40 protein-coding genes (1 of these 40 cut by a window edge) are annotated in these 57,671 nt (G+C 38.8%); 25 read left to right on the top strand and 15 right to left on the bottom strand.

The window, feature by feature from the left end; genetic code table 11:
* Nucleotides 1-38 precede the first annotated feature (38 nt).
* The 8 genes from K2X50_05220 to K2X50_05185 all read left to right on the top strand — a co-directional run bounded on the left by K2X50_05220 (nucleotide 39) and on the right by K2X50_05185 (nucleotide 14,350).
* On the top strand, nucleotides 39-782 hold the full coding sequence (locus K2X50_05220; GenBank protein ID MBX9586641.1) for an outer membrane protein assembly factor BamD: 744 nt from the start codon (nucleotides 39-41) through the stop codon (nucleotides 780-782).
* A 34-nt stretch (nucleotides 783-816) separates the two neighbouring features.
* Nucleotides 817-2,598: a BamA/TamA family outer membrane protein gene (locus K2X50_05215; GenBank protein MBX9586640.1), complete on the top strand. Its 1,782-nt coding sequence runs from the start codon at nucleotides 817-819 to the stop codon at nucleotides 2,596-2,598.
* A complete protein-coding gene (locus K2X50_05210; GenBank protein ID MBX9586639.1) occupies nucleotides 2,595-5,846 on the top strand; it encodes a translocation/assembly module TamB domain-containing protein in 3,252 nt (1,083 codons plus the stop codon). Before K2X50_05215 ends, K2X50_05210 begins: the two co-directional genes overlap by 4 nt.
* Nucleotides 5,847-5,848: 2 nt before the next feature.
* The gene (locus K2X50_05205) at nucleotides 5,849-6,136 is read left to right on the top strand and encodes an ankyrin repeat domain-containing protein (GenBank protein MBX9586638.1); all 288 of its coding nucleotides are present in this window, start codon (nucleotides 5,849-5,851) and stop codon (nucleotides 6,134-6,136) included.
* 311 nt (nucleotides 6,137-6,447) lie between these two features.
* Nucleotides 6,448-8,175, top strand: coding sequence for a hypothetical protein (locus K2X50_05200; protein MBX9586637.1), 1,728 nt, complete (start codon nucleotides 6,448-6,450; stop codon nucleotides 8,173-8,175).
* A 155-nt stretch (nucleotides 8,176-8,330) separates the two neighbouring features.
* Complete coding sequence (locus K2X50_05195; protein ID MBX9586636.1) at nucleotides 8,331-8,630, top strand: RNA-binding protein; 300 nt, start codon at nucleotides 8,331-8,333, stop codon at nucleotides 8,628-8,630.
* A gap of 890 nt (nucleotides 8,631-9,520) precedes the next feature.
* Nucleotides 9,521-14,032 (top strand): hypothetical protein, encoded by a 4,512-nt coding sequence (locus K2X50_05190; protein MBX9586635.1) that lies wholly within the window; start codon nucleotides 9,521-9,523, stop codon nucleotides 14,030-14,032.
* 174 nt (nucleotides 14,033-14,206) lie between these two features.
* Nucleotides 14,207-14,350 carry a hypothetical protein gene (locus K2X50_05185; GenBank protein ID MBX9586634.1) on the top strand — a complete coding sequence of 48 codons (144 nt, stop codon included), beginning with the start codon at nucleotides 14,207-14,209 and terminating at the stop codon, nucleotides 14,348-14,350.
* Between the two features lie 129 nt (nucleotides 14,351-14,479).
* Here K2X50_05185 and K2X50_05180 read toward each other — a convergent pair whose 3' ends face one another.
* The 6 genes from K2X50_05180 to pssA all read right to left on the bottom strand — a co-directional run bounded on the left by K2X50_05180 (nucleotide 14,480) and on the right by pssA (nucleotide 21,678).
* Nucleotides 14,480-15,763 (bottom strand): hypothetical protein, encoded by a 1,284-nt coding sequence (locus K2X50_05180; GenBank protein MBX9586633.1) that lies wholly within the window; start codon nucleotides 15,761-15,763, stop codon nucleotides 14,480-14,482.
* A gap of 2 nt (nucleotides 15,764-15,765) precedes the next feature.
* Complete coding sequence (locus K2X50_05175; protein ID MBX9586632.1) at nucleotides 15,766-17,520, bottom strand: hypothetical protein; 1,755 nt, start codon at nucleotides 17,518-17,520, stop codon at nucleotides 15,766-15,768.
* Between the two features lie 288 nt (nucleotides 17,521-17,808).
* Entirely contained in the window at nucleotides 17,809-19,146 is a 1,338-nt protein-coding gene (locus K2X50_05170) for an amino acid permease (GenBank protein MBX9586631.1), read from the bottom strand.
* A 13-nt stretch (nucleotides 19,147-19,159) separates the two neighbouring features.
* Nucleotides 19,160-20,419, bottom strand: coding sequence for an MFS transporter (locus tag K2X50_05165; protein ID MBX9586630.1), 1,260 nt, complete (start codon nucleotides 20,417-20,419; stop codon nucleotides 19,160-19,162).
* The gene (locus K2X50_05160; GenBank protein ID MBX9586629.1) at nucleotides 20,412-20,894 is read right to left on the bottom strand and encodes a YajQ family cyclic di-GMP-binding protein; all 483 of its coding nucleotides are present in this window, start codon (nucleotides 20,892-20,894) and stop codon (nucleotides 20,412-20,414) included. Before K2X50_05160 ends, K2X50_05165 begins: the two co-directional genes overlap by 8 nt.
* A 34-nt stretch (nucleotides 20,895-20,928) precedes the next feature.
* On the bottom strand, nucleotides 20,929-21,678 hold the full coding sequence (gene pssA / locus K2X50_05155; GenBank protein MBX9586628.1) for a CDP-diacylglycerol--serine O-phosphatidyltransferase: 750 nt from the start codon (nucleotides 21,676-21,678) through the stop codon (nucleotides 20,929-20,931).
* 164 nt (nucleotides 21,679-21,842) lie between these two features.
* Between pssA and K2X50_05150 the strand changes: the two genes are divergently transcribed.
* Genes K2X50_05150 through K2X50_05140 form a run of 3 tightly spaced genes read left to right on the top strand, consistent with a single transcriptional unit; the run spans nucleotide 21,843 to nucleotide 24,026 of the window.
* The gene (locus K2X50_05150; protein MBX9586627.1) at nucleotides 21,843-22,142 is read left to right on the top strand and encodes a DUF3579 domain-containing protein; all 300 of its coding nucleotides are present in this window, start codon (nucleotides 21,843-21,845) and stop codon (nucleotides 22,140-22,142) included.
* Nucleotide 22,143: 1 nt separating this feature from the next.
* Nucleotides 22,144-22,890, top strand: a complete 747-nt coding sequence (locus K2X50_05145) for a TIGR00730 family Rossman fold protein (protein MBX9586626.1) — start codon at nucleotides 22,144-22,146, stop codon at nucleotides 22,888-22,890.
* The gene (locus K2X50_05140) at nucleotides 22,887-24,026 is read left to right on the top strand and encodes a cardiolipin synthase B (GenBank protein MBX9586625.1); all 1,140 of its coding nucleotides are present in this window, start codon (nucleotides 22,887-22,889) and stop codon (nucleotides 24,024-24,026) included. The genes K2X50_05145 and K2X50_05140 overlap by 4 nt, the downstream gene beginning before the upstream one ends.
* 125 nt (nucleotides 24,027-24,151) lie before the next feature.
* On the opposite strand, the gene K2X50_05135 is transcribed toward K2X50_05140, so the two are convergent.
* Nucleotides 24,152-25,123 (bottom strand): ketoacyl-ACP synthase III, encoded by a 972-nt coding sequence (locus K2X50_05135; GenBank protein MBX9586624.1) that lies wholly within the window; start codon nucleotides 25,121-25,123, stop codon nucleotides 24,152-24,154.
* 159 nt (nucleotides 25,124-25,282) lie between these two features.
* Between K2X50_05135 and K2X50_05130 the strand changes: the two genes are divergently transcribed.
* Both K2X50_05130 and K2X50_05125 read left to right on the top strand, forming a co-directional pair.
* Nucleotides 25,283-26,515: an SIR2 family protein gene (locus K2X50_05130; protein ID MBX9586623.1), complete on the top strand. Its 1,233-nt coding sequence runs from the start codon at nucleotides 25,283-25,285 to the stop codon at nucleotides 26,513-26,515.
* A gap of 311 nt (nucleotides 26,516-26,826) precedes the next feature.
* Nucleotides 26,827-31,740: a hypothetical protein gene (locus K2X50_05125; protein MBX9586622.1), complete on the top strand. Its 4,914-nt coding sequence runs from the start codon at nucleotides 26,827-26,829 to the stop codon at nucleotides 31,738-31,740.
* Between the two features lie 24 nt (nucleotides 31,741-31,764).
* Here K2X50_05125 and K2X50_05120 read toward each other — a convergent pair whose 3' ends face one another.
* The 3 genes from K2X50_05120 to K2X50_05110 form a co-directional block, all read right to left on the bottom strand.
* On the bottom strand, nucleotides 31,765-32,901 hold the full coding sequence (locus tag K2X50_05120) for an ADP-ribosylglycohydrolase family protein (protein ID MBX9586621.1): 1,137 nt from the start codon (nucleotides 32,899-32,901) through the stop codon (nucleotides 31,765-31,767).
* A 307-nt stretch (nucleotides 32,902-33,208) separates the two neighbouring features.
* Nucleotides 33,209-33,733, bottom strand: a complete 525-nt coding sequence (locus K2X50_05115) for a GNAT family N-acetyltransferase (GenBank protein MBX9586620.1) — start codon at nucleotides 33,731-33,733, stop codon at nucleotides 33,209-33,211.
* Between the two features lie 15 nt (nucleotides 33,734-33,748).
* Nucleotides 33,749-34,024: a DUF1778 domain-containing protein gene (locus tag K2X50_05110; protein MBX9586619.1), complete on the bottom strand. Its 276-nt coding sequence runs from the start codon at nucleotides 34,022-34,024 to the stop codon at nucleotides 33,749-33,751.
* Nucleotides 34,025-34,387: 363 nt separating this feature from the next.
* Between K2X50_05110 and K2X50_05105 the strand changes: the two genes are divergently transcribed.
* The gene (locus tag K2X50_05105; GenBank protein MBX9586618.1) at nucleotides 34,388-39,004 is read left to right on the top strand and encodes a tetratricopeptide repeat protein; all 4,617 of its coding nucleotides are present in this window, start codon (nucleotides 34,388-34,390) and stop codon (nucleotides 39,002-39,004) included.
* A 17-nt stretch (nucleotides 39,005-39,021) separates the two neighbouring features.
* On the opposite strand, the gene K2X50_05100 is transcribed toward K2X50_05105, so the two are convergent.
* Together K2X50_05100 and K2X50_05095 are read right to left on the bottom strand one after the other, a co-directional pair.
* Nucleotides 39,022-39,603 (bottom strand): heme-binding protein, encoded by a 582-nt coding sequence (locus K2X50_05100; GenBank protein MBX9586617.1) that lies wholly within the window; start codon nucleotides 39,601-39,603, stop codon nucleotides 39,022-39,024.
* 198 nt (nucleotides 39,604-39,801) lie between these two features.
* The gene (locus K2X50_05095) at nucleotides 39,802-41,013 is read right to left on the bottom strand and encodes a cyclopropane-fatty-acyl-phospholipid synthase family protein (GenBank protein ID MBX9586616.1); all 1,212 of its coding nucleotides are present in this window, start codon (nucleotides 41,011-41,013) and stop codon (nucleotides 39,802-39,804) included.
* A 192-nt stretch (nucleotides 41,014-41,205) separates the two neighbouring features.
* Here K2X50_05095 and K2X50_05090 point away from each other — a divergent pair, with 192 nt between their 5' ends.
* Genes K2X50_05090 through K2X50_05060 form a run of 7 tightly spaced genes read left to right on the top strand, consistent with a single transcriptional unit; the run spans nucleotide 41,206 to nucleotide 47,347 of the window.
* Nucleotides 41,206-42,456: an FAD-dependent oxidoreductase gene (locus tag K2X50_05090; GenBank protein ID MBX9586615.1), complete on the top strand. Its 1,251-nt coding sequence runs from the start codon at nucleotides 41,206-41,208 to the stop codon at nucleotides 42,454-42,456.
* Nucleotides 42,453-43,205: a DUF1365 domain-containing protein gene (locus K2X50_05085; GenBank protein MBX9586614.1), complete on the top strand. Its 753-nt coding sequence runs from the start codon at nucleotides 42,453-42,455 to the stop codon at nucleotides 43,203-43,205. The genes K2X50_05090 and K2X50_05085 overlap by 4 nt, the downstream gene beginning before the upstream one ends.
* Nucleotides 43,205-43,747: a DUF2878 domain-containing protein gene (locus tag K2X50_05080; protein MBX9586613.1), complete on the top strand. Its 543-nt coding sequence runs from the start codon at nucleotides 43,205-43,207 to the stop codon at nucleotides 43,745-43,747. The genes K2X50_05085 and K2X50_05080 overlap by 1 nt, the downstream gene beginning before the upstream one ends.
* 35 nt (nucleotides 43,748-43,782) lie before the next feature.
* Nucleotides 43,783-44,499 (top strand): DUF1295 domain-containing protein, encoded by a 717-nt coding sequence (locus K2X50_05075; GenBank protein ID MBX9586612.1) that lies wholly within the window; start codon nucleotides 43,783-43,785, stop codon nucleotides 44,497-44,499.
* A 36-nt stretch (nucleotides 44,500-44,535) separates the two neighbouring features.
* Nucleotides 44,536-44,937: a DUF2177 family protein gene (locus K2X50_05070; protein MBX9586611.1), complete on the top strand. Its 402-nt coding sequence runs from the start codon at nucleotides 44,536-44,538 to the stop codon at nucleotides 44,935-44,937.
* A gap of 47 nt (nucleotides 44,938-44,984) precedes the next feature.
* A complete protein-coding gene (locus K2X50_05065; protein MBX9586610.1) occupies nucleotides 44,985-46,352 on the top strand; it encodes a cytochrome ubiquinol oxidase subunit I in 1,368 nt (455 codons plus the stop codon).
* Nucleotides 46,352-47,347, top strand: a complete 996-nt coding sequence (locus tag K2X50_05060) for a cytochrome d ubiquinol oxidase subunit II (protein MBX9586609.1) — start codon at nucleotides 46,352-46,354, stop codon at nucleotides 47,345-47,347. The genes K2X50_05065 and K2X50_05060 overlap by 1 nt, the downstream gene beginning before the upstream one ends.
* A 268-nt stretch (nucleotides 47,348-47,615) precedes the next feature.
* Here K2X50_05060 and clpB read toward each other — a convergent pair whose 3' ends face one another.
* A complete protein-coding gene (gene clpB / locus K2X50_05055; protein ID MBX9586608.1) occupies nucleotides 47,616-50,213 on the bottom strand; it encodes an ATP-dependent chaperone ClpB in 2,598 nt (865 codons plus the stop codon).
* 120 nt (nucleotides 50,214-50,333) lie between these two features.
* Here clpB and K2X50_05050 point away from each other — a divergent pair, with 120 nt between their 5' ends.
* The 3 genes from K2X50_05050 to K2X50_05040 all read left to right on the top strand — a co-directional run bounded on the left by K2X50_05050 (nucleotide 50,334) and on the right by K2X50_05040 (nucleotide 55,665).
* Nucleotides 50,334-51,587 (top strand): DUF4010 domain-containing protein, encoded by a 1,254-nt coding sequence (locus K2X50_05050; protein MBX9586607.1) that lies wholly within the window; start codon nucleotides 50,334-50,336, stop codon nucleotides 51,585-51,587.
* A gap of 104 nt (nucleotides 51,588-51,691) precedes the next feature.
* Nucleotides 51,692-52,195: a hypothetical protein gene (locus K2X50_05045; GenBank protein ID MBX9586606.1), complete on the top strand. Its 504-nt coding sequence runs from the start codon at nucleotides 51,692-51,694 to the stop codon at nucleotides 52,193-52,195.
* Nucleotides 52,196-52,344: 149 nt separating this feature from the next.
* Nucleotides 52,345-55,665 (top strand): ankyrin repeat domain-containing protein, encoded by a 3,321-nt coding sequence (locus K2X50_05040; protein MBX9586605.1) that lies wholly within the window; start codon nucleotides 52,345-52,347, stop codon nucleotides 55,663-55,665.
* Between the two features lie 94 nt (nucleotides 55,666-55,759).
* Here the strand turns inward: K2X50_05040 and K2X50_05035 are convergent, their stop codons facing one another.
* Together K2X50_05035 and K2X50_05030 are read right to left on the bottom strand one after the other, a co-directional pair.
* On the bottom strand, nucleotides 55,760-56,062 hold the full coding sequence (locus K2X50_05035) for a hypothetical protein (GenBank protein ID MBX9586604.1): 303 nt from the start codon (nucleotides 56,060-56,062) through the stop codon (nucleotides 55,760-55,762).
* Between the two features lie 216 nt (nucleotides 56,063-56,278).
* On the bottom strand, nucleotides 56,279-56,536 hold the full coding sequence (locus K2X50_05030) for a hypothetical protein (protein ID MBX9586603.1): 258 nt from the start codon (nucleotides 56,534-56,536) through the stop codon (nucleotides 56,279-56,281).
* 384 nt (nucleotides 56,537-56,920) lie between these two features.
* Between K2X50_05030 and K2X50_05025 the strand changes: the two genes are divergently transcribed.
* Nucleotides 56,921-57,671: the 5' portion of a hypothetical protein gene (locus K2X50_05025; protein ID MBX9586602.1), read on the top strand. Its footprint extends 191 nt past the window's final position; only the first 751 of its 942 coding nucleotides appear in the window; it begins with the start codon at nucleotides 56,921-56,923; its stop codon lies beyond the right edge, outside the window.

Raw genomic sequence — 57,671 nt, 5'->3', positions numbered from 1 at the left:
TAAAAGTGATAGTTTTAAAAACCTTCTAGGTGACGATTATGAAAAAGTTTATATTTTTACTGCTTAGTATTACGTTTGTTATCGTAGGTTGCTCAAGCACACCTAAAGGCATAGAAGCCTTTAAAGACAAATCCGCACAAGCCATCTATGCTGAAGGGGAAAAAGACCTTCAGAAAAAAAACTACAAATCAGCCGCTGCCCACTTTGAAGCCCTCGACGCTCTTTATCCCTTCAGTAAATACGCAGAAAACTCACAACTACACATCGTCTATGCATATTACGCTTCTGGAGACCTACCCTCAGCTATAGCCGCAGCAGACCGTTACATCCATCTATACCCGCGAAGCGAACGTGTAGACTACGCCTATTACCTCAAAGGCATCATGAAAATGGAACGCGACAAATCCTGGATCTACAGCACATTCCCACTTGATCCTGCAACTCGTGATCTGGCCAGCATTCGTGAAGCATTCCAAGACTTTAACGACCTCACTCGTTACTACCCTCGTAGTGAATACGCCTCAGACGCACGTAAACGAATGCTGTATATTCGCGACTTACTCGCAAAATACGAACTTGACGTCGCACGATTCTACTATGATCGCAAAGCATATGTTGCGGCAGCTAATCGAGCCAGTACAGTGGTTCAGCATTACCAAGGTACATCGCAAGTTCGACCCGCCTTAGAATTAATGGTGAATTCTTATGAGAAAATGGGCAAAACGGATCTTGCTCAACAAACTCGTAACGTATTGCAATATAATAACCAAAAAAAAGCATAGCAATTAACTGAGTGAGATATCACTAGGATTGGAAGTGAAAAAAGAGAGCTTGCCAACATTTAAATTACTGTCACAGGTATTTCTGTTTCTATTGATATTTATTTTACCCACGCAATCTACTTTTGCAGTAGTCACTCTAAATTTTCGTATTATCGGAATATCAGGCGAACCTGAAGCTAACGCGAAAAAACGCTTAACTGGAAAACTTGCTCTCATCAAACCAGATCTTGATCGAGATCAAATGCAGGCCTTTTATCATCAAGCTGAAAATGAAATTAAATTAGCTGTAGCGCCCTACGGTTATTTTAAAGCCAAAGTGACCTCTGATTTACGCTCTGTAGGCAATGATCGTTGGTTTGCTGTTTTTAGAGTACAACCTGGCCCTCAAATTACACTTAGACATCTGACCGTTACCGTTTCAGGAGCTGGCCAAAATGATCCCTCATTTAAAAACGCATTGAATAATTTTCCTCTAAAACAAGGCACCCTTTTTAGTGTTAAAAATTATGGCGCTGCAAAAGATTTACTCATAAACTTAGCCGCTCAACGAGGATACTTCAACGCCGAAATGACTGAAAGTAAATTACTAATCGATCAAAACCCATACGGTGCAGATGTAAAGATGACATTTAAAACAGGCCCTCGCTTTTTATTTGGTCCTGTGACGTTTACCTATACCTCTGAACCTAAAAAACCTCTTTCAAAAGCCTTTCTGCGTCGATATATTCCTTTTAAAAATGGTGAAGTATACGACAATGAACTTATAAATAAATTTCAAGCCAATTTGACGAGCAGTTTGTATTTCCAAACCGTCACAATCACGCCACTCAATGAACATCCCAGCGGACTCATAGTACCCATCACTGTAAAACTAACTGCACGACAATCCCAACAGTATAATTTTGGACTCGGATTTGGAACTGATACTGGCATTCGAGGACTAAGCGATATTAATTTAAAACCGTTGAATTCTTCTGGGCATTATGTCAGTTTCAATGGTAAAGCCTCAGGAAAAAATCTAGACAATTCTTCTGAATTTAAAGTGAGTTATAACATCCCCGGTCATAACCCCAACACCGATTTATATAAATTAACCGCTGAGGCATTTCACAGTGAAGATTCTGAAATTGGCAAAACAAACAACTTAAAAATGAATGCTGGCTATACCAATTTAGTATGGACATGGGAACAAACACTTGGAGTAACATTACTCTTGGAACGCTCACAGCCCAATGATAATCCTCCTAAGACGACCACATTTTTGATTCCTAATGGACGCTGGATGAAATTAAACAGCGATGACGCTGTTGCTCCCACTCAAGGATATCGTATTAATTTAAGCTTACGTGGCGCATCGAAAGCCACGGTTGGATCGATAGACTTTTTCCAAGCTTTTCTTCAAGCAAAATGGTTACATACTTATAACGATTCTTTCAAAATAATCGCTCGCGGTGAGATAGGATTTTTAGTAACTGACAAACCTGACGTGATTCCAATTTCACTTCGTTACTATGCGGGTGGTTCGCAATCCGTTCGTGGGTATCATTTGAACGAAATAGGAAAAAATGAGGCCGGAAGAACACTCTCCGTTGGCAGCATAGAATTTCAACAAAAAATCTATAATAACTTTTACTTAGCAGCATTTTTTGATGCTGGTGAAGTTGGGTCAAATGTTTTTAAAGACTATCGCCGCGGTGTCGGAGGCGGAATAGTGTGGCACTCACCAGTAGGCGCACTTGCTTTAACAGTCGCGAACGCTTTAGACAATCCTGACCATCCTACATTAGTGCAATTTAGTATGGGTCCTGAATTATGAAAAAAGCGCTCAAGTATGGAATTTCAGGTTTATTTTTAATTACTACACTGATCTTTATTGCTGTGTACATCCTCATCAGCTCAGAAAACTTTACCCGATGGTTAGTAAATAATGCAGCTCACTCTATTCCAGGAAAATTACATTATGCAAAGCTGAAAGGACAATTAAATCGTACCATAATTTTAACTAACGTGATTTATGAAGATAACGATAAAAGTTTTGTTCTGTCCTCCGATAAAATGACGGCATGTTGGAATCTAAAAGCTTTGCTTCGGGGGAAATTATCACTGCGCGATATTAATATCGATACCTTGAAAATCAAATTAAATCATGCGAATTCCAATAAACCGATAAATAAGACTTCATTGGCACTTCCTGGATACAAAATACACATTAAAAATTCTGAAATTAACCACCTAACACTTGAGAGCTCTGCATACGGCACGCCTATTATACTGGAAAACATTCGCTTTAATGCCAAAATCTATCCCGAATTGCTGAGTATCCAATTGATTACGCGCATGACCAGCCCCACTCCAATGCATGTACGCTTAGAAACTTCTGGGAAACCGATTAATTACTTATTCACTGTTGTTGTTGATCAAGAAACGAATCATTGGTCATTGCAGGGAGAAGGTGACACACATCAATTAAAGTTCCATACGATGGAAAATAAAATTCTTGGCGGTACTTTTAAACTACTAGGCCAATTAAACTTTGGAGAAAAACTAAATTGGTTTGCTGACATGGAGATTAAAGAGATCAACCCAGAACCATTTTTTCCTCTCTGGCCAGGAAAAATTAATTTTATGTTAGCAACTCGTGTCGACAATGACACAACGATCGTTGATTTAGCTCATCTCAATGGCACACTAAAAAACCAAACTCTATTAGGTGAATTTCATTATCGACAATCCGCTGATCACAATCATTTTATTAACTCAGATTTACATTTCGGGAATGCTCATTTCAAAGCAAACGGCAAAATAAACCACCTGATTGATTTACAATGGGACCTGAATATTCCTAATCTTCATACTCTTTTAGCTGAATATGGCTTCAGTGGTTCTCTTGCGAGCCAAGGATCTCTCAATGGCCCCAGAGAAATGCCTAACGTTCAGATTAATGCGCAAGGACAAAATTTACAATTTGATCAATGGTTTATTAATCAACTCAATCTACACGCTCTCTATCGAAACGATAATGCTCCGATGTCTCTTCAGTTTGACTTCAACAAAATCCAGCATGATAAAAAAAATGTAGGCGATCTTCATGGATCTTTGACGGGCACAATGGCCCAAAATACTATTCACCTGATGTATGGTCTTGAAAAAAATCTTGTGAAACTCAATGCAAAAGGTCAGTATTCAGATCAGCAATGGCAAGGGACTTTAGACAATATTTCCATTCAATCACCCAGTGCGCACAATTGGCATTTAAACTCCCCTACACCACTTTCTTTGAGCAAAGACTCTGTGCATATCTCTCCATTTTGCTTGTTAAATGACAAAGTAAAATTCTGTATGAATAGCCAGTGGCAAAAGGGGAAAACCTTCACAGCCGATATTAAAAGTGAAAAAATCCCCTTGGATATTTTTAATCCTTGGCTGGGAGATTTCATTCTACATGGCGAAGTCAATGCAACAACAAAAATTACTGCTCTTCCGAACAAAACACCGACGGTTGATTTGAATATTGAATTACTTCCTGGTGTTTTTGATTATTTTGTCGATGATATTTCACGACCCTTTCATTACCAAGGCGGCATAATAAAAGCACAGCTCAATGAGCATCAATTTTCTACTAAAATAGCGTTAGAGCTCCTACAAAAAAGTACAGTGACTGCAAACATTATTGCAGATCCAAAACGCTGGAATCCTAATAATTGGTTAGCGAGCCCCATTCGAGGAGATTTTGCTTTAAATGCCCCACAATTAGATTTCCTTGCAGCACTCATTCCAAAAATTGCAAAAACACGTGGTTCTGGTATTGGACATGGCAATATCAGCGGTACAATTGCTCACCCTGTTCTTACGGGCACAGCAAAAGTTACTCATGCGAGCTTTGGAGTACCTGATGTTAGCGGGGAAATCAAAAACTTGACCGCCACCGGTGCAATCCGAGAAGGTGTTTTAAGTTATCAAGGTATTGGTTCAGCCGGTGAAGGTAATTTTAAAATTACAGGGACAACTCAAATTAAAAATAAGCAATTACATACTCATTTAGAATTACAAGGCAAAAACATGCTGATCAGTGATACACCGGGCGTAAAAGTTGTAGCCACTCCAAATCTGAAAATGAATATCGTCGATAAAGTAATGTCACTCGAAGGGAATTTATTTATACCTAAAGGAGAATTTCGCTCATACGACTATAACGATACGCTGGAATTACCCGATGAAATTTCTTATCGACAAAAACCATTACTCAAACCCTCTGCTGCAGAACCAGTACAGTTAACAACTTACATAGAATTAAAACTCGGCAACAACATCACCATCGATTCAAATGGATTAAAAGGTAAACTCGTGGGTGGATTAACCATTAATGATAAAGCGGGCGGAGCCACTACAGCATTTGGTCAACTCTCTTTACAGAATGGAACGTATGATTTTCGTGGGCAACCGTTAAAAGTAGATCGCGGAATTTTAAATTTTAATGGTGGTCCCATCGAGAATCCTAATTTAACTGCACGCGCCATTCGGCGAATCGGTATGGGCGGTATTTATCAGTCCCTTAATCTATCAGACCAAAATCGTGTAGTCGGAATTAATATTACAGGAACATTAGCAAAACATACTCTAACATTATTTTCTGAACCTGATGATATCACCACCAGTGATATTTTATCTTACTTGGTACTGGGTCAATCGACTACTGCGGTTTCTGGAAGTAGTATGAATGCAAAAGCACTGCTCGGCGCTGCTCAAGCTCTAAACTTGAGCGGAGACAACTCTCTGTCGCGATTTAAATCTCAATTAGAACAAAAACTTGGATTAAGTGAACTCGATATTACTTCCTACGAAACTAAAAACAAAGCCAGCCCCGAGACCACCATTCAACACACTGCTTTTGTATTAGGTCGATACCTATCCCCTAAATTATACGTGAATTACAGTTTTGATATTCTCGATCATACCAACGTTTTCCGAATACGGTATTTTCTGAACAAGAAATGGTCAGTACAATCAGAAAGTTCTGTTGATGGAAATGGTTTAGATATTTTATATTCATTTGAAAGGGGATAACAATGAACTTAATAGAAGCTGTCATTCATAATGATGCTGTTGCCGTACGTGCTGCTCTTGAAAATGGTGCTGATGCGAATGCCTGTCTTGATCCTGCGAATATCACACCACTACATTTTGCAGCTCAACACAATGCTGTGGATGTGGTTGCTCTGCTCATCACTGCAGGAGCTAAAGTTAATGCGCAAACAATTCCTGATGGTCAAACAGCTCTGGATATCGCTCGACTTCATAAGCATGAGAAAATGATCAAATTACTCGAAGAACTAAGCATGCGATGTCAAGATTAAAACGTTCATCTTTTGCCTATCTCAGGTGAAAATTTGTCAAGAAGATTATCCGGTTAGCGACAAGCATAATTTCCAACAGGCAGGTAACAAGTAGGTGGCCATCACTATCATTCAGGACCCAAAGTATTACCTACTCGAAATCGCTTGACCAGGTTACCCCCCCCTCCATACTTGCACTACAGATTTAATGTTAAGCTATTGATTTCAGTGAGCAAGCTGGGCACTCTACCTACTTTGACGGCTGATCAGGTGAAACCTTTATCCCTCAAATCAGCAAGGGCTGTGTCGCTCAGAAAACCGGAGTTTAGGTCATGAAGGACTTCACCCATTTATTGGAGACTATTGCGCAAGACAGCTCCCTCACCACTATTGACCTTCGGTACCATGACATCGACTCGGGTGGCGCAGAACAACTCGCCAAAGCCCTTGAGAAAAACACCTCCCTCACCTCGATTGATCTTGAGGGCAATAACATCAACGGTACCGGCGCAGAATACCTCGCCAAGGCCCTTGAGAGTAACACCTCCCTCACCTCCATTGACCTAAGGAACAATGAGCTCGGCCCTGTTGGCGCAGAACACCTCGCCAACGCCCTTATGCGCAACAGCTCCCTCACCTTCCTTTACCTTAGAGGCAATGAAATCGGCCCAGCTGGCGTAGCGCACCTTGCCAACGCCCTGCTGTGCAACAGCTCACTCCATTCCATTGACCTTGAGCTTAATAGGATCGACAGTATCGGTGCGGCACACCTCGCCAGCGCCCTTGAGAAGAGCATCTCCCTCACCTCCATTAACCTTGCGCTCAATGAGATCGACGCCACCGGCGCAGAACACCTCGCTAACGTCCTTCAGCACAACACCGTTGTCACCTTCATTAGCCTTCGGCATAATAAAATTAGCGATGCGGGCGTGCAACACCTCGCCAACGCCCTTCAGTGCAACACCTCGCTGACGTCCATTGAACTTGGGAGCAATGATATAAGCCCTGCTGGCGCAGCCCACCTCGCGAAAGCCCTTCAGCGCAATACCTCGCTGATAACCCTTGCACTTGACTTCAACGACATCCTCGATACTGGCGCAGCGCACCTCGCCAGGGCCCTGGAGAAAAACACCTCCCTGACCTCCATTGACCTTATGGGCAATAAGATGGGGGATAAGGGCGCAGCAGACTTCGCCAAGGCCCTAGAAAAGAACAGCTCCCTCACCTCCATTGACCTTGGGTACAATCAAATCAGCGATAGAGGCACAGCAGACCTTGCCAATGCGTTTCAGATCAACGTGTCCCTTAGGACTATTACCCTTCAAAACAATATGATCGGCAATGCAGGCGCAGCACACCTGGCTAACGTCCTTGAGCTGAACACTCCGCTCACCTCCCTTAAGATCGGGAGCAATGAAATCGACGCGGCCGGCGCAATACACCTGGCTAACGCCCTTGAGAAGAACACTTACCTCATTGCCATTAACCTTAGGTATAATACGATCAAGGATGCTGGAACAGAAATCTTCGCCAGGGCTTTTGAGAAGAATACTACCCTCACCGCCATTGACCTTACGCACAATAAGATCAGCAATGCTGGCGCCGCCTATCTCGCTAACGCCCTGCAGCGCAACACAGCCCTTACCGACATTGATCTTACAGACAATGACATCGATGAGGCTGGCGCAGAACTCCTCGCTAACGCTCTCAGCAACAATACCACCTTACTGAGACTGCTTGGTGTTAGCTCTCCAAAGATAACAGCGGGGCTTAAAAAAAATGATCAGTTCCTCAGCTTTAGAGTGAATTTCCTGTTTCATCCGGCGTTTTTTCATAGAAAAACAGCTAAGCTCCAAACAACTTTAGCTAATCTGCCCACGGACGTCCGCAAGGTCATCATTAAACTAATTCTTCCTGCTGGCATTTCTGAGCACTCGCTTGCAAGCTTCCTGACCGATCCAATATCTCTTCGCTTTTTCCAAGATCCGCCTAGCATCATGCCACCAAACGGAACTGCACAAAAAAATGAGTCTAGATCAAAAGGTGATCTTCTACTCTAAGCAGGTGCGTTTGCGCCCTCAATCCACGGCCCTCAATTAGGCGGTTTTGGGCATTTCAGCGACTATTTTCGCGAATGGGAGATAATAGTAGTGTAATCAGCAACGAAGGGTGTTACGCTGGGGGCTAAGTCTTTAATTTTTAGGAACTGTAATCGATGAATAAAATTTATGTGGGCAATCTGCCTTTTAGCGTTGACGAACAAGAGTTACACCAAATGTTCGAACAATACGGTGAAATTGAGTCTGCAAACCTGATCATTGACCGTGCTACTGGCCGATCAAAAGGTTTTGGGTTTGTGTCTTTCAAAGACAAGAGCGCTATGTCTAAGGCTCTAGCTCTGAATGATACCGAAACGAATGGCCGTAAACTCCGCGTTAACGAAGCTCGTGAACGTGAAGAGGGTGATCGTGGCGGTGATCGTCGTGGTAGTGGCGGCGGTAGAGACCGTTACTAGCAGAATGAGGGCAAACTAAGTTTGCCCTTTTTTTGGGCAATGCATTTTCAGCCCAATTAAAGTCACACCCCAACTTCAATACAAAGCTGACCAAAGACTCTCTTCTGCTCTTCCGTCAATATCACTCGGCGCTTAAATAAACTTAATAGTCGTTTGCGTACTCAAGCCTCAACTTGATCCGAATCTTCTTTGCCTAAGTGATAAACATCTGCAAACTGTAAAATGCCTTTCTCATCAGAATAAAAAACACCATCGCGAAATTGAGAGTTGACTTCCGTAATTTTTTTCTTTATTGCTGATAATAATCTCTCGTCATTTAAACATCAAGCTGACCCAGGATTACGTTTTTTAACGATAAGTGTCCTGATTCGCAAGCAACTTCTTACCCCTAAGTTGGTTGTCAGGCAGATGTGGAAAAATTAATTTTTCACCAGACCTAGACAAAATCTGAACATTTTTAATTTAGATGCTAAGTGATTACAATTATCTGTTACTTGAAAAAGTAGAAACAGTGATCTGCTGAGTGATATCACTCTTTTTGGGAAGAAATTCAGCTAAATTTTCACGTGCTGTGCGTAAGACAATAAACCTCATAGCAGGAGGAGTTTGTGAATTATCATATGGACGACTTGATGGATACAAGAGCATTTAATGAACGATTAGTGGATTATTTGTCGTGGTTTAATACCCAGAGACCTCATTGGGCTCTTGGCTTGAAATCACCTCTACAGTTCCTTATTTTTAACAACCAACACGAGTGCAATATTTGGTGGCCCAATACATGCGCTTGTCTTCAGGATAACAATCTGATAGCGTCACGATATCGATGTAAGACTTGTCATAAGTCCTTGTTGAGGACTTAAGGGTATCTTTCATAAAAGGGGCTCATGATGAAGATCAGCATAATTCGTGTTTCAATTAATAACTATTCTATAACAGGTGAGCTTTATATCGATGGTAAATTTATTGCTCATACCTTAGAGCTGCCCTATAGAGATAATAAAACAGATCTGAGTTCAATTCCTCCCGGCACTTATTCTGCATTTATTCGATACGATAAATCCGATCAATGGCGCATCCAGTTAACGGACACACTGCCAAGAGAAGGCGTTCAAATCCACATTGGAAACTATCCTAGGGAAATCAAAGGTTGTATTTTAGTTGGCCAGGAAGTTTTTAATACCAATAGTGGAGTTCCGGGTGAAGAAAACCGTGTTGCGGGCTCAACACCCGCTTATCAACTCTTGAAAAAAGCATTTTATGGTTCTGAAGATCCAGTTAAAACACCGAATATAGAAATTCAGATTGGTATCTATGCAGTAGATACTCTCTTTAAAAACAGAGAATCAATGATCGCTCTTTCTTATAAAAACAATGGGAAGTGGGCTTACCACATAAGCAATTCATCCACAACAGAGCTGATAGAAATCAAACGAACTGAGGACTCGATATTTCTGAAAAATGATACCAATCAATTTCGTATACCGATCAGTGGCGGAGAATTAAAAAGTCTTGTTAACGATAGATGGGAAACGCTTGCCACGCTATTCCGATCTCCCAATCCGCTGCGTCCACTGTCCGAAGTTTCAGAATTCACACCTTATCAACCGACTCGCTCTATCAGAGAACCGAATGGCGGCACTTGCCAAAAAAGACCTATCGATATTGATTTGACCAATTTTCTACAGGCAGTAAACCCAAACCTAGCAAATGACTATGCAAAGAAGGTCAAAAAGAGTATAGCCGATAGCCTACCGAAGGCTGAGGCAATAGAAGAGGACATTCTACTCTCATCTGACCCATATCGACAACAAGCAAACAGGGTTGAAAAAGAGTCCCAAAACGACATTCATAATATCAGCGAATTTTTAACCATTATTTCCTCTAATTCTGGTGCCTTGCCCAAGAAAGAGCTCAATCAGGTCACCACACTAATGAAAACGGTCATTGGAAAAGAACTTTCGACCATTTCGGATTATCGTAGCTTTACAACAGAGTTTAAACTGAGTGCTACATTGCTACCCGATCGCTTCGTCACAATGGTTGACACAGTTTACCATTCACTGGAAAAAGTTGACGGAGAGTTCCAAAAAGTCTTACCTATGCTAGATGAGACGGCTGACCCAACTCAGTTGGCCCACTCAATAGGCACGGCCGCGCAAAGTATGACCGATATTGTGAGTGCTGTTGGTAAGATCCAAAGTTTAAAAGAAAATGAAGTAATACAATTTGTAGGGGGCGCATTACAACAAGTCACAAACTATGCTGATAAAGCCAATCAAGCTATTGAAAATGCTAATACCATACGGCAAAGTTTGAATAATCTGCTTGACTCAAGCGAGGACATTTACCATGGTATCAATAAAGATGCCATTAAGGCAAAACAACAAGAGTTGACTGAAGCCTTATCTAAAGCCGATAACGTTGCTTTAAGCATATCCAGTAAAGTCGATGCCTTCTCAAAAGGAGCAACCGCATTTTCAGCCTTACTCAGTACTGTTGGTTGTGTGGATTTAGCCAACGATTTTCAGGTTGTCGCTGAGAATGGCGCTGCTATTGCAAGCGCAATAACGAGTATCGCTGCAGGCACTGTCAGTGGAGCAGGTATGCTTGGCCCATATGGTGCGATTGCCGGAGCAGCGATCTCCGTTTTTAATCATTTTGGCCAGAAGAAAAACCGTAAAAATGATCCCAACGCCGTTATTTTAAAACAGATTCAAGCATTAGGAGAAATGATCAATAAACTGGCCATTCATATAGACCAGCAATTTGCTCAGGTTGGCAAAATGCTTAACAATATGGCAAAGCATTTTGATGCACGAATCGATCGACTCGAAAATATTATGGAACAGATGCATCTACAAATCAATCAGCGTTTTGATCGATTAGAAGATATTTTAGACAAACGTTTTGATCGAATTGAAGAAATCCTTGGTTACCGATTTGACCGAATTGAGCAAATTATTGCCGCGCATAACAAGCTAATGGTTGGTCGTTTTGAGCGTATTGAAAAAATGATGGTGTATATCCATCGGGTTTCGCTTGAACAATTTAAACAAGTAGATAATAAGCTTAGTTCCATTCAAAGAGCTGCATCGATACTACAAGAAACAGCAAATGATATTTATGACTTACTCAGAATAGGTCTAGAAGCAAATCTATTAAAAGACTTCAACCATGCCAAGTTTATCTGTTTGAATCAACGATTTTATGATTCAAAATCCTTCGTTCAGATTTATTTTACACTTTGCGAATACGCGATTCGCTTCTCAGCTGAGGAATTGTTTTCCGCAAAACCAGGAGATCTTTTAAAAACTCTACCTACTAATCTGAATCTTCCAATTGAAAAGCGAATTAATGCTTTATGCTTCTATGTGAATAAGCACATTACACATCCTGTTGATTCTCGCAACCCCCTACCAAATCCAGCTATTTGGGCAGATGCAGCAAATACACTAATTTATTTAATATTAAAGAACCCTCAATTTTTTGCTAAGAACATTGATCCTACTGAGCAAGAAGAACGTCTGGCATTACTAAACCGAGTCATTGATACGGGACAGTATATCCAAAGATTTCTCTATGAAATACGTTGCACGCCTAGCCTTTTCCATGAATGTTTTGGTCATTATAAACAAATATTGGGTCAAGTATTAACTAAGTACGAAGCAATTTTCGATCGAAACGCAGCACAAGGCTATTCGAGAACTGTTTTTGCAAAAAATCGCTTATATTCTATTTATGATGAAATAGAAAGCCGCTGGCCGAACGATGAAATTTGGACTTCAAAACAATATCTGATGCGTGATCTATTTTCTGATATGAACATGGATACCGGTAGGGTTCGTTTTTACCGAATTAAATTTACGGATGCACAATTTCTAGCCACCGTAAAAAATACTGAAACCAATGTCGTTACTTTATACATTATTTCTCTTCTCGAAGTGAATAAACCGGTAGCAAAACAAGTTTATAATAATGATCAAAAGACTCTGCTTACACTACATAGTGCTAAGTTCAATGCAGTTGACATTGCCCAAGTTAATGACCAAATCATGGGTATTCTACAGTTTGATGAAGACCTTATGATTATTAGCCTCTTAAATGACGGGCAAATCGTGCTAGACAAAGTAGCTGAAGTAAAATTTTCGTATCATGCCGACACAAACCTTCAATGGTTAAATCAAACCGGACAATTCTGTGTTGGAGAAGGTTGGCATATTCAAGTGATAGACCTGCAGGGCATAAAACTTGAGCGGATTAGTGAAATTGGATTAGTGCATTTCGCTGTTTTTTCAGGTTTATCGGCAAATCTAATCGCTATAATATACTCCATTTATGGTTATAGATACTTAAGTGTCTGGCAACAACCCCGTAGTGTAGCCAACCAAAAGTATACAAACCTTATACGTAGCGTACCTCTAGGAGGCGGAAGTTTCAGCTTGTACCTCAACACTCTTACATGGCTTGACGAAAATATATTGATTTACCCTTCATGTCATCAAGTCTTTTTAGTTGATATCAACAATATAAAAAAAACTACTCCTATATATGTAATTAGAAATGATAGGTGCATTGTTACCGCGCTCAAAAAAGGACAAGAGTTACTAATACTCGGAGGTGAAGATGGGGATATCCGATACGACATGCGTTCACAAACAGCTACACATCCCCTCGATAATAATTCGGCATTAAACGTCGACTATGATGGAACAAGGATTCATGCACTGAGCAACAGTACTCTTTTTGTCTATGGAACAGATGAAGACTATTGCTGTCGTGACAACTGCTTTACTTTAATCAATAATATTCCAACATACGATAGCTTCATTCAGTCATCTCAAGAACAAGAAATGGCCCATAGATATCAACAGATACTGCTTTTCGCGGATATCAATGACGTCTATAGCTACTACGATACAAAAATAAACAGTGAACAACGGCAGAAAGCAAAAACAGACCTAATCGACGCTTCTCAAAATGATTCTGAGCTCATCTCTCTATACGATAAGATGGATCAAGCGGCCTTAATACTGCGCTCGGTACTTATGGTTGGATTTCGAGATGAGTTTTTAAACCATGCCAGTCTCTATGAGCTGTATTCATTATGCATGTTAACGAGTGACTATTTGAAAAATTACCTCCATGAATATAATCCAAATAACCCTACGGGAGAATTCATCATTACTTTTGTACAACGTGCATCCTATCTTGTTAACTTATTCGAAAGAGAAATTACGGCGAAATCAAACCAAGCTCAGGATACTCAAAGTGGTAAAAGTGGCTACTCAATAATTGATATAACCCTGTTTAAATTAGAAAGCGCCAAACAACGATATTTTGCTAATACGATGGAAAAGAGAATGACAGACGTTACCGAGAGTTTTGGGGCAACACTTTGAAAGCCCCGAGAGAACAGAAAGTCTAGGAATACAAGCCTCTCTTCAGATCGAAGCTGCCGCCACAGCAAGTTAATACTGAAATCTCAACTGAAAACAAGGTCAAAAAACTGGGCTAGGCTAATAGCAATGGTGTAGGAGGTTGATCCATTAAAGTGTGAGGGTTGTGGTACGGAAATGAAGTTAATCGCCTTTATTAGAAATGCCATGAGTATTACTAAAATACTCACTCATCTCGGCGAAGAAGTCGAAGTACCAAAGATGCAGTGTGCAAGAGCACCACCGGATGATTATCAGATTGATCAGGAATTTGTGTTGTAATTCTTATAAATTGACTGGGTACTTTGTTGATTCTCGTGCAGATGTGGAAAAATTAATCTTTCACCTGACCTAGACAAAATCTCAACGTTTTAGCCATTTAGTCTAGGTTAGTTATGAATATAATAATAACTATCGACTGATTATAGAATTAGAAACAGTAATTTGCCGTGCGTTATCACTCTTTTTGGGAAGAAATTCAGCTAAATTTTCACGTGCTGTGCGCAAGATGTCGCCCAAACTCCCTTTGCCATCAAAATAGCCTGTATATTTTTTATAATAGGCATTATTCATCTCTTCAGCACGCCGTATCCAATTTATAAGGTTGATCACTTTGTTTGGATCGACTGGCGACATTTCAAATTGTAAATTATCAATATCACTATTCTTTGCGAGACTTTTAATCAATGCATCCAAGTCTTTTTGAAGTGCTCCAACTAGTGTATTTTTTTTCTCTGACAATTGTTTGTTATAAATCCCCAACCAATAAAAATAGCCATCCGTCTGACGATAGGATAAATAGACAGTCAGCTGCTGATTGAATTCACTCAAAGAATTAACAAGACTACTACGGTAGGCCATATGATGATCTTGCACTGCAGCGGTTTGATCAGAGTTTAATTGAGAAGATGTTGTAAGCGCATCAAGATGTGGCTTAGCCTCACCTAATTTAGACTCATTCATCTTTATTTCAGCAACGGCGTGTCGTGCCTGATCACGCGCAGCAAGATTGTTATTTTTAGTATCCGCTAAGGGATTGAGCACTCCTAACGCGATTTCAGACGCCAGTTTATTCCTAAACCATAATTGAGTCGCCACGGTAATCACTTGTAACATTAGCTGTGGCAGTATCTGTACAAATGTCAATATTCTGACTACAGTCAACGTCAACAATTCTGCACAAATATCATCATGTTCCAATAAGATATTGGCGACATCTTTATTAATCCCAAGAGGCGATGTAAATTTAGAAACCCCATTTGAATTTTGATTCAGTTGCAAATAATCTCGCCAGCAACGCTGGCGAAAGTCTTTGTTTGCAAATAAGCGCCGAAGTTTTTCTTCACGAAGTGTTTTAGGTAACCACTCCCACGGAATTTGAGTCATGATGGCTGTAGTAAAACCAAAAATTTCGTTATCACATCCAGGAAAATTGTAATCAGGAAATTTCAAAGCGATTGTTTCAATGTGATTAAAAAAAGCATCAATCTGTTGGCTTTCTTGAGTAAATAACTCAACCGAACTTTTATTCAGCAACCCCTGAGATTTTTTTCTCCACTCAGCCCAAGACTCTACAAAGTTTTTGATACTAAAATATAGCTGAGGATTTGGTGGATACGGACCATCGCCATCAGCTGAACATACCACAGCTGCAGTTCTGATTGGTGATAATGCTATTTTCAACGTAGACGTCATAATTACTCACAACTGATACTGGATTTTTCAGGCGTAAAAGTACCCACGATTTTTGCATCGCCAGGATTACAGCTAGATTCTTCTCCATCGCTGCTAAAATCGAAACGAGCCGGCGAATCGACATGAGCCTTAATTTTTTGCTCACCGTTTTTATCAGAGATCCCTGAGTCAACTGAATCAGAACTTCCAAAAGATAAGCGCTTGCGAGCTGGGGGTTTTGCTTTTGACAGTTCCAACTTTAATTTATCAATTTCCTGTTGCAGTTCACTGATCTGTATTTCATACAATTTACGAAGTTCACTGACATCTTGCAATTGATCTCTAGGCACTGATGTTTCAAACGTAGATTGCGATTTTTTAATACCTATCTTTTCAAGTGCTAACTGTAATCTCTCCAGCACCATGGTTTTAATCTGTATCTGTTTAGAAAACAATTCTCGCAATTCTCTGATTTCCTCTTGATGCTCTAATTCAGCGCTTTCACTGGCTAATGCTAATTCTGCATTTTTTGCTCTTAAAGCTGCGTTTTCTTTGCTTAAAGAATCAGCTTGCAACTCAGCAACTGATAACTGGCGATTTAAGCGAGCATTATCAATTTCTAGATGTTCTTTTTCCTGTTGAACTATAGGGAGCAATTGCTGACTACCCACAGCAGCCCGATATTTCAGATGATCCTGTTTTTTTATCTCATCCCAAAGCGTAGCTACTTCCGCTCGAATAATTTTCGTTTGATCACCGCTCAACGAATAAGTCCGCAACAGTACGGAGGGATCGTTTGTAAAAACTTCATCATCTTCATTTTGAGAAGTTAACCCCTTATCTTTTAGCATCGATTCATAGGAAACCCGCTGGCTTTCTGAAAGTAATCCTCTCAATATTGCCTGCTTAGATTCTAATTCCGCCACCAAGGCATCGGTTAAAAGATAAGAACTGTCTTTAGCTCGAGTTGAAGCCTTGTAAAAAGCATCAAAATCTTTTGATAATTTATTGTAAGCAACAGCCAAAATTTTGACGAGATCAAGCAGCGTCTCTTTAGATGCAAACGATGTGTCAGTGTGTGCGAATTGTTTATGGGCATGACGTTTTTTATTGAGCTCATGTAAATCATCAAGAAAAGTATTGAATGCTGCATCCAAAAACAGAGAGTAGTATCGTTTACCTGATGATAAAATTTCTTCCACAACTTTGATGAAATCCTCATCAGGATAGGCATTACTAAATTTATTCGTTCCCATTCTATTAGGATTAGGATAAGGAATTGTGATATCGGCTCTTAAGAGTCTAGTTAGCTGCGCTCTTCGTTCAATTAAACCGTCTTGATCGTATGGATAAAAGGTAGATCGATAGTGAAGCTCATCACTGTATTTTTTTACAAGCGCCAGCACTTCCTTTCGAAAAGCGGATCTTTCGTTATAAGCTGAGCGACCATTTTCAATAGCGCCTTTAATTAACTCGTCAATAAATGTGAGCTCTGCAGCATCAAATATGCCTTTAAAAAAAGTACTTCTTAACACTTTGCTCGAGCTCAGTGCAGCATTAAGTCCTTCTCTTAAAATTGCACTGCCTTGAGAGTTATGTGATACATCAAGTTCAATTAAAGCTGCAGCGAGATCAGTTATAGCACTCTGAAGTTTTACTAAGTCAGCAGAAGCAGGAAGATTTACTTCGGGATGTTCCCCGAAGATGTTCGGATTAGCCCCCTCATCGTGGGGTTTAAATTGCGAGGCATCAACCTCCTGGCCTTTCAAATTTGACATACTCATTTCCCTGTCGCAATCCATCATTAGGCCGGATTATACCCCAAAATATAAGGTATTGTCATTAGTCAAATGCCTACAGCATCTCCCGGTTAAAGATTTTGAGTGTTTTGGTGGCTCGATGTCTTGTATTTATAGGTGTTGATTTTAAAACCGGAAGATGCTTCCTTTGATTTATTTAGGAGAGAGAATCACGATTCTCTCCCCTAAAACCCCTCACCGATTCAGAATTCACTACTGCTCACCCTGTAGTTTGGGAATGGCAAAATATGAGCGTTTGTCTTGAAGTTACAGATTTCTAAGAGCAGCTGATCGACGCCCCTTCAGTAGGATGTAAAATGGGATTCCGCTTAAAAACAGCATCAAACCGTAGGTGATAGTTTCCTCGCCAGATCCCCATATTGCCCAAAAAGCATAGATAAAGGCCAATGAAGCAAGAATCATCATCGACGTTAAGCGTTTGCCATTAAAGAGTTCGGGACGTTGATAGTATAATAAAATCTCTGCGACCGATGTGAAGATATAAGGTATCAAGGACGCTAATGTGGCCAACAATATGATTCGCGTGAATAGGGTCACCATATTAGCCCCATACTGAAGCGACAATAATATTGTAATGAGGACACTGGAGAAAATTAATCCCACTACTGGAGTTCCTGTTCGGGTCAATTTAGCAAAAATCGGGGGAAATAAATTATCTTTTGCGGCCGCAAGCGGTATTTGTCCTTGCATCAAAATCCAACCATTGAGTGTTCCGAAGCAGGCTATCGCCCCCGCAGCAGCCACCAGCCATTTTGCCCATGAGCCAAACATCAGCATCGCCGCGGCAGCAAAAGGTGAGGTCGATTTAGCAAGCTCAGCTATAGGCACTACACCCATGACGCAAGTCGTTGTGAAAATATACACAACGGCTGCAATCAATGTACCAATAATAGTCGCACGAGGAATATTTTTTAGAGGGTCAATCACATCATCAGCAGGTACAGTGGCCGATTCAAATCCAATAAAAGACCACATGGTTAATGTTGCCGCTGCTGTTAACGCAGAAAACATCGGTTGGCCACTGACATTAAACTGAGCCAAATTATCTGCCTTAACATAAAATAGCCCAAACATTGCTATTAAAATCAATGGCACTAGCTTCAATATCGTAGTTATTACTTGAACTTGACCAGCGCGTTTAATACCTATGATATTAATCAAGGTGATGAGCCAAACCGCGCCTACGGTTAATCCAAAAGCCAATCCATGTGATGCCGAAATTTGAGGAAAGAAAACCGACAAATAACCCACAAAAGTGACTGCAATTGCGGCATTGCCAACCCACAATGCAATCCAATAATTATAAGCTACCTGAAACCCTATAAACTCACCGTACGTTTCATGACAAAAAACATAAGGGCCACCAGTACGTGGCAATAATCGTGATAATCGTGCAAACACCAAGGCCAACATGATGGTGCCTACAGCCGTAATAATCCAAGAAACGATTCCAATGGTGCCAAATGCCGCTAATGATGAAGGCAACAAAAAAATGCCCGATCCAATCATGTTACCCGCAACTAACGCCGTTAAAGTCCACAGCCCTAATGTACGACGAACAACCCTGCCATCCTCAAGATGCATACTTCACTCCCCTTCACAATCGCTCACGAACCAACCACAGTAAAATTAATCCAGGCACTGCTAACGCCACTCCGCAGCAATAATACGGTACCCAACCCCAATATGCGACAATTAATCCAGCCAATGGCCCAATGAAGACTCGTCCAATGGCAGCCAATGCCGATAACAATGCAAATTGAGTTGCAGTATATCGATGGTCGCACATGCCCATCAATAGCGCTAAAAAGGCTGCAGTTCCTAAACCGCTACAAAAATATTCCATAAAAATGGTGAACATCATCAAACTATAACTTTTTCCTACCAAGGCCAATATGACAAAGAAAAAGATCGATAAACCCTGCAATATTCCAAAAATCCATAATGCCGTATATAAACGAATCCGCGTCATGATTGTGCCGGCAATAACGAGACCCACAATGGTTCCAATCAAGCCCATTGTTTTATAAATCATTCCTACATCCACCAAATTAAAACCCAGTCCTCGCAATAAAAACGTGGTTGTGAGTTGCAATGCGAACGCATCACCAATCTTATAAAACACTACAAAAAGCAACAATAACCCTATGGATTTTCTAGACATAAATTCTTTAAAGGGTGCAACAATTAATTGCATAAAACCCATCGCCTCTTGTGGAACCGGGTTTAACCGAGGCGCCCATAATGTTGCGATAGATCCAATCACCATTCCGATCGCCATAATGATATAGGTAGCTTTAAAGCCGACACTCGCAGCGATAACCAGAGCGATCCCACCCGAAAATAAGGCCGCCAAACGATATCCACTCGTGTACAACGCAGCCCCAATTCCATGTTCTTCTTTGGGCAATAAATCTGTTCGATATGCATCAACAGCAATATCTTGAGTGGCGGATAACGAGGCCGCGACGAGAGCCAAAATTCCTAAAAGCACGGGCGATGAGATAGGATTGAGTAAAGCCATTACGGCGAAAACAGTGGCCAGCAACAATTGCATCGCGAAAATCCAACCTCGCCTGAGACCTAGTCCAGGCAACTGGTACAAATCCAAGAATCGAGCCCAAAGAAATTTATAAACGTACGGTTGTCCGACCAAAGACAGCGAACCGATAGCAATCACATTAACACCCGCCTCGGTGTACCACGCTTGCAATGTGCTACCAACTAGAGCAAGTGGCAACCCCGAGCTCATGCCCATTAACAGCGTTACCCATAAACGGCGATGAGACACCCAAGATAAAAATCCCGGCGCCTTATTCGAATCGATAGCACTGGCTAGAGAATATTCTTTAATCACGGAAATTCTCAAATTGTAATGGCAAACCCACATCTTTTTTTCGTAAAAAGGCAATAACAGTTTGTAAATCATCCCGCTTATTACCCGTCACTCTGACTTGATCTCCTTGAATCGCTGCTTGCACTTTTATTTTTTCAGCTTTGATTAATTTCACAATTTCTTTTGCAGTAGGAGTATCTACACCTTGTTTAATTTTGATTACTTGTCGTGCTTGATGCAGTGCTGTACTAATTTCTCCATTATCTAAAGACCCCACATCCACATTTCTTTTTGCCAGTTTTGTTTTTAAAATATCTTCCATCTGTTTTACCTGAAAATCAGAGGGCGCAGTAATCACAATCTCCTCGTTTTCATACGCGAATTTTGCATCGATGCCTTTAAAGTCAAATCGAGTACTAATTTCTCGATTCGCTTGATCAACGGCATTACAAACTTCTTGAGTATCGACTTTCGAAACAATATCAAAAGATGGCATAAAAACGCTCTCCTATTTTCCTAAATTCTTACTGTCATTTGTGTTTAGTAGTACGTCTTTTTTTAAGCAGTGCCCATACACGCACGACAGGCCCAGATAGCCCATACGAAATAAATGTAACAAACAAAACTTTGGGAGGATCCATTGCGATCATGACTAACACTAATGCCACAGCCAACATCGTTACGAATTTAATGCGGTCTTTTAAATCAAGGTCTTTAAAACTTCGATACGGAATATCACTGACCATTAATAATCCCGCTGACACAGTTAACATCGCCATCAAAACACTGATGGAGGTTCCTTCAATGCCTTGCTGTACGCAAAGCCAGATCACTGCAGCCAAAATGCCGGCACCTGCAGGACAAGCTAAACCTTGAAAATAACGCTTATCAGCCGATTTTCGCGTATTAAAGCGTGCCAATCTCAGTGCAACAGTGGCGGTAAACACAAAAGCAGCCAACCACCCTATTTTACCCAAAGTCGTCAAGGACCATGCATAACAAAGCAATGCGGGAGCCACTCCGAATGACACCATATCCGATAAACTATCCAATTCAGCGCCAAAATTAGTTTGAGTATTAGTCAGGCGTGCTACTCTTCCATCCAACGTATCTAGAAGCATTGCAATAAAAATGGCCATAGCAGCTATTTCGAAACGGCCCTTCATCGCGGCCACAATAGAGTAATATCCAGCAAATAAAGCCGTTAAAGTGAACAAATTGGGTAAGAGATAAATGCCTCGACCACGAGATTCCAGCACATTCGCTGAGTCTTTATCCATCTAACACGTCCTCACTAATCATATTAGGTCATTGTGACGTTCACAATGACAATGGTCAAGTCTGCAGCATCTACCAGCTCGAGCAGATAGCGTGTAAGGAAGCATAATTTTATGTTATAATTAACATCTTTACCGTTAACATTTTCACAGGCGTTGAAGAAGTCATGGGCGATCCTAAAGATACTAGCGATCAAAAAATTATTATTGAAGGGGTTACAGAAACCGGCGAAACGTTCCGGCCTACAAACTGGGCTGAACGTATGAGCGGTAAACTCTCGACATTTCAAAATCATCGCATCCGTTATTCTCCAATGCTTAAACCCGTAATGAAAGATGGCAATAATTGTGTTTTACTCGATGAAAAATTGAAGGAATCTAATCCAGCACTGTATGAATCCATTATGAATTTCGCCATCGCTAATAAATTACGAATTTGTAAACCCGAACCTGAGTCGAACAAATAGTATGGACAAAAAAGACCTGAGTGAATTAAAAGCCGAAAAACGCGCACAGCGTAAAGATTTCGGCTGGGAACACAGATCCACAAAAGCGGAACGCTCTTTTTTTTGGGGACATCGTAAATTACCCAAGGAAGTTTGGCGTGCATTTCGTGTATTTTTAGAAGCATGTAAAGGATTTTTATTATTTCATTATGTGACAAATTGCGTCACCGTTTTTGGTTCCGCTCGTTTTCCTGAAGGCCATGAATATTACGAAGCCGCTCGCAGAATTGGACAGCTTTTAGCTGAAAATCATTTCACTGTGATGACCGGTGGCGGACCCGGCATTATGGAAGCGGCAAACCGTGGCGCCAAAGAAAAAGGTGGACGCACCATTGGCTGTAATATTGAAATCCTCCAAGAACAAGACCCCAATCCTTACTTAGATCGTTGGATTACCTTTCGTTATTTTTTTATACGTAAAGTGATGCTGACAAAATTTTCGCGCGCGTTTGTCGTAATGCCCGGAGGTCTTGGAACACTCGATGAGTTTTTTGAACTGGTAACATTAATTCAAACTCGCAAGATCACTACAATGCCTATGATTTTATACGGCACCTCTTATTGGCAACCATTGCTCGACTATATGGAAAATACGTTAGCTAAATTAGGTACCATCGACATCACTGATGTTCGACGAATCGCTGTAACGGATTCTCCTGAAGAAATCATTGAATTTATCAACCTTTCTAAACCTATACAATTGAAATGACAACAGTCGAATATCATGAAAATATTTTCGTTGATGGAAGCGAGTTTTTCGCTAGCCTGATACAAGATATTAAATCTGCTCAACATAGCATCGATTTAGAAACGTACATTTTCAAAAATGATAAGCTCGGTGAAGAAATTGCAGATGCAATGATTACCGCAGCGAATAATCAAGTTAAAATTCGTGTATTAGTCGATGGTGCTGGATCACCCGTATGGGGCGGCAGTTTAACGCGTCGTTTAGAAAGAGCCGGCATAGACACTCGAATATTTCACCCTTTTCCTTGGCGAATTTGGCATTGGAGTCGATCAGTCATCCGACTGCCTTTGCTGCTCAAAGTCATTTATTTATTATTAAAAATAAACTCCCGAAATCACCGAAAAGTGTGCATTATTGATCAAAGAATTGTGTACATCGGCAGTTTTAATATCAGCAAATGTCATTTAAAACTAGAAGATGGCGGTCAAGGTTGGCGAGATACTGGCGTGCGATTAGAAAACGCTGAATTATCGGATTTAAGTTTAGCCTTTCATGCAGCCTGGAACCACATCCCCATTCGAGAAAGAATGAAAGTTATTTTTCGACACTTTAACAAAAATCCGATTATTCGTTTAAACAACACATGGCAGCGTCGACGCATTCTACACAAAAATTTAATTCGACGAATAAAACGCTGCAAAGAACGCATCTGGATCACCAATGCTTATTTTGTGCCTGATAACGTATTATTAAAAACGCTCACAGAAGCAGCACAAAAAGGAATTGATGTCAGAATACTATTACCTCGAAAATCGGATGTTTTCGTGATGCCTTGGGCATCTACTACTTTCTACTACAATTTAATTAAAGCCGGTGTGCGTATCTTTGAATATTTGCCAAACATTCTTCACGCTAAAACATTAATTATCGACAACTGGGTTTCTGTAGGATCGAGTAATTTAAATCACCGAAGTTTATTGCACGATCTTGAAGTTGATGTCAATTTACAATTACCTGATTCAAAAAATGTACTGCTCAAACAATTCACACGTGACTTGAAAAATTCCAGCGAAATTTCTTTAAAAAATTGGCACACACGGCCTTTATATCAGCGCCTTATCGGACGTCTAGCTCTGTACATGAAATACTGGATTTAAATTAAATAGCTAATAGAGACAAACGTTTTTCAATTCTCTAACATAATACTGGCTACTGGATACTGGATAATTTTCTCTTTTGCAGATTTTGAATTATTTTCAACACATCCTCTTCTCTGTCTCTCTTAATAAACAAATAAAACAGAGCCGCGCGTAAATCCCGCACCAAAACCCACAAATAATACTGTGTCCCCTTTTTTGACTTTTCCTTCCTGCACTGCATGAGTAAATGCCAAAGGAATAGACGCAGAAGAAGTATTACCATGTTGATCTACAGTGACAATAAATTTATCCATGGAAATACCGAGCTTGTCTGCAACGGCTCCAATAATTCTAACATTAGCTTGATGAGGAATAACCCAATCGACATCATCCAAACTAATATCAACTTGTGACATCACTTTTTGAATAGAATGTGAAAAATGCGCGATGGATTTTTTATACACTTCACGACCATTCATCTGAATGTAGCGATTTGTTGGGGTCATTTTTTCATAACCTTGACCAACACCCCACGTCACTTCTAAATACTCTGCACTACAACCATCTGAACCTAAATCCGCCGCTAATATACCTGGATCATTACTCATGCTCAGCACAGCAGCCCCTGCACCATCACCAAAAAGCACGCACGTCGTGCGATCGTTCCAATCTGTTACTTTCGATAATGCTTCGGCACCAATCACAAGAGCATAACGCAAATCTGATCGCCCTTTCATTAAATAGAACGCCGTTGCTAACCCGTAAACAAAACCACTACAAGCCGCTTGAATATCATAAGAAATACAATCCGTAATTCCTAAACGACCTTGCAATAATGTTGAGGTACTCGGCAAAACTTGTTGGGGAGTATTTGTAGCCACAACCAATAAACCAATATCATTGGGCTCGATATTAGCCTGTTTGATAGCTGCCAATGCCGCTTGATGAGCAAGATCCAGCAAGCTTTCATCTTCTGAAAGGATATATCGCTGCTTAATACCCGTCCGCTGAGCGATCCACTCATCAGAGGTATCAACCATTTTCTCTAAATCGGCATTTGTTATTAATTTCTTAGGCAATGCTGATCCGCTGGCTACAATCTTAACGTGGGTCATGTTCTACTCCGACAAGGCAAAAGACCCATTGTACCGAAACTGGCCCCAATTGACCAGATGGTATCTGATCTGACACCTTTCGCTCTTTCCGTTACTTCTTTTACCCAGCTCTTCTTAGCGACCTATCTAACATTGTTCTATACTTAATCAGTCACAGAGGTGAATTATCATTATGACATCAAAGAATGGAAAACGGGGTTATGCATAGTGCATAGTGAAGAGCCAAGAAAATTATTCATATTAGGAGCAGGATTCTCAAACCCTGCTGGACTACCTTTAGGCAAAGAATTATTAAATCAAATTATTAACATCGTTAATAGCGAAAAAGAGACAATTTTTGATGAGTACAAAGGTCTCTTCAATGCACATCTAGACAACTATATAAAATACCGACAGATCAAGATAGCCGATATAAATATCGAGGATTTTATTGAATTTATAGATTATGAGAATTTCTTAAACTTTTTTGGCGAACTTGGCGATAGTCGTGGCAATAATCAAGATATCATACGATTTCTAATTGCGAAATGTTTAAGTGAGAAGCAAAAAGAGATAAAGGAAAGTGACTTATATAATCAATTTGTCTCTGAATTGAATGAAAATGACATTATCATTTCACTGAACTATGACACCATACTTGAATCATTGTTCAAAAAATTTAAGAAGCAATACCATCTATTTCCCTCAGAATATCTGGGAAAATACGAGATAAACATGAAGCCCCCAAAAAGCACTATGTTACTAAAAGTTCATGGATCAATAAATTGGTTTGACTATAATGAATATAGTCAGTTGCTTGAAAAAGACGGAAATTACCGTCTAAGCCTCAGCGCCATTTCCAGGCTGCCTTCAGATTTTGTATTTAATAATCAGCATGATAAGCCTAACGAATTGACTCCATTAATACCCTATGGATTTAAGCCTGATAGAGAGACGAGACTACAAGATATATATTCTATATCAATGGATGACTTGGATAGATATGTTAAAGCATTTAATACCCCTTTCGAGCGACAAAACAACAAACTTCCAAATGCGCTGATGCATCCAGTTATTTTATCGCCAGCTCATTCGAAATTACTATATTCAAATCCTATTAAAGATTTGTTTCATGGCGCTTATTTTTATGGGCGTGATATATCAAAAATCATCATAATCGGATGTGGGTTACCAGATTATGATCGTTACATCAGACAATGGATCTATGGCATCAAAACAAAGTATTTTGGAATGTATAAAGCTAAAAGTAATATTCTTGTTATTAATTACGCAGAAACCGATAGTGATAAAAAATCGATCAAAAATAATTACTCTTTTCTAAATAACAAAAATATCGACTTCGTCTATGATGGCTTTTCAATAAGTTGCTTATCGAAAATATTTAGCGAATGAAATTTATAGCATCTTATCAGATGCTTCAGCGCAAGGGATTATTATGCAAAAGATTATGATGGATAGCTACTTCTTTCAATATCAACTCCAGATAGCCCTATTCTATATGTCTAACAATCATTCAATAGCCAATAAGCGGAGGTTCGATATTGACTAGCATCTTATCTTGACTTTTCAAACTGGTTATATGATTATATATTCGACTTATTAACATAGTAAATTAGCAGCTTACACAAGTTGACCAAACAGCTTTTTCAATTTATTTATTAAGTTTCTTGCCAAAATAATATATTTCTAAAAGGACTACAGTAATGAAAAAATCAGTATTATTTCAGGCCATTCCAGATGGTAATTGTTCGGTTAACGCATTTGCTCTCAGTTTTATTAGTCTTTTTAAGGCTAATAAACTTGATGAAGATTTACTGACAAGTTTACTGACTGATTTTTTTACTCAGCACCCAGAATATGATGTAGATGCAACTATCAATAGTGCCATTGAGAAATTTAAACATTTCTTAGTAAGGTATGCTGGGTCTTTCATACAACAGAAGATCTTAGCTCCTTTTTTTCGAGCTAGAGCGGCAACATTATTGGAAACCGATATTGTATGTCAATCAGACATGCTACCTATATTACACGGAGCATTTAGAGAGTTCTGCTTGAAAATGTTTGGATTCTCCTTATTAGAAACAGGGTTTGAAGGAGATGATATTTTTATTCGTATTGATGGATTTCAAGAATACTTTCTTCAATTATTGAGCGAATTCCAGGATCATAAGACTAATCAGACTGAAGAAAATGTTAAAGCCTTTGCCGATTCGAAATTCGACCAAATTAGCGATTGGTGGTACGCAAATGGGTTTACATTTTTTGTCAATCATATTAGGCAAGATACTGAAATGCTTGGAGACATTGAGTTAGGGCTTCTAACTAAGAATATTGGCGTCGGTCTTAGAGTTCATCGAAATAATGGTGTTTATCAGTTAGTTCCCAGTGATATTATTAGTATTGAATTGGAGAATAATTACGCAATTCATTGGGATGTCTATCTTCCTGAAGCGGATGTAGTTCAATATTATAAAAATGAAAACGTTCATTATAAGCCAATTGATAGAATCAATTTTGAAAATGTACCAGTTCAAGCTATTATTCGTGCTTCAAACGAGATTGAACAAATTATTAATACTCACAAAGATGTGAATAAAATACTATATCAATTACAATTAATTTGTTGGGCTAGCCATGAAATTAGTTGGAGCAGTAAATATGGTTGGCTAAAAGAAGCTGTTTCAGAGAAAATATGGCACCGCCTTGAGTCTTTAAGTCGATTGATCATACAAAATAAGTTTGATATTTCTGAGTTAAACACAATATGTGTTGCAATAAATCTATTTTCTATTAATGTTGATAAGGCTGATAAAAAGATAGAAAATAATAAAATCATAGTTGACAGCCTGAAAGAAGATTTATTTGATATAAAGTTTATCATCGATGAACAAGACGCGTTTCATAGAGCACAGTTGCGCATGTTCGCAAAGAAATATATGAAGATCCAATTCTCAATAGATAATGAGTTTAATTGTATAGGTATATTTAACTTTATTCAAATATTTGGTGAAATAGTTAAAAGACTTTCGGATAAAGCAATTGCTGAAACTGCTTGTGATAAGCTACCCATTTTTCCTGACCTTAGAGATAAATTGGTTCATGCTTCTTTTGTAAAAAGGATCATCAGCAATCCAGCGGGGATGCTTCTTCTACACAAGGCTATGAAATCGATTTGTAACACTCTCTCTGGAAAAAAAGATAATAAAAATGACGAAACCGCCATAGATTTCTTGAAAGAATTAGCAGATGACCCTAAATCATTTACAATAGATCAGCAAGAATCAATTATTAATGAAATGCTCTCAGTCAAGCAAAAAGAGGATTTTGTTTTTTTAAAAAAAGAAGGTTTGCAAATTATTGAAATTTTAAAGATTCTAGGCGTTGATGTTCAACTTTATCATTCTTTTTCAAGTCACATCGATCAGGAGAAATCCGGTAGTTTTTCTCAAAAAATTGGACGTGTTATATTAGAAATAAAAAAGAATTTATTTATCATTTTCAAACGTAGTCACTGTCATGAATTGATGATTCAAGAGATTGGAGAATTATCAAGTTCAGTAGAAAATGCAAAGTCTCTTGAGAGAAAGAAACTAGTGGCGCTTGAGAAAAAAATTACTGCTAAAGATCAATTCTCAAAATCGTATAAGGGTTTAATGGTTATTGTAAATCGTCTTGCACAATATGAAAAAAAAGCAAATATAGATGAATTAAAAAAGTATTTAGTCGAAGATACTATGATAGTATCCGAGGTCGATTTTGAAAGGCTATGCAAAGAAAATGATATTGATATAACATCATTAGGTGATTTAAAAATAGCTATAGAAAACATTGAAGCCGCTCTAAAGGTCCGCACAGCTCAGATCGGAGAGGCAATCTCAGCCCATGCTTTAGTTGAAAAATTATCTAATCTCACAAGTCTTACCTACCTTGAGCGAAAAAGGATATTAATTGGTAATGCGAAGTGGCTACTTAATTTAACCCTAAAACAAGCTGAATTATTAGATCTCATTACGCATACAAAAGCCTTGGATAGCAAAGATGATCTTCAGCATAGACTGTCTGAAAATAAACTTACATTCGAAAATATTAGAACTGCTATTGGTACTCCTGGATTTTCGATACTTGCACCCGTTTCGATTCATCGAAAATTTCGATATCAAAAATCTAATCCTTCAAGCTTAGAGATTATTGGATATTTATTAGAGATGATAGATGCATTAGGAAATATAGCTATATCCTCAATAGGCAATCCACCAGACTATACAAAATTAAATAACCTTTTCAATGAGAACTCACCTTATTCTTTTGCAGCTAGAAAGTTGCTAATTGATTTAGGTGAAATTCTGATGGAGCACAAGGATTGCAATGAGATTATCTCAAATCCATTTGAAAACATATCTGGCCAGCAATTAGCGCTATTTACATTATTTCGAAGTGAGCTTGCTCATCGCCCTTATGCAATCAGTATTGAAAGGATAAAGTGGTTCTATGTCCGTTGGACGACGCTTTCACCTACAGAATTGCGCAAGCAAGGGCAATTTCTTAAAGCTAATATATGGCAAAGATACCACGCAAATAAATGGAAAAACAATGTCATCTACCCACAACAAGTTATTGAAAGCCACGCTATTATCAAAAACTTTGCAATTGCTTTAGGATTTAGCCCTCAGGTAAGGATATGGGGTTCGTTAGTGGGAAATATTAACGGTATTCAAAGAGCTTTAAATATCATAGTTGAACCAATAAAAACTCAGCTTAACATGCAAGATCTGGCTGAGCTTGAGTGGAAACTATCTCAATATTTTGATTGTATAGTAAAAGTTGAGACCCTTGCGACTTTACGGTCATATTTATCAGAAACAATGTTCCCAGAGCAAGTAGAGGAGATCATTCGTGGCTCTGAATCCATTAATGAATTTATAGCGATCGAAAGTAAGCGCACTGCTCTTATTAATGATGGTGTACTTGAGATGACCATAATGGGTAAGCCTCAGAAAATTGATAGCACTAAAAAAGATTATAACCGCAGTGAGCTTAAACAAATTGATGCAATGGCACTAAAAGGCGATGATGCGTACATGAGTAGATTGAGAGATGAGCGTGAAGCTGCCTTTCGTGATCCTGATATCAAATTTTTTATTAGGCGCAAGGCTGAAGCGTTTAAGAAAATCTTAGTAAATAGCTATAAAAACCTAAGAAAGAGCTGTGAGCCACATATAAAGGTATTAATGATAATGGTTGAGAATGAAATGAAACTTCTCCAGGACATTGATGCCTATTATATGGCAAATTATCGAATGATACTTCAAGAAAATAATCAAATGACACGTTTTCACTTTAGGTATGTCTTAAAAACTGATAGCAGATACCCTAATCACTTTAAGGATACTAAACTAAGAGAACTTTCAGAAAGAGCAACATCAAAATGGAGTAAGGATGGAGCTTTCTTTGGAAAATACATGACGAGATATCCTAAGCTGTTCAAAGCATACAATACTCTTATAATGCTAATTCAGGAACTAAAAAGCTCTAGTATTATTTCAATACTTGCGAATGAGTCATCCAACAATGTCTCTGAATTGGTTCATGCAGACTTCATCTCACGTTTTCTAGATCCATTTGAAAATACTTTTCAGGAGCTCTTATATCATAAAACAGAATATTTTCTTAAGGAAACTGATCTTAGAGAAAAATTAGTAAAAGACTCTTTTGCTCAGGAAGTGATGGCTGAAGCAACTGAGAGAAAACTATCTGCTAATAAGCCACAGGCGTTATTGAATTCTTATATCATTCATAAATGCCTTCAAAAAGTTGAATATATTTGTAGAGGACAAAGACAAGTTCCAAAAGAATTAGTTTGTACTATTGAGGGCTTAGAGAAATTGTTACCATATCATTATCACGGGCGTGTGCAAACAATAGACTGTCAAATGATGAATTTTTCTTGTATCACTATGGATAATTTGAGCGAAATGTTGAAGAGATATAAATTACTCCGAAGCGATTATAATAACTATCAAAAGGATGCTGATGAAATGGCGCAATATTTTGAATTACAAGATATTATGAAGGCCATTGCAGGACTTGAATTGAAGCGATTGTATTCTCTCTGCTTGATCAAACAGGGAAAACTGTACGCTAAAGAACAAGCTAAGACAGGAAATAAAATCCCTCTCGAGATGCTGACACAATATTATCAGGTTGAACATAACCTAAGCGAGCTTCAAATGATCGAGAATGAATTCCTTCCATTAATGCTTAACCAATTTATGACTTGCAGTTATGTAGCCCAATTAAATAGTCCTAGCAGTGAATTGCTTTTAACAGAATTGGCAGATTATGTAACTTCATATGTTGACAAATCAAGCAGCAGATCTTATTTGATTATGCAATCAAAATTAGAGGATGATTCTAAAGATGCCCGCATCCGGCTCTACGCTAGACTATTGAAGTTACCATTTTTCTTTTCACAATTTTTTAAACCAGGTGCTGAAAATACAGAATTTTACCAAATTGGCCTCCGAATTTTTGGTTTTTTAGCTCCTAAAGATAAGCTAAGTTTGGCACTCACTAATAAAGAAGTCTGCGATATTTTTAAGATGGGAAATCGAAACTAAAATTGCAAAAATCTCTATATACTATCAACAGCCGGGATATTTCTGCCAGATCTGTTCACTGCGTTCTTTATTTTTTGAGTTTTCGCCGATATCCCAATCTGGAAAATCGTAAAGATCTATTGCAAGTTCAGTAATGACATCACGCAATTCAAGGCATGACAACCATTTTTCTGGTATTGCATTTACACCATACATAGTACCCAACAAATTACCGACAATAGCACCCGTGGAATCAGAATCGCCATCATGATTTACTGCCATAACTACACCTTGTTCAAAATTATTAGAAACTAAAGCGCAGTAAATTGAGATAGCTAATGCTTCCTCGGCTATCCAGCCATGACCAAGTTCAGCAATTGCAATCTCGTGTGGCAAATTACTTTTTGTTAACTGTTCAGCTAACTCAATAGCAGACAATGTTTCTTCATGATGAGGTACTGAGCATAGGCACGCTTTAGCAATGATAAGTGCTTCCGGTAGTGTAGCCCCATCTATGAGTGCATAGATTAATACTGAGAACACTCCTGCAGTTAGAGCACCCGTTGGGTGACCATGTGTCAGTCCGGCAAGTTCAGAGCCTAAACTAAATGTGTTTAGGTATGAAAATGCTGTCTTTAGTCTCCAAGTAAAAAGCCCGACTGGTGCAACTCGCATGACACCTCCGCAACCTTTGCTATCATTACTAGCCATCTCACCCAGCGTCTTCATCGCTCTTAATGCTGAAAGACAAGTGCTACCGGGCGCGCGTTGATCGTGAAGTTCATGCTGTTTAAATATCCAGCCTGTATTAATAATCTCAGATTTTAATCTGCAATTCGGTTGAAATCCTTGAGTAATTAGCCAACGTAAATAAGCATTTGCCGTTATCTCGATGTAATTTGAAGTTCGATTGAAGCGATCTGCGACCCAAGTACGCAAAAGTCCTTCCGCAGTAAATAATGTCATCTGTGTGTCATCAGTAATGGCGCCTAGCCTACCGTAGGCAGGAGAATAATCTGTGATACCCTTTTGACCAAAATGTTGCATAATTTCAGCGCGCAACATGAATTCGACTGGTGCACCCAAAGCATCACCTACTGCACCACCCAATAGCGAGCCCAAAAAGCGGATGCGAATTGCTTCACTTGACTGAGCATCATTAAGATTCACGTTAATACTCATGATTAATCCTTTATGCCGCTGCAGTATTCACTAGTTCATCAAGCTCGATTCAGATAGACATAGGCCCTTTTTATGTTTTATCTTCAGACTTAAATTTTCATAATCTTTTTCGGATAGTACGACGAATTTTAACTTGTTATATTTAGTAATATACACAGAGCCTCCAGGCAACAATTCCTCCACAGCTATAATGCCATGCCTTTTGATTTCACTAGCTGATATTGTTTGCATGCCATCTCCAAAGTACTATTTTGGGTACTAATTTTATTACGTATTTTTCAAATTAGCAAACTTTACAAATATCTTATCATACCGACGCTGCTACAAAGACTTTTTCTATAGTTTTCATAGGAAGAAATAATTTATCCGATGTATCATGATATTCAGTGAAATCATAGCGTTTGTAAAAATTGATAGCACTCTTATCTTTTGCTTTAACTATAACTGCCATTGAGGCAACTGTCTGACTTGCTACGTAACTGCGTTTTAATGCGTCAATTAATAATTTTTCACCCAATTGATTGCCAAGATATTTTTTATCAACCGCTAAACGACCAAGCAAGGTGGTGGGTAGTGTAGGGTAATATGGCAATTTTGACTTAATATCGACAGGCAGTTCATCTAACATAATTACGTTTGATGATAGCGTATAATAACCAGCGATTATCTCAGAACCTCGTTCAGAGAGAACGTAAGTTATCGAAACATTGCGGCGAGTTTCTTGTGATGCACGCTCTGCCAAATAACGATCTAGAACACTAACACCCGATGAAAATGCTTTTTTATTATGACGCTTATCAAGAACAGATATTTGGTATTGATCATAGTTCATTTTAAATTTTCTGTATTAACTATGTCGCTTTGCCGCTTTAAGTAAATTTGCATTAGGTTCAGGGGGATTTAGAATTGCTTGTACGAATAATTTTTGATCTCGTAAAGACAATTGAATAACCTCATGTTCCAATATGGTTCGCTTTGCAATTTCTTGCAGTGCTGACACCATAAAATCTGTCAACGATCTCCCAAGTAATGAGGCAGCTTGCTGAAAAAGATCTTTTTGTTCAGCAGTTACACGAGCTTCCAAACGAGCTGGTTTTGCATTGATATGTTTTGCTGTGGCCATAATATAAGCACTCCTCAATTATTCTTAAATATAAGTATACGGCAGATTGCCGTACATGTCAAGTATATATCTATAGGTATAACAATAGACAGGTACTATGTCCATACCGTACCAAATTGGAGGTAATAGCAGAATGGGGAAGGCGTGGCGTCTTGAGTCGCGACGCCTTTACACTGCCCCCCTTTCATTTCGCCGATTGACCCTCCGTCTTCTGAGCCATAAACTACAGTTTTGGCTTATCAATAATTACCTGATTTTATTGACCAATTGTTGGCACGAGAGTGTCTGCATTACGGTAACCGAAAATGTTCGTGATGTGACTGTTTTAAAGAACTATGAATTTAAGATTTGAGGAGTTTTTCCATGGAACAGAAAAAAGAACTGACATTATTGTCTGAATTAAGCACGATCAGCATCAAGAATTATTCCAATGCTTTGCATATTAACTTTATGCCGCAACTGCGCGCTTTATTAGATGTTGCTAGCGCGCACCAACCACCTAACGTGATAGGCCAAGAAGCTTTAGGCATTGCTTCAACAATAGAGGAAAGAGCCGCTGTAGTAACGCTGTCTGAAAAATCCTCTACTTTTGATGCATCAAAACGTGTTTTGACCGTGAAGGAAAAACCTATTGAAATTATTGTTGATAAGGCGATTGATGAAGAGACGTTATTGAATTTAACAAGACTGGTGGGTGAGCATTCTCCTAAATCAATCACCGAAGAAGAAGCGCGAATGCTGATGACACTCTTAGATCAACAAGGTTCCATTGATATCTTGAAATATAAACGGAATGGAATACGAATTGTATTCCGTATCCCGGAAAAAACCTTTCAACCTTTAATGGGATTGCCGCCGGCGTTTAATCACTTTACAGGGCGAGAGCGTGAATTGGAGGCGTTAAAAATACACCAGGAAGGTGTACAAGTCATTTCCACACTTGAGCCTCATCATGCTGATGAAGGTGAACAGGATGCTGTTACCTCACAAATAGCGGGTAGCGGAGGTATAGGAAAATCTACACTGGCTAATTTTCATGCACGGCAACAATTTAGAGAAAAAAAATATGCTTGGGTTCTATGGCTTAATGGCGGCTTAGACGAAAAAAATGCAGAGAATAACCTGCAATCTCAACTGTCCAGGTTGGGTGCTGAATTTGGTTTTGATTTGAAGCAAATAAAAGACAAAGATTTATATCGATTAATCTATAAAACATTATGTGAAAAAGGAAAAGGCTTAATTGTATTTGATGATATGCCGAATGCAAGTTTAGCAGCAGCCTATAGTCCGGAATCGTTTGATCAATCCAAAATGGATGTTTTGATCACAACAAGAAATGCTCGTTATTTCGGTCCGGGCATCAATAAGATAATCCTAGATGTGTTTACTCTAGAAGATGCGAAACAATATATCCACCGAATGCTTGAAAAGCCGGTGTCCGATGAGGATGCTGAGAAGTTAGCAACAACCTTGGGCCGTTACCCACTCGCCGTAACACAAGCAATTGCTTACATCAATGATAAAAAATGCTCCATAGATGCCTTTTGTGAGCGTTATAAACAATTTCTGAATGCGAGAAAAGCCTATTTATCAGAGCCTGTTCCTGGGAGTGACCCCTATGAGCTAGAGCGACGAGCAAAAGAACGGCAGTTTAAAAGTACTATGATCGCTGTTGTGCAGCTTTCATTAGAACAAGTTGAGGCCAATTGCGAATCAGATGAAGGATTTGCCCAAGCAAAAAACTTATTAATGGGTACGGCCTTTTTAGCGCCCGAAATAGCCATCCCAAAAGGATTATTACGTCAATGGATACCAAACGACCCTGCTGAAGTGGAGATTGATCAGACCTTGACCATCTTACGTCAATTCAGTTTATTAGAAGAATCGGATGTTCCTGAAAACTTCCGCATTCATCAAGTCATTCAAGACGTGATCATGATCATTGAAAATAAAAAAGCGGATGAACTGAAACAAACCTTGCATCAAGTATGTCAATATGTACGATCCTATTATCATTTAGATCATAACCTTCTTTCTGAAGAAATGAGGCAGCAAGCATTACTTCCACATTTACAACAATTAAAAGAGAAATTAGAGACTTGTGATACTAAGGATGAAATTGAAACCCAGAAAATACTATTAGATATAATGATTAGTATAGGGATGGTTTTTCGGCAGCAAGGAAAAGATAAACTCAGTGTGAAGTTACTAAATGAAGCAGAAAGTTTTTATAAGGCTCTTGGTTTAAATGAACCCGCTTATTTGATTAGAATTTTTTCTACGCTGGGTTCAGTCTATGGAAATCTTCGATATCCTAGGGAACAGGAAAAAGCACTATTACAGGTGATTGCTTTAATTACAAAAACCTACGGGCCTGAACACCCAAACCTTTTTCAAAATCTTAATAATCTTGCAGATGCCTATTTACATTTAGGCAAATTTGAAGAAGCCAAGCAAATCCTTCTAAGAGCAGAAAAAATATACTCTGCATCGAAAGATATCGAAGAAAGCTTTTATGCTAATACATTAGCAAATATGGCCTCTGTATACTGTGAGTTAGGTGACCCGAAACAAGGGATCGAATATAGAAAAAAAGCAGTTGCCATTCTTGTAAGAGATTTGGGGTCAGAACATATTTATCTTGCGCCCTCTTATGCCGATCTTGGGAGCGATTTTGGTCGGCTGGGTGATGATAAAACGTGTCGTGAATATTTAGAAAAAGCAATTTCAATACGTGAAAAATATTTTGGTGCAGACCACCCTGCTACGCTCGAGATCACCGTATTACTTTGTGAATGGCTCAGAGTCGGAGGAGATGCAAAACAGTCTTATCAATTACTTGTAAAGATCTTGTCTGTGCAGCAAGCAGAATATGGTGATGAGCATCATATGGTTGCCAAAACAAAATATAAAATTGCAAAAACGTTAATGACTTTGGGATCCTATAAAGAAGCTTTAGCCTATATTCAAAAGGCCTTGTCCGTGTTAACAGCATTTTATGGTGATGAAAATCACCTCCTGTTAGATGAGATTGAGATTAGTAAGAGCGAATTACTTCATGATCTTGGAGAGACAAAGCATGCATTAATACTAATTGATCAAGTACTGGAGAAGCAACGTAGATTTTATGGGGATGGTCATCATCATTTGAGTAAAACACTTTCAGCCAAGGCTAAAGTATTACTCGATTTAGGTGAGACTAAGGAATCAAAAAAAATTCTAAAGGTATTATTGAAGACAGAAAATGCATTTTTTGGTGATAAGCATCCAAGGACAGTTAATACTCTAGTAACCTTAGGTGATGCTTATCGACAATCCGGTAAAGACGTAAAAGCAGAAAAACTGCTTTGTGACGCTCGCGAAATTATCATCGGTAGTTTTGGCGAAGATCATCCGGAAAATATTCATATTAATTCTGCCTTAGGATTGGTTTATCTTGCTCAAGGTGACGATGAAAAGGCTTTGGATTTTCATCAAAGAGCGCTCACATTATCTGAAAGAGATTTAAAGCCCGATCATCCTGAAATTGCGACATCACTAACTCATTTAGCAATGGATTATGCTGCACTTGGAGATAGAGATAAAACAATTGAGTTTATCGACCGGGCGCTTGCAAGTAAAAAGGCCTATTACGGAGAAAAGCATCCTCACATTTTAGATTCTCTGATGGTCAAAGGAAACGCTTTAGGTGCTAAAGGCGATGCTGCCGCGGCCTTAGTCTTATTCGACGAAGCTTTGAGAATTCAGGAAAGTTATTATGGTGAAAATCATCCTATGTTAATCAGTACTTTAAAAAGCATATGTCAGGCTTTAGTAGAAATAGGCGAGATAAAAGAAGCAAAGATAAAACTGGATCGCGCGCAAGCACTATGCCATCAATTTGAAAAAGCGGATGCGATAATATATGCAGAAGTGCTAATGAACATGGCGAGTGTCTGTTCATTTTCACGCGATCAGCATAAGGCAATTGAACATCAGTTAAAAGCTTTAAAAATCATTATGAATAAGTTGGGCAAGACTCACCCCATGCTAGCGAAATCAATGATGAATTTAGGTGCTTACTATATTGAACTCAAAGATCCTATTAAGGCACTGCCTTATATTAACAAGGCCATTGATATTCAAACTAAAAAATTTGGCTTCGATCATGTAGAAACAGCTATGACACGATGCAATCGAGCCTTAGTGCAGTGGGATCTGAATAAATGTGATGAGGCAATAAGAGAAACAATCGCCATTTTAAAAATATTTCGTCACTATTTCGGCAAGTATCATCCAAAAACGCTGCATATACATAAGCTCATTTTTAATATTTTGGGTGATCATTCTAAATTAACATTATCTGTTTGTCCTAGTTTGGTAGAATATTGTGTTATTTTAGGTGAGAAATCATTGTTAGAAAAGTTTCTAGCAATTTCCGAGACAGAAATAGACCCATCTAAAGTACAATTGTTGAAAATACAGTCTTGTTTAAATGAAGAGGATTATGAGCAGACGTTAACGCTTTTGCCCGGTTGTTCTGAAGAGGTTAGAAATAGAGTTGATGTTGAGGAAATTAAATCCAAAAGAGACGATAAGCTAGTACGCTTGCATGTGTCACAATGTGTAGTAAATAATTATCGAAGGACTCCAAGGTACACATTTCAAACGATGATGGCTTACGTGGTTGCAATGCGTACTTTGGGGCACCATAAGGATGTAATCAGCGTGATTGAAGGCATGATTAAAATTTATAAGGATCCCTTTCAATTATCAAATTTATACAGAGAGTTAGCTAAATGTTATAAGCTGAATGGGGCTTATGAGGATGCTATGAAATGCGCTCAGGCTTCGCTTCAGTACAGGAGTGACCCTGAAATAATCAATTTAGCGGCTGATATCCAAGTTTTATTTAACATAACACCGCAGCTATATAAAATCTTAGATTACTTATCAGCACTAATGAAAAGTTGTGTGACACCTATCTCTTTTGGACACTGATTTTGTGTTGCCTCTCTTCACCTAAGCTTCAACATTATTTCATTTCGCCTAAAAAATGGCAGCGTCCAAGGGGGATTGTAGAAAGCATAAATCGGTCCACCAATGACGTTGAGTTTGTGAGCACTGACAAAATTTTTCAGTTCAATTAAATGATTTTGCAAATTACGCGCGCTAGACGAACCCGAAAAACGTATCACAACCGCTTTATAGCCATCCTTTTCTCGAAGTCTGACTTTTGTATTATTGGGATTGGGTAAAGTCTTTAAGGTATAAGATTTTGGCATAACAAACTGAACTAACCAGTTATTTATGTTTGCGTTTTGCTGCTGCATAACGGGCGCTGTCATTGAAATTGTTTCACTCTGTTGTTGTATGACCGGTACTGTCATTTTGATTTTTTCATTTGATTTTGTTGCAGCGGTTTTAGACTCATTATTACCAAATATATAATTAGCAATTAAACGAAAACCTTGACTAATTGCAACGTCCCTTTCACCCATCACTTCGACTTCAGCTATTATCATTGGTTTATAGGCTCGAATCTGAATCTGATCATATGATTCAATTACCTGAAAATCGGGTTCTTCATATTTGGCCATAACGATTCCTCCAAGAGAAAGTAGTAAAATAATAAAGTGTATTGCAAGATATTTTCGAAGATTTCCCTTCCGCGATGAGGGGTGTTAGGGGAGAGAATCGTGACTCTCTCCCCTAAATAGATTAAAGGAAGCATCTCCCGGTTTTAAAATCAACACCCCTGAATAGCGGGCATTGATTGATCTAAACACCCAAAATCCTTAACCGGGAGATGCTGTCGCTTGACCTGGCTCTTCAACTCGCTTCTGCAATACGACTTGCACATCACTAATGTATTGTTCGTGAAAGCCTGCCTCACAATAGCAGAAATAATACTGCCATGTACGAATAAATTCTTCGGAAAAACCTAAGCCACGTACAGTTTCAATATTGTTGAGAAAACGCTCATGCCAATGCGCTAGTGTATCAGCATAATGTTTGCCAATATCCGTTAAGCTTAGCCATTGCAAACGTGTGTGTTGGGCGATGCTTTTTCCCATGCCATGGATAGACGGTAAGCATCCGCCTGGAAAAATGTATTTCTTGATGAAATCGATATTTTTGATCGCCTGATCATAGGATTGTTCATTCATCGTGATCGCTTGTAGCATGAATAATCCGCCTGGTTTTAGCAAACTATCACATTTTTTAAAAAACTGATTGAAATGTTTATGCCCCACAGCCTCAATCATTTCAATGGAAACAATTTTATCAAATTGTCCATGTAATTCACGGTAATCTTGATTGAGTAATGTAATTTTATTCTCTAAATTAAGTGCATGAATACGCGCTTTTACATAGCGATACTGTTCGGTTGAAATGGTTGTGGTGGTCACGTGACAATGAAATTCTTGCGCCAAATGAATAGCTAAGCTACCCCATCCGGTACCAATTTCAAGTATGTGATCATGCTCGTTTGGAGAAAGTTTTTCAGCGATATTTTTAATTTTAGTCAGCTGCGCCTGGTGTAAATTCTGAACGGGGGATGTAAACACAGCAGATGAGTACATCAGCGTTTCGTCGAGAAATGTTTGAAAAAAATCATTTCCCAAATCGTAGTGCGCATGAATATTACGACGCGCTCTAGTGAGCGTGTTGCTACGTAGTCTAACTACTGCCGCACGCAGGCCTTGTAGTGCCTTTGCGAAGCGACCATCTAGATGGTTCATAACCTCTTGATTTTGTATTATAATTCTTAGCAATGCGGTAAGATCATCCGTGTGCCAATCACCTGCAATGTAGGACTCTGCTGCACCGAGCGATCCGTGCATCAATAATTTCTTATAGAAAGCATTACTATGAATATGAACTTTAGCAGACAGCCCCCCAGCGGATCCAAAAACCCATTCCTGGGTACCATCATGTACAATAATCAGACCGGATTGCAGCTTGCGTAAATTGCCTAGCACAGCATTCTTGGCTAACTTTTTCATAATCATCCCTGAGCATCGTTAGAAAAATGATACAATACCACATAAATCGCTAATTGAGCAGTGAAGAGTATTACATTGAATTTTTGATGTGTTACAATGACTTCTTAATTTACAAGAAAATTAATAATCAGTATTAAAAAAATTAATCCTAGTAAATAGTGCTGGATATAAACTTTAAACAAGGAACTGTGAATGGCTCTTAAAGAGAACATTGCAATTATCGGCTCAGGAATCTCGGGTCTTTCTTGTGCGCATATTTTAGGGCAACACGCCAATGTCACATTATTTGAATCAAACTCCTACTTTGGTGGACATACCAATACTGTCAGCGTACCCTACCAGGGCGAAGAGCATGCAATCGATACCGGGTTTATTGTTTTTAATAAGCGTAATTATCCCAAATTTACCCAACTGATCGAAAAGCTGGACGTGCCCTATCAAAACAGCGAAATGAGCTTCAGTTTCTCATCCAAACAATACCACTTAGAATATAATGGTCATAATTTACGCACACTTTTCAGTCAAAAAAGAAATTTACTCAGGCCTAAATTTTACGGTTTGTTAAAAGACATTTTGCGATTTAACCGTGATGGGAAACACTATCTATACAACGATAAAAAACAAGACTTAACATTGAAAGCCTATGTTGATTACCACAATTATGGCGAATGGTTTTGGCGCGTTTACTTGCTGCCAATGGTAGCATCGATTTGGTCAAGCACACCGCAAACAGTTGAAAACATGCCTGCGAAATTCATTTTATATTTCTTCGATAATCATGGGATGTTAAGCCTCAACGAATTACCTCAATGGCTCACCATCAAAGGTGGCAGTCAAAACTATGTCAAGGCATTACTACGGGAATTTACGGGAAAGGCCTTGAATAACGCTCACGTTAGCAAAGTCACACGTGATCTTTCCGGCATTACAGTGCATATCGGCTCAGAGCAGTTGCACTTTGACCAAGTGATATTCGCATGTCACAGTGATACAGCGTTGCAACTACTCGCAAATCCGAGCGCTGATGAAATCAACATTTTGAGCACCATTCCCTATCAAAAAAACGAAGTGGTTTTGCATACCGATGCTCAAATCATGCCTAAACGGAGAAATATTTGGGCCAGCTGGAATTACCACGCATCACATGAAGGACTTCCCACATTGACTTATTACATGAACCGATTACAAGCTTTAACGATACCGAACGATTTTTTTGTCAGTGTTAACATGACAAGCCAGGTCGAGCCTAGCCTAATTATCAAACGCTTTGAGTACGCACACCCTGTTTTTCATGAACTGGCAATTGCTGCGCAAAGCCAATTCGCAAAAATCAGCGGTCAAAACAACACTTATTTTTGCGGAGCTTATTGGTTCAATGGATTTCATGAAGATGGCGTTGCTAGTGCTGTCCGTGTATGTGAACAATTAGGAGTTTCATTTTGATCGCAGAAGGAATCTACAGCGGTAAGGTATGGCATCAACGCCTCGTCCCATTACCACATCAGTTTCGCTACCAGATGTTGATGATTGCCATCGATTTAGACAACCTATCCCAGGTCTTCACGTCAAAAAATATTTTGACACACAATCGACGCGGAATATTCTCCTTGAGAGATCGTGATCATTTTCCCGGTAGCTCGAATTCTTTGCGTGAAAATATTGTTGGGATGCTACCTGATGCCATTAAGACTCAACCTTATCGAATAATGTTAATCAGCCAACTTGCACATTTTGGTTTTGCATTCAATCCTATTAGTTTTTTTGTTATTACCTCTGCTCAAAATGATCAAATAGTGGGATTGATTCTTGAGGTACACAACACGCCATGGGGTGAACGTCACTATTATCCGCTATTTGATTTAAAAAACGAAGAGGGCGTACTACATACGCGATTTAAGAAAGTTTTGCATGTATCTCCCTTTCTTTCCATGAATTATTCCTATGCTTTTTCATTAAAACCCTCGGGCGATAGCGTCATGATCAAAATGGAAAATTGGCAGGATGACATTCCACATTTCTGTGCAGGAATTACACTAAAGCACCATCCTCTCGAATCTCATCAAATCACCTCACAATTTTTACGACACCTCTTTTCACCTTACAAAACTGTTGCAGCAATTTATTGGCATGCGTTAAGATTGTGGCTGAAAGGTGTGCCATTCTGCCCTCATCCTAAATCAGTGAAAGACTAATGCGTTTCCCAGCATATGTGCATCGCCTATTTCATTCAGTGTGTTATTATATTATTTGGTTTGTAGGTCTTTATTCTGCCGCGCAATTGCATTCGATTGTGGGTTTATTTATTACACTTATTATTTTTTTCTTGCAAATTTTTTGGCAATATCGTATCGCACAAGATACGCGTGATTTAATTCGATTAATAATTGTTTTGACATTCTGTGGTGTCTGCGTTGATAGTGTGATGGTATGGCTTAATATCTTCATTTACCAAGACAATATTTTTTATCCTTATTTATGTCCACCCTGGATGATTATGCAGTGGTTAGAGTTCGCAATAATTGTTCATGCATTACTAGAATCTCTCTGGACTCGTCCAATTTTGGCAGCTTTTTGTTGTTTGCTCGGATTTCCCTTGACTTATTTGGGCGGGGCACGCTTGGGCGCAGTCACTTTTGTGCATGGTAACTGGACTGTTATTCTGGTGGGTCTTATTTGGATGTGGTTGTTACCTGCTATCATGTATCAGCATTATCAAAAGGTACTAAGATGCTAATTGTAATCATTGCCTGGCTCAGTTTAATCGCTTTCATGTGTGCTGTTTGGTTGTATTACCGAGCAACAGGCATACCTAATATAGTAGATGTCGCATGGTCAATCGGCCATTGGCTTGCCGGCACCCTTTATTTATTTGCACATGGCACGAACACGCGTACAGTCATTCTATGGAGTGTGCTGTCGCTGTGGACACTTCGTCTCGCAAGCTATCTATACTGGACACGTGTACGTCCTCGCATCGTCGATCAACGCTATATTAAGATCCAAGATGCTACTAAGATGGCACCTGCGCTCAGCTTTTTTCTCAATTACCAACTCCAGGCATTTTTGATAATGCTGACGGTAAGCCCTTTGTACTTTGACGGTCAGTCAACCATCGCATCGTTAACATGGCTGGATTGGCTCGCAATCCCGACAATTCTTATCGCGATTATTTTCGCAACCATAGCCGATTTACAATTAAGGCGCTTCGTTAAACACCATAAAGGCCAAGTTTGTGATATCGGTCTTTGGCGGTATTCACGCCACCCCAATTACTTCTTTGAATGGCTGGTTTGGGTAGGTTTTGCACTGACGGCTTTTTCTACTCCCTATGGCTTTTGGGCAATAGTATCACCACTGACACTCTATTTGATTATGACAAAAATAACCGGACCGATGACCGAACGCGGCTCAATCGAATCAAAACCCGCAGCATACCGAGAATACCAAGCTAAAACGCCAATGTTTTTTCCTTGGTTTAAAAGTTGATATACATTCACTAACGATCCTAAGGAGGACCTTATTATGTTATTTATTAAATACTACTTCACTGCTTTCATTCTGTTTTTCATCATTGATATGTTATGGTTAGGTGTCATAGCAAAAAATCTGTATGCAGAACAAATCGGTTTTCTTATGACAGATCAGATTCGATGGGGGGCCGCATTACTTTTTTACGCCCTCTATATTACAGGACTTGTGGTCTTTGCTATTTTACCTGCAACAAAGGCTGCGAGTTGGCAATACGCGATTTTATACGGTGCGGGTTTTGGTCTGATCTGTTACTCATGCTACGACCTCACCAATTTAGCCACACTGAAAAACTGGCCGCTGCAAATCACAATCTACGATATGCTGTGGGGCACCTTTATTTCAGGAACTACGTGCATCATAACTTATTTCATCGGAAGTAAATTCTATCTTTAATTCGCAGAATAAGTTACAATGTGATCCCATTGAATGAGGGTATTATTATGACAGTAGAGTTACTTTCTCGAGTTCAATTTGGCACAACAATTGCTTTTCATATTCTATTTCCAGCCTTTAGTATCGGTTTGATCACATTTATCGCCATCATGGAAGGTACTTGGTTAAAAACACACAACCCACTTTACCTATCTATCTGCAAATTTTGGACCAAAATTTTTGCGCTAACATTTGGTATGGGTGTGGTTTCGGGAATTGTGATGGAATTTCAGCTCGGAACAAATTGGTCCGGCTATACTAATATGGTAGGACCTGTGTTGGGCCCATTATTTACCTACGAAGTTCTCACAGCCTTTTTTATTGAAGCAGGATTTTTAGGAATTATGATATTTGGCTGGAATCGCGTCAGCCCACTGTTGCATTATACTGCAACATTGCTGGTTGTAATTGGGGTAACCTTGTCCGCATTTTGGATCAACTCTGCGAATTCATGGATGCAAACACCCTCAGGCGCACATCTGGTTGATGGTAGATTTGTTGTCGATAATTGGCTTCAGGTGGTTTTTAATCCCTCAGTGATATTACGTTTTAGCCATATGATGTTAGCGGCATATTTATGCACTGCTTTTGCAATCGCAGCCATCAGCGCGCATTATTTACTGCGGCAACAACATCAAGCTTTTGCGAAAATTTGTTTTAGTTTTGCCTTGATGGCGATTACTGTATTAATTCCAACACAAATTTATTTGGGTGACGAATCTGGTTTATTAGTACTAAAACACCAGCCAATGAAAACCGCCGCAATGGAAGGCAACTGGGAGCCACAAAAAGGTGCGCCCTTATTGTTGTTTGCCATCCCTCATCAAGATACCGCGACTAATTCTTTTGAAATCGCCATTCCTAAGCTAGGGAGTCTAATTAATACCCATAGTTGGGAAGGGTATTTGCCAGGATTGAAGTCCGTGCCACCTGAAAACAGACCTAACGTATTTATCGTTTTTTGGTCGTTTCGAATTATGGTGGGACTTGGCTTCTTGATGCTGGCGGTGGCAATAACTCATTTAATATTACGATTACGTGGTAAATTATACACTAGCCGCTGGTTTTTGCGCCTATGTAAAGGACTTGCGCCGATTGGATTTGTTGCCATGATAACCGGTTGGATTACCACCGAAGTGGGTCGTCAACCTTGGGTAGTCTATGGATTATTGCGCACAGCTCAAGCGGTCTCCCCAATTCCATTGAGAAACGTAGTAATATCTTTGGTGCTCATTATTATTGTCTATGGGATTGTTTTCGGCATTTTTTATTTTCTCTATTTATTTAAAACCATTCGTACAGGTCCTATTAATCACCTAAAGATTGAACCCCAACCATTTGGCTATATGGATACACACCAACTGGAGAAACACTAATGGAATATTTACCTTTAGCCTGGGCTATTATAATTGCGTTTTCCATTGTTGTGTACGTCATATTAGATGGTTTCACCCTAGGTACCGCAATATTGATGCCTTTTCTCAGCATCAGAGAACGCGATCTTGCAATGAGCGTGCTGTTACCAACATGGGATGGTAATCAAACTTGGTTAGTATTAGGGGGTGCTTGTTTATACGGCGCTTTTCCCGCCGCATTCAGTGTATTGATGCCAGTACTGTACCTCCCTTTGATGGCGATGGTATTAGCATTGTTATTTCGCGGCGTGGTTTTTGAATTTCGCTTAAAAGACAGATCGCATGTTAAATATTGGGATCTCACTTTCACCATTGCTTCAGCAATAGTGATTTTTATTCAAGGAACAATATTAGCCAATTTCGTTTCAGGATTTGAATACGGTACAGAGCCATTATTGAATTCACGCAATAGTTTTTTCAGTCCCTTCTCTTTGTTTGTTTCTATTAGTTTAATGCTGGGTTATTGTTTACTCGGTGCAACCCGCTTAATTTATAAAACAGAAGGTGATTTGCAAGACAAAATGTATAAATTTTCTCTTTATTGTGGCTTCTCAATTATCGCGAGCATTGGCATCGTTAGTCTGTGGACGCCATTTGTGCATGAGGCGATTTTTTTACGTTGGTTCGGAAATCATAATTGGCTTCTATTGATGATTTTACCTTATATGTGTGGCATAACCTTTTTAATGTTTTGGTATTCCATCAGAAAACGCGAAGAGAATCTCCCATTTTTGTGCAGTGTGGGATTTTTTATTTATTCTTACATTGGTTTCTTGATTTGTTTATACCCTTATATTGTGCCCTATAAGCTCACGCTTTGGGAAGCTGCAGCGCCAAACGGATCTTTATATTTTATGCTATTTGGTACGGTTATCATGCTGCCAATTTTGGTTCTCTATACTGCATATGCCTACAGAGTATTCAAAGGGAAAGTCAAAAATGTTTTCGAATATTAACCTGAAGTTCATTACTTTTTTTAATAAAACCCAGTGGCGATGGTTTTTTGGCGTGTATTTGGCCAGTTTGCTCGTCATGTCAATGGTGTATACTTTAATTCATATCCTTGTAAAAATTCTCATCAAGGGTCAAATCTAAATTTGAGAGGCTCTCGCAGTATCCGTCAAACATAAATCTGACACCACCCCGCTTTACTGAGTCGGTGTCAGAATTTTTGGTTGTTAACTCCTAAAACAAGCTGAGCTTGTTTCTAACTAATAAAGAGGTTTATTGTATTGACATTGTCTCAGCCTGGCTCGCAACAAACGACAAACTATCACCTTTACGAGTCACATTAATCACTTGTCCACTGAGAAATTTACCGGACAAAATATCTTGCGCGAGCGGATTTTCAAAATACACTTGTATCGCTCTTTTCAATGGTCGTGCTCCGTAGACAGGATCATAACCAACTTCTGCCAAATAGTTCAGCGCATTATCATCAACTTTCAACGCCATATTTTGTTCCAATAATCGTTTGGCAAGGCGTTCAATTTGCAGCGCTGCAATGGTTCGAATTTGATCTTTCAATAGTTGATGGAACACAACCGTGTCATCAATACGATTAATAAATTCAGGACGAAAATGCTCACTCACAACTTTCATAACGGCTTCTTTCATAACATCGTAACCTTGGCCCGACAATTCCTGAATTGAATGAGAACCTAAATTGGATGTCATCACAATAACCGTATTTCTAAAGTCGACTGTACGACCTTGACCATCCGTTAACCGACCATCATCTAATACTTGAAGCAACACATTAAATACATCGTGATGGGCTTTTTCAATTTCATCCAATAAAATTAAAGAATAAGGTCTACGACGAACAGCTTCAGTTAAATAGCCACCTTCTTCATAGCCTACATATCCTGGTGGCGCACCAATTAAACGTGACACCGAATGTTTTTCCATAAATTCGGACATATCGATTCGAACCATGGACTCTTCCGTATCAAATAAGAACATTGCCAATGCTTTGCACAATTCAGTTTTACCAACACCAGTTGGTCCCAAAAATATAAAGGAGCCAATTGGGCGATTAGGATCTGATAATCCGGCACGAGACCGTCGAATCGAATTCGCCACGATTTTAATTCCTTCATCTTGCCCAACGACGCGACGGTGTAATTCTTCTTCCATTCTCAATAACTTATCTCGTTCACCTTCCAATAATTTTGTCACCGGGATATGCGTCCATTTTGAAACAATTTCTGCAATTTCTTCTGAAGTGACTTTATTTCTGAATAATTGCCGTTCTTTCAATTCTGAGTTACCCGCTTCTAGCAATCTTTTTTCTAGCTCTGGAAGTTTACCATATTGTAGCTCAGACATTCTCGCTAAGTCCCCTGCTCTGCGCGCAGTTTCCATTTCTAATTTCAGTTTTTCAATTTCTTCTTTGATCGACGCAGCACCTTGCAACATCGCTTTCTCAGCTTTCCATACTTCTTCTAGATCAGAATATTCTTTTTCCATTTTTTTGATTTGGTTTTCTAAATCGGATAAACGTTTTTTTGACGCCTCATCTGTTTCTTTATTCAGAGCTTCACGTTCAATCTTGAATTGAATTAATTTTCGCTCAAGCCTATCCATATCTTCGGGTTTAGAATCAATTTCCATTCGAATTAAACTAGCCGCTTCATCAATTAAATCAATTGCTTTATCAGGTAAATTGCGATCTGCAATATATCGGTGAGACATTACGGCGGCAGCAACAATGGCAGGATCAGTAATTTCAACACCGTGATGAACTTCATATCGTTCTTTTAAGCCACGTAAAATAGCAATGGTATCTTCAACACTAGGCTCTTCCACCAACACTTTTTGAAATCGTCTTTCAAGGGCAGCATCTTTTTCAACATATTTTCGATATTCATCTAATGTTGTCGCCCCTACACAATGTAGTTCACCACGAGCTAATGCTGGTTTTAACATATTACCGGCATCCATTGATCCTTCGGCTTTTCCTGCACCTACCATCGTGTGCAATTCATCAATAAATAAAATAATTTGCCCTTCTTGTTTGGATAGATCACTCAGGACAGCTTTTAATCGTTCTTCAAATTCACCTCGATATTTTGCACCGGCAATTAATGCCCCCATATCCAATGCCAACAATCGTTTATTTTTTAATCCTTCTGGAACTTCGCCATTAACAATGCGTTGCGCTAAACCTTCGACTATAGCTGTTTTACCAACACCAGGCTCACCTATTAAAACAGGATTATTTTTCGTACGACGTTGTAAGACTTGAATCGTTCGCCGAATTTCATCATCTCGACCAATCACTGGATCTAATTTGCCCTGTTCTGCTCTTTCAGTAAGATCAATCGTGTATTTCTCAAGGGCTTGACGCTGTTCTTCGGCATTAGGGTCACCGACTTTTTGTCCTCCTCGGACACTTTCAATGGCTTGTTCTATGGATTTCTTATTGGCCCCGGCTTCTTTCATAATATTGGCTAAAATCCCTTTATCTTCTAGAGCCGCTAAAATAAATAATTCACTAGCAATAAATGCATCTTTGCGTTGTTGAGCCAGTTTATCCATGATATTGAGAAGTTTCGTCAAATCATTGGAAAGATGCACTTCGCCTTCTACACCCTGAACTTGTGGAAGGCTTTCTATGGCTTTATCAAGCTTTGTTCTAATAACTGAAGCATTGATACCGGCTTGAGTCAGTAAAGAATGGGTGGCACCACCTGGTTGGTCCATCAAGGCCTTCATAACATGAACGGGTTCAATAAACTGATTATCACGACCAATGGCCAGTGACTGTGCATCAGCGAGTGCCACTTGAAATTTACTTGTAAATTTATCCATCCGCATCGCGTATCTCCTAAAATGTGCCTATACTATAGATATAGGCGGAAGGACTAATATTCAAGTATGGTTGACGAAAGTTAACTGATGCAGTTCGTGTAGGAAAAATGGAACAAGGATTGATCAATGCTCGTTAAGATGCAACCTTTCATGATTTCGTTTCTGATAGGTTTATTTATCGGTGTGGACAGAGAAAGAAGTCTACCTAAGGGGATGAAAGGTTTAGGTGTGCGCAGTTTTATAATAGTGGCGCTCCTAGGAACTATGGCCGCCTATGTAGAAGATGTTCGTATCTCAATGATTCTAAGTGCTTTTGTACTCTCAGCGATCTTACTCAGCTACTACATCACATCAAAAGGAGCAAAAGTGATGTCGAGTGTTGGCCTCACAACAACGCTCACCGGCGGCATTGTCTTCTGTTTGGGTTATATGTCTAAATTTGATATGGCACTCACTGCAGCAATAGGCGGTGGAATTTTTATATTATTATTAAGTCGAAATAAACTGCATACATTTATAAACGAAAAGATATTACCAAAAGAAATTCGGGCCGCAGCTGCATTAATGGTTATATTCCTCAGTGTGATTATTTTTCTTCCTGGATATCCAGTCGACCCTTGGGGATTATTTAATCCTCAACGTTTTGGAATGTTAATTGCCGTAATTGCCTCATTACAATTTGGCGGTTATATGATGATTAGATTGTTTGGTGATCAACTCGGGATGTTGTTCATAGGATTTTTCGGTGGATTAGTTTCAAGCACCGCGGTCTTCGCAAATTTACCGGTTTTTTTAAAAGACCGTCCTGATCGAACACGAATTGCTGTAGCAGCTGGTATTCTTGCAACAGTAGGTATGTTAACTGAGTTTTCAATAATTATTACATTAGCTGCTCATGATTTATTTCTTACCGTTCTTATTCCCGTTGCTGTCATGATGTTTATTGGTCTGGTGAGCACTCTTCTCATTTTTCACACTAAACCTAACCATGCTGATTTCGAAGAACCCCGTAACCCCCTGGATATTAAAGCAGTCATTTATTTATCCAGCATTATCGGTATTATGCTAATATTAGTAGCGTTTACAAAAAATTATTTTGGTGCCGAAGGTGTCCACTTAGTAACTTTAATTGGCGGCATTTTCGAAGTTCACGGCGTCTCATTGGCCACGGCCACACTTTACATCGGCAAACAGATGAGTTTAATTGAAGCTCACAACAATCTTTTACTCGCCCTTTTAGCAAGTTTTATCCCAAAATTTGTTTTACCTTGGACTTTCGTACGCGGGAAATTTGCTATCTTGATGTCTTGCTTTATGTTGCTCATGATCGCCGCTGGGGCTACTGCAGCTTTTCTCACGAACCCACTAGTTCTAACTTAAACGATCTAGTTTACATCTATTTCCTAACAACGCGTTACTCTTAAGATTTCGTTAATATTCGCTTGTTAGCATTGTCACGAGATTACAATTTTTTGGAGTTATTCATGACCCTCAACCGATCAGTTTCTCAAGCGATTCGCTTAGCCTCCGTCGCTATTTTATCGACACTTATGCTCTCAGGCTGTGTGCAAGCACTCGATATTTACGACGATGGATATTACCCTGCAGAACAAACCGTGGTCGTGAAACACACTCGTCCTGTCTATCATCGCGTTGAAGTTTACGAACCAAGACCTACTGTCATTATTAACCGTCAGGCCCCATACTATTACGGACCTCACTATTATCACCAGGCACCTCACGTATCAGCTCAAGTGATCATTCGCCCAAAACCTCATCATCATCACCAGCACAATACAACGGTTGTAAAGCCTTATAGTCAACGTGAAGAAGTGAATACCGCGGTTGTTAAAGACTACCGTCACAGTTCCCAGAATAATTATGAGACTCACAATGTACTACCACCCAGTAGCACTGTAGTGAAGCATCCTAAAAAAATCGTTATCCAAAGCACAGGCGATGCTCCCCCAAGCACCTTGGCTGAATAACGGATATTAAAGTGTGAAAAAGGGACCCAACCACCAGGGTCCCTTTTTTATTTTAAACTCCTTCTGTTGACCACTCATTCTGTGACCTAATTGACATTAAGTCTTTCTATGGTTACCTTTACGTCACGATTAACCCTAGGGAGAAGCTTTTGGCGGTTTTTGGTTTTGCTCCGACTCTAACACCACATTATTTAGATCGGACAGATTTACGACTTCAAATTCAGCAACATTTTCTTGATCATCAAAATACATCAACATCTGTTGTCATCACTGGAATGAACGGCTGTGGAAAAACTCAGCTTGCTGCACATATTGCTCAAGAAGCCTCAAGGTCAAAAACATACGCTTATATAGCCTGGATAACTCCCAACAGTTTAGAACATCTACACTCCTTATTAATCGCCATGGCAAAACAGTTCGATGTTCCTATAAGTGATAATACTTTTGACCTGATTAATAAAATATACAACGCTATCAGCGTACAACATAAAAATAGTCTGCTCATATTTGATGATATTAATTTTGAGCTAGAAGACCCTATGCTTTTGAGACCTGAGAAACATAATATTCAAGACGTTATCCACGCTGTATTTACAACAGTAAATCCTCAATTCTGCCCATACGCTTTTAAGATTTATGAATTCACGCAGGATGAATGCTACAACTACATTAAAATGTTTTTTCCTGAAAATGAGACTCATGATATTGATAGACTACGCGTTAAACTAGGAAATCACCCTTTAGCTTTAGCACAGGCCATGTCTTACATGCAAATGACTGGAGAAAATATCAGGGGATATATTTCATTGCTGGATGAAAAAACAAATTATCAACAACGTTTATTTGAAACTAACATCGGTGATTCCAGTAAAACAATCTGGACAACCTGGGATGTTTCTATAGAACATGTTTTAAAAACCAAAGATTCTGTCTCAAAATTATTACGCTATTGCATATTTCTCTATAATGAAAAAATCCCTAAGAATCTACTGACAACTCTATTTAAAGATAGACTAGAGTTAAATGATACCATCAGCATACTGTCGAAGTACTCACTGATTTCCAACCATTCTGAAGGCGATTACATTTCATTAAATAGCATGACTCAACAAGTACTACAACTAAAATACATGGATATACTTTTTAAAGAAATAAAAATTAAAACCTGTGTCGAAGAATTATTGGCAGCGGTAAGAAATTACTTCAATTTTGATACACGATTAATCAAAAAAGCAAGCAAAGAAATAATTGACATATTACCTCATTCGATGACGATCATTAAATTCGCTTTACAAAATAGCATACAAAATCATGATCTTTATGAAATATTACACACGCTTGGCCTATACCAGTATTTTACTCTAGGGCATCCAAGAGCGGCGATGAAAACATTAATGATCGCTCGATCAATATTGAAACAATTAGGGCAAGGATTATGCCTCCAACTGGCAAGACTAGATGCTGATCTGGCGGCCGTATACACAAGCCTAGGTCACTACCAAGATGCAATAATACATCATCAACGGTCTGCTCGCTTTTTTTATAATTATAACGCTGAATATGATAATCCTGAAATAGCATTAGCTGTCAGCAATCTAGGGGTAGCACTACAACAATCGTTATTAATTGGAAGAATTCCAGTGTCATCAGGGCTCATCACTTTTGATCAACATGTCCTATTTGGTAAAGAGAATACACAATATAAACCAGCCTATATCCTTGTACCTCAATTGACAAACGATATCGATAATATTATTACCCACCACGAGACATTACTCCATATACTTGCTGAGCATTTTGGTGAGACCCATTTTTTAATTGGAAGAGAACATTATAATCTTAGCTCACTTTATTGCTATAAAAATGATTTAGCTCAATCTCAATATCATATCAATATAGCCATTAAATTATATGAAAAACGCTGGAGCGCAAATAATATCGAGACTTTGATGGTTCATAATCTTGAGGGTATAATTCAATTTCTCACTGGCCAACTATCTCAAGCATTAGAAACCCAAAGAAATGTGTATGAAATTGCCAAACAATATCAGCAAGAAAATGAACATGTTTTTGCTAACATAATATTCCACTATGCTGCAATGTTATTAGAGAATAATCAAAAAGAAGAAGCCAAAAAATATTTTATTCAATGCGACGAAATGGAAGAACGATTCGCGCACACGAATAATATTAAAAAATCAAGCATATTGATTCAAGCAGTTAAGTATGGTTATCACCACACTGCACAATGGCTTATTGATACTGGCTTTTCTTTAATTAGTGAAAGAGACCAAGAAGGTAACACTGTGATTCATGCAGCTGCCATCACGAACTTTACCGATATTATCGATGAGCTAATTAATCGTGGCGTTAACTTAGAAGCACGAAATTCATATGGTCACACACCTCTAGGTTCAGCTATTCAGGCTGGAGCAATAAATGCTTTTGAAGCCTTGATGAAGCACTTGCCTTCGGCAGCTGATAAAGCACATCATTTAACAAATATTGACTCGCACGAATCATCTCCATTGGTTTCTGCGATAGTGACCGGCCAATACCAAATGACTGATCATCTTCTCAGAAAATATTTCGATCACCTTAAAATTGACACATTTAATGACTATGGATACAGCCCTCTTTTTTGTGCACGAATTCAAAAACATAAAAAAATTAGTGACTTATTAATTCAATATGGCGCGAGCCGTAATTTAACAAATCAATTTGGCCTTACACCAGAATCACTAATCAACATTATGTGGTCTATTATTAACTTCTCAGATGCAGATTTTCTATTGGCCACACATGACCTACAAGACTTAGTCTTATGTGGAAAAGCCCTCTTTCAACTAACCTCAAATCAGTTTTGTTTTTTACTTAATGCTTTGAAGTTTCATCCTACTATAGAGAGACTCAATATTCCAGCTCAGCGATACAGTAAAAAAATATTAAAAAGTCTTTTGGCATTAATTGAAAGTAATTCTCAAATCCGATATATCAATCTCAGCGCACATGCAATACTGAGGGATCAATATAAAATCTCTAATAATGATGCGCTATTTATTCTAAAAGCACTCAATAATAACAGCTCAATAATCCACATTGATTTCTCTAATCATCTACTGACCGAAGAAACACTCGAAATGTTTCACGAGCTCTTTAACAGAAACCGTGAACTTCAAGATAAAGAAAATCCTATCAAGAACAAAATCTACTCAGTCATTTTTGATGGCGAAGATTTGGAAATGACTCGACGCGAGGCTCAGTGTTTACTCTTACTTCATGATGGATTATCGGCAAAGCAGAGTGCAAATGAATTACATCTATCTCAGCGCACCGTCGAGATTTATCTTGATAAACTTAAAAAACGCTTTAAATCGAGAACAAAAATAGAATTGATGTCCAAGATCAACGCTCAAATAATTTCTGCTCTTCGCAATCAACTCAATGAAACTTCGACAGCAGTCAGTTAATATCTCTTTAGCGACTAATTCTATTAGCCAGTGCTTTTTTCAAGTAAGCACTGGCTTTGAAATAGATTCTGCAGTTGTGATCCACTACGAAGCTCTAATTCACTGAATCTAGGTTTAACTTATATGATTCATCATCGTACCAATTTTGTAAGTTAGTGTAGATTGCTGCCTTGCTTAATACATTTGAAATTTTCATCGTTGCCTCCTTTATTAATCCGGGAATTTCATCTTCCTTTGCTAACTTAGACTTTTCTAGATATTCATCAAGAATTCTTTCAAATTCTATATGTAATTCTTGGAATTCTGCTTGTTGTATGAATGCTGCTAAGTTAAGCGTACTTTTCCTGAATGTAGAACCATTCAAACTTTTGCTTTCAGCTTTAATTTTAGTACTCATAATCACCTCCTAACATTTAATATCTAATTACGTAACCAATTTACCATGGTTTTTTAGAATTTTAATCCGTACAAAATACGTATTAAACAATTCCTATTACTTAAAATTAACTTAAATAGGTTTCTAGAAGGGCTTTAAAGATCGTGATTTATTTTTTTAAAAAAAGACAGTTCCTGTATTAACAGAAACTGTCCTCTATTTTCTGACTGTTTATTACTACTCTTGATTTCTTGTAAATTTTGCTGCTTTTTTAAGCATTACAGCAAAATTCCATGTTGTATCGTGAATAAGTCCTGGCATGTCTTCCTCAGTGACTTGAGTTGATTTTTCTAAATAGTCATCAAGTATTTTTTCGAATTCCGTACGGAGGTGCTGGAATTCTGCTTTATGTACACTGGCTAGCAGGTTGTGAGCATTATTAATCAAACAAGTGCTCTTCAAACCAATCAACTCTGCCTTTGAACTTTTGCTCATGATGACTCTCCTTAACATATACTGCCTAAAACACGTTACTAACTTACATTAATCCTATTAAATAACCAATCCGTAAGATTACGTATCTTAACCACACCATATAATTACTACGAATCTATAACAGATTGATAATTTGTATCAATTAATAGCTTTATTCGTCTTCGTTAGATTTCTCTCATAAAAATGTCTCCGACAGTAGATAACTTTACGTATGCAACTTTTTGTCATTTTCGTTATTACGCAATAGTACTTACAAAAATATTTTAATAGTGCGTTATTTTACGTGCTTTTGCGAATTTTAAGTAATTGCTGATTTTTTTACCGTTGAACCGTGATCGATGCAACTGCATCGGCACTTGGTAAATCAACGTAGAGGTATCAGCCATGAAATCGAAATTAGTATTAAATCAAATTTCTTTAGATAATTTTCAAGTTCGTATTCCAGTAGTCGATAGCCATTCTTTCGAGAGAATTGTAAAGAGAGTCAATGACCTATCACTAGCTAAAGGAAAACGAGACAAGGGTAAAGTTCTTGAAAGTGTTCAAGATGTTGCAGAATTGGTTTCTCAAGTAGGTTCTGCTGTTAATGGTAGTGTTGCTGTCGGTGGCCTTGTAGGTATTGCATTACAATTGGTACTAAAGACAAGTCTGGCAGTAGCAAAAACCTATGCAAAACATCACGACATTCAAGCACTGACGAAAGCCATAGATTCTTCTGCCAATGCTTGTAAAGGTAAGGATTACGCAAAAGCAGTAGAAGAGGCAATTAATGCTTTACGTGAAGTTGACAACTTTAATAAGCATAAAGTAGTCGGTTTTCTGACGAATCGTGATAGCGAATTTTCAAAATACAAATTCGCATTGAGGCTGTTGCTGCAATATAATCTTGCTGCAGCGTATTATGGGCAGTTTGTTCAATCAGGTAAAACTGATTTAACATTGATTCAAGGTGCTGTAGATAGTATCGATAATATATATAGGGCTTTGCAAAAGAACTATATCGATATTTCAGCTTACCTGAAGGACGTTCATAATGACCTTCATTTGGTTCATGCGGTTGTAAAAAGTAATGAGGCTATTAACGCGTATAATAATGATAATTTAGCTGAAGCTAAAAATCTTAGTACGGGTTTGA

Source organism: Gammaproteobacteria bacterium, assembly GCA_019748175.1.
Lineage (GTDB): Bacteria > Pseudomonadota > Gammaproteobacteria > JAIEPX01 > JAIEPX01 > JAIEPX01.
The sequence above is the reverse complement of the archived record's forward strand: the minus strand, read 5'-3'. Positions and strand labels throughout refer to the sequence as shown.

Bases quoted from the DNA above. Each gene is read 5' to 3' on its own strand.
- K2X50_05195 (MBX9586636.1), top strand. From the start codon at position 8,331: ATGAATAAAATTTATGTGGGCAATCTGCCTTTTAGCGTTGACGAACAA.
- K2X50_05220 (MBX9586641.1), top strand. From the start codon at position 39: ATGAAAAAGTTTATATTTTTACTGCTTAGTATTACGTTTGTTATCGTA.
- K2X50_05050 (MBX9586607.1), top strand. From the start codon at position 50,334: ATGCTCGTTAAGATGCAACCTTTCATGATTTCGTTTCTGATAGGTTTA.
- K2X50_05030 (MBX9586603.1), bottom strand. From the start codon at position 56,536: ATGAGCAAAAGTTCAAAGGCAGAGTTGATTGGTTTGAAGAGCACTTGT.
- K2X50_05145 (MBX9586626.1), top strand. From the start codon at position 22,144: ATGGACAAAAAAGACCTGAGTGAATTAAAAGCCGAAAAACGCGCACAG.
- K2X50_05070 (MBX9586611.1), top strand. From the start codon at position 44,536: ATGTTATTTATTAAATACTACTTCACTGCTTTCATTCTGTTTTTCATC.
- K2X50_05205 (MBX9586638.1), top strand. From the start codon at position 5,849: ATGAACTTAATAGAAGCTGTCATTCATAATGATGCTGTTGCCGTACGT.
- K2X50_05120 (MBX9586621.1), bottom strand. From the start codon at position 32,901: ATGAGTATTAACGTGAATCTTAATGATGCTCAGTCAAGTGAAGCAATT.
- K2X50_05140 (MBX9586625.1), top strand. From the start codon at position 22,887: ATGACAACAGTCGAATATCATGAAAATATTTTCGTTGATGGAAGCGAG.
- K2X50_05110 (MBX9586619.1), bottom strand. From the start codon at position 34,024: ATGGCCACAGCAAAACATATCAATGCAAAACCAGCTCGTTTGGAAGCT.
- K2X50_05200 (MBX9586637.1), top strand. From the start codon at position 6,448: ATGAAGGACTTCACCCATTTATTGGAGACTATTGCGCAAGACAGCTCC.
- K2X50_05095 (MBX9586616.1), bottom strand. From the start codon at position 41,013: ATGAAAAAGTTAGCCAAGAATGCTGTGCTAGGCAATTTACGCAAGCTG.
- K2X50_05185 (MBX9586634.1), top strand. From the start codon at position 14,207: ATGAAGTTAATCGCCTTTATTAGAAATGCCATGAGTATTACTAAAATA.
- K2X50_05075 (MBX9586612.1), top strand. From the start codon at position 43,783: ATGTGTGCTGTTTGGTTGTATTACCGAGCAACAGGCATACCTAATATA.
- pssA (MBX9586628.1), bottom strand. From the start codon at position 21,678: ATGGATAAAGACTCAGCGAATGTGCTGGAATCTCGTGGTCGAGGCATT.
- K2X50_05150 (MBX9586627.1), top strand. From the start codon at position 21,843: ATGGGCGATCCTAAAGATACTAGCGATCAAAAAATTATTATTGAAGGG.
- K2X50_05125 (MBX9586622.1), top strand. From the start codon at position 26,827: ATGAAAAAATCAGTATTATTTCAGGCCATTCCAGATGGTAATTGTTCG.
- K2X50_05060 (MBX9586609.1), top strand. From the start codon at position 46,352: ATGGAATATTTACCTTTAGCCTGGGCTATTATAATTGCGTTTTCCATT.
- K2X50_05210 (MBX9586639.1), top strand. From the start codon at position 2,595: ATGAAAAAAGCGCTCAAGTATGGAATTTCAGGTTTATTTTTAATTACT.
- clpB (MBX9586608.1), bottom strand. From the start codon at position 50,213: ATGCGGATGGATAAATTTACAAGTAAATTTCAAGTGGCACTCGCTGAT.
- K2X50_05135 (MBX9586624.1), bottom strand. From the start codon at position 25,123: ATGACCCACGTTAAGATTGTAGCCAGCGGATCAGCATTGCCTAAGAAA.
- K2X50_05100 (MBX9586617.1), bottom strand. From the start codon at position 39,603: ATGGCCAAATATGAAGAACCCGATTTTCAGGTAATTGAATCATATGAT.
- K2X50_05190 (MBX9586635.1), top strand. From the start codon at position 9,521: ATGAAGATCAGCATAATTCGTGTTTCAATTAATAACTATTCTATAACA.
- K2X50_05035 (MBX9586604.1), bottom strand. From the start codon at position 56,062: ATGAGTACTAAAATTAAAGCTGAAAGCAAAAGTTTGAATGGTTCTACA.
- K2X50_05065 (MBX9586610.1), top strand. From the start codon at position 44,985: ATGACAGTAGAGTTACTTTCTCGAGTTCAATTTGGCACAACAATTGCT.
- K2X50_05045 (MBX9586606.1), top strand. From the start codon at position 51,692: ATGACCCTCAACCGATCAGTTTCTCAAGCGATTCGCTTAGCCTCCGTC.
- K2X50_05175 (MBX9586632.1), bottom strand. From the start codon at position 17,520: ATGTCAAATTTGAAAGGCCAGGAGGTTGATGCCTCGCAATTTAAACCC.
- K2X50_05170 (MBX9586631.1), bottom strand. From the start codon at position 19,146: ATGCATCTTGAGGATGGCAGGGTTGTTCGTCGTACATTAGGGCTGTGG.
- K2X50_05160 (MBX9586629.1), bottom strand. From the start codon at position 20,894: ATGCCATCTTTTGATATTGTTTCGAAAGTCGATACTCAAGAAGTTTGT.
- K2X50_05115 (MBX9586620.1), bottom strand. From the start codon at position 33,733: ATGAACTATGATCAATACCAAATATCTGTTCTTGATAAGCGTCATAAT.
- K2X50_05105 (MBX9586618.1), top strand. From the start codon at position 34,388: ATGGAACAGAAAAAAGAACTGACATTATTGTCTGAATTAAGCACGATC.
- K2X50_05090 (MBX9586615.1), top strand. From the start codon at position 41,206: ATGGCTCTTAAAGAGAACATTGCAATTATCGGCTCAGGAATCTCGGGT.
- K2X50_05180 (MBX9586633.1), bottom strand. From the start codon at position 15,763: ATGACGTCTACGTTGAAAATAGCATTATCACCAATCAGAACTGCAGCT.
- K2X50_05080 (MBX9586613.1), top strand. From the start codon at position 43,205: ATGCGTTTCCCAGCATATGTGCATCGCCTATTTCATTCAGTGTGTTAT.